At 72.5% G+C, this 54,790-nt stretch carries 54 protein-coding genes (1 of these 54 cut by a window edge); 19 read left to right on the forward strand and 35 right to left on the reverse strand.

The features are described from left to right. Positions 1 to 487 precede the first annotated feature (487 nt). Positions 488 to 1,753: a tyrosine--tRNA ligase gene (gene tyrS / locus ACFYS8_RS28115; protein ID WP_387646001.1), complete on the reverse strand. Its 1,266-nt coding sequence runs from the start codon at positions 1,751 to 1,753 to the stop codon at positions 488 to 490. A gap of 216 nt (positions 1,754 to 1,969) precedes the next feature. Between tyrS and ACFYS8_RS28120 the strand changes: the two genes are divergently transcribed. Continuing rightward, a complete protein-coding gene (locus ACFYS8_RS28120) occupies positions 1,970 to 2,479 on the forward strand; it encodes an HNH endonuclease (RefSeq protein WP_387646002.1) in 510 nt (169 codons plus the stop codon). 73 nt (positions 2,480 to 2,552) lie between these two features. Here the strand turns inward: ACFYS8_RS28120 and ACFYS8_RS28125 are convergent, their stop codons facing one another. The 6 genes from ACFYS8_RS28125 to ACFYS8_RS28150 all read right to left on the reverse strand — a co-directional run bounded on the left by ACFYS8_RS28125 (position 2,553) and on the right by ACFYS8_RS28150 (position 8,227). Further along, complete coding sequence (locus ACFYS8_RS28125; RefSeq protein WP_387646004.1) at positions 2,553 to 4,508, reverse strand: PQQ-binding-like beta-propeller repeat protein; 1,956 nt, start codon at positions 4,506 to 4,508, stop codon at positions 2,553 to 2,555. Positions 4,509 to 4,607: 99 nt separating this feature from the next. Then, positions 4,608 to 4,904, reverse strand: coding sequence for a 4a-hydroxytetrahydrobiopterin dehydratase (locus ACFYS8_RS28130; RefSeq protein WP_380486166.1), 297 nt, complete (start codon positions 4,902 to 4,904; stop codon positions 4,608 to 4,610). 46 nt (positions 4,905 to 4,950) lie between these two features. After that, positions 4,951 to 5,715 (reverse strand): sulfite exporter TauE/SafE family protein, encoded by a 765-nt coding sequence (locus tag ACFYS8_RS28135; RefSeq protein ID WP_387646009.1) that lies wholly within the window; start codon positions 5,713 to 5,715, stop codon positions 4,951 to 4,953. Positions 5,716 to 5,865: 150 nt separating this feature from the next. Beyond that, complete coding sequence (locus ACFYS8_RS28140; protein ID WP_387646012.1) at positions 5,866 to 6,891, reverse strand: SPFH domain-containing protein; 1,026 nt, start codon at positions 6,889 to 6,891, stop codon at positions 5,866 to 5,868. A 10-nt stretch (positions 6,892 to 6,901) separates the two neighbouring features. Then, on the reverse strand, positions 6,902 to 7,315 hold the full coding sequence (locus ACFYS8_RS28145; RefSeq protein WP_387646651.1) for an NfeD family protein: 414 nt from the start codon (positions 7,313 to 7,315) through the stop codon (positions 6,902 to 6,904). Between the two features lie 120 nt (positions 7,316 to 7,435). After that, positions 7,436 to 8,227: an ABC transporter ATP-binding protein gene (locus ACFYS8_RS28150; RefSeq protein ID WP_387646015.1), complete on the reverse strand. Its 792-nt coding sequence runs from the start codon at positions 8,225 to 8,227 to the stop codon at positions 7,436 to 7,438. A gap of 132 nt (positions 8,228 to 8,359) precedes the next feature. Between ACFYS8_RS28150 and ACFYS8_RS28155 the strand changes: the two genes are divergently transcribed. Then, on the forward strand, positions 8,360 to 9,157 hold the full coding sequence (locus tag ACFYS8_RS28155; RefSeq protein ID WP_387646017.1) for a hypothetical protein: 798 nt from the start codon (positions 8,360 to 8,362) through the stop codon (positions 9,155 to 9,157). A gap of 8 nt (positions 9,158 to 9,165) precedes the next feature. Here ACFYS8_RS28155 and ACFYS8_RS28160 read toward each other — a convergent pair whose 3' ends face one another. The 3 genes from ACFYS8_RS28160 to ACFYS8_RS28170 form a co-directional block, all read right to left on the reverse strand. After that, complete coding sequence (locus tag ACFYS8_RS28160) at positions 9,166 to 9,810, reverse strand: response regulator (protein ID WP_387646019.1); 645 nt, start codon at positions 9,808 to 9,810, stop codon at positions 9,166 to 9,168. Beyond that, entirely contained in the window at positions 9,803 to 10,942 is a 1,140-nt protein-coding gene (locus ACFYS8_RS28165) for a GAF domain-containing sensor histidine kinase (protein WP_387646022.1), read from the reverse strand. The genes ACFYS8_RS28160 and ACFYS8_RS28165 overlap by 8 nt, the downstream gene beginning before the upstream one ends. 107 nt (positions 10,943 to 11,049) lie before the next feature. Next, positions 11,050 to 13,839 (reverse strand): FHA domain-containing protein, encoded by a 2,790-nt coding sequence (locus ACFYS8_RS28170; protein ID WP_387646025.1) that lies wholly within the window; start codon positions 13,837 to 13,839, stop codon positions 11,050 to 11,052. 209 nt (positions 13,840 to 14,048) lie between these two features. Here ACFYS8_RS28170 and serB point away from each other — a divergent pair, with 209 nt between their 5' ends. After that, positions 14,049 to 15,311, forward strand: coding sequence for a phosphoserine phosphatase SerB (gene serB / locus ACFYS8_RS28175; protein WP_387646027.1), 1,263 nt, complete (start codon positions 14,049 to 14,051; stop codon positions 15,309 to 15,311). 53 nt (positions 15,312 to 15,364) lie between these two features. Here the strand turns inward: serB and ACFYS8_RS28180 are convergent, their stop codons facing one another. From ACFYS8_RS28180 to ACFYS8_RS28190, 3 genes are all read right to left on the reverse strand, one after another. Then, positions 15,365 to 15,892: a SixA phosphatase family protein gene (locus ACFYS8_RS28180; protein WP_387646029.1), complete on the reverse strand. Its 528-nt coding sequence runs from the start codon at positions 15,890 to 15,892 to the stop codon at positions 15,365 to 15,367. A gap of 110 nt (positions 15,893 to 16,002) precedes the next feature. Next, on the reverse strand, positions 16,003 to 16,125 hold the full coding sequence (locus ACFYS8_RS28185) for an SGM_5486 family transporter-associated protein (protein ID WP_387646030.1): 123 nt from the start codon (positions 16,123 to 16,125) through the stop codon (positions 16,003 to 16,005). Between the two features lie 10 nt (positions 16,126 to 16,135). After that, the gene (locus ACFYS8_RS28190; RefSeq protein ID WP_387646033.1) at positions 16,136 to 17,428 is read right to left on the reverse strand and encodes an MFS transporter; all 1,293 of its coding nucleotides are present in this window, start codon (positions 17,426 to 17,428) and stop codon (positions 16,136 to 16,138) included. Between the two features lie 77 nt (positions 17,429 to 17,505). Between ACFYS8_RS28190 and ACFYS8_RS28195 the strand changes: the two genes are divergently transcribed. Continuing rightward, a complete protein-coding gene (locus tag ACFYS8_RS28195) occupies positions 17,506 to 18,171 on the forward strand; it encodes a FadR/GntR family transcriptional regulator (RefSeq protein WP_387646035.1) in 666 nt (221 codons plus the stop codon). 309 nt (positions 18,172 to 18,480) lie between these two features. Here ACFYS8_RS28195 and fabI read toward each other — a convergent pair whose 3' ends face one another. Together fabI and fabG are read right to left on the reverse strand one after the other, a co-directional pair. Further along, entirely contained in the window at positions 18,481 to 19,248 is a 768-nt protein-coding gene (gene fabI, locus ACFYS8_RS28200; protein ID WP_387646037.1) for an enoyl-ACP reductase FabI, read from the reverse strand. A gap of 2 nt (positions 19,249 to 19,250) precedes the next feature. Continuing rightward, on the reverse strand, positions 19,251 to 19,970 hold the full coding sequence (fabG, locus tag ACFYS8_RS28205) for a 3-oxoacyl-[acyl-carrier-protein] reductase (protein ID WP_387646039.1): 720 nt from the start codon (positions 19,968 to 19,970) through the stop codon (positions 19,251 to 19,253). Between the two features lie 248 nt (positions 19,971 to 20,218). Between fabG and ACFYS8_RS28210 the strand changes: the two genes are divergently transcribed. From ACFYS8_RS28210 to ACFYS8_RS28250, 9 genes are all read left to right on the forward strand, one after another. Continuing rightward, positions 20,219 to 21,349 (forward strand): MBL fold metallo-hydrolase, encoded by a 1,131-nt coding sequence (locus ACFYS8_RS28210; protein WP_387646041.1) that lies wholly within the window; start codon positions 20,219 to 20,221, stop codon positions 21,347 to 21,349. A gap of 137 nt (positions 21,350 to 21,486) precedes the next feature. Beyond that, positions 21,487 to 23,013, forward strand: a complete 1,527-nt coding sequence (locus tag ACFYS8_RS28215; protein WP_387646044.1) for a TldD/PmbA family protein — start codon at positions 21,487 to 21,489, stop codon at positions 23,011 to 23,013. Beyond that, positions 23,013 to 24,407, forward strand: coding sequence for a metallopeptidase TldD-related protein (locus ACFYS8_RS28220; RefSeq protein ID WP_387646047.1), 1,395 nt, complete (start codon positions 23,013 to 23,015; stop codon positions 24,405 to 24,407). The genes ACFYS8_RS28215 and ACFYS8_RS28220 overlap by 1 nt, the downstream gene beginning before the upstream one ends. A 30-nt stretch (positions 24,408 to 24,437) precedes the next feature. Further along, the gene (locus ACFYS8_RS28225) at positions 24,438 to 24,986 is read left to right on the forward strand and encodes an RNA 2'-phosphotransferase (RefSeq protein WP_387646049.1); all 549 of its coding nucleotides are present in this window, start codon (positions 24,438 to 24,440) and stop codon (positions 24,984 to 24,986) included. Positions 24,987 to 25,078: 92 nt separating this feature from the next. Next, on the forward strand, positions 25,079 to 25,438 hold the full coding sequence (locus tag ACFYS8_RS28230; RefSeq protein WP_387646051.1) for a DUF3099 domain-containing protein: 360 nt from the start codon (positions 25,079 to 25,081) through the stop codon (positions 25,436 to 25,438). Positions 25,439 to 25,663: 225 nt separating this feature from the next. Beyond that, positions 25,664 to 25,906, forward strand: a complete 243-nt coding sequence (locus ACFYS8_RS28235) for a hypothetical protein (protein ID WP_387646053.1) — start codon at positions 25,664 to 25,666, stop codon at positions 25,904 to 25,906. An 82-nt stretch (positions 25,907 to 25,988) separates the two neighbouring features. Continuing rightward, positions 25,989 to 29,396 carry a tetratricopeptide repeat protein gene (locus ACFYS8_RS28240; protein WP_387646055.1) on the forward strand — a complete coding sequence of 1,136 codons (3,408 nt, stop codon included), beginning with the start codon at positions 25,989 to 25,991 and terminating at the stop codon, positions 29,394 to 29,396. A gap of 41 nt (positions 29,397 to 29,437) precedes the next feature. Further along, a complete protein-coding gene (locus ACFYS8_RS28245; protein WP_387646056.1) occupies positions 29,438 to 30,283 on the forward strand; it encodes a hypothetical protein in 846 nt (281 codons plus the stop codon). Positions 30,284 to 30,288: 5 nt separating this feature from the next. Beyond that, complete coding sequence (locus tag ACFYS8_RS28250) at positions 30,289 to 30,741, forward strand: nuclear transport factor 2 family protein (RefSeq protein ID WP_387646058.1); 453 nt, start codon at positions 30,289 to 30,291, stop codon at positions 30,739 to 30,741. On the opposite strand, the gene moaA is transcribed toward ACFYS8_RS28250, so the two are convergent. The 4 genes from moaA to ACFYS8_RS28270 all read right to left on the reverse strand — a co-directional run bounded on the left by moaA (position 30,738) and on the right by ACFYS8_RS28270 (position 35,057). After that, positions 30,738 to 31,727, reverse strand: coding sequence for a GTP 3',8-cyclase MoaA (moaA, locus tag ACFYS8_RS28255; RefSeq protein WP_387646060.1), 990 nt, complete (start codon positions 31,725 to 31,727; stop codon positions 30,738 to 30,740). The genes ACFYS8_RS28250 and moaA overlap by 4 nt on opposite strands. A gap of 85 nt (positions 31,728 to 31,812) precedes the next feature. After that, the gene (locus tag ACFYS8_RS28260) at positions 31,813 to 33,426 is read right to left on the reverse strand and encodes a cation acetate symporter (protein WP_387646062.1); all 1,614 of its coding nucleotides are present in this window, start codon (positions 33,424 to 33,426) and stop codon (positions 31,813 to 31,815) included. Further along, positions 33,423 to 33,818 carry a DUF485 domain-containing protein gene (locus tag ACFYS8_RS28265; RefSeq protein ID WP_387646064.1) on the reverse strand — a complete coding sequence of 132 codons (396 nt, stop codon included), beginning with the start codon at positions 33,816 to 33,818 and terminating at the stop codon, positions 33,423 to 33,425. Before ACFYS8_RS28265 ends, ACFYS8_RS28260 begins: the two co-directional genes overlap by 4 nt. A gap of 195 nt (positions 33,819 to 34,013) precedes the next feature. Further along, the gene (locus tag ACFYS8_RS28270) at positions 34,014 to 35,057 is read right to left on the reverse strand and encodes a zinc-dependent alcohol dehydrogenase family protein (protein ID WP_387646066.1); all 1,044 of its coding nucleotides are present in this window, start codon (positions 35,055 to 35,057) and stop codon (positions 34,014 to 34,016) included. Between the two features lie 122 nt (positions 35,058 to 35,179). On the opposite strand from ACFYS8_RS28270, the gene ACFYS8_RS28275 reads away from it, so the two are divergent. Beyond that, a complete protein-coding gene (locus ACFYS8_RS28275; protein ID WP_387646067.1) occupies positions 35,180 to 36,160 on the forward strand; it encodes a DEDDh family exonuclease in 981 nt (326 codons plus the stop codon). Positions 36,161 to 36,182: 22 nt separating this feature from the next. Further along, positions 36,183 to 36,989: an SURF1 family protein gene (locus ACFYS8_RS28280; RefSeq protein ID WP_387646069.1), complete on the forward strand. Its 807-nt coding sequence runs from the start codon at positions 36,183 to 36,185 to the stop codon at positions 36,987 to 36,989. A 12-nt stretch (positions 36,990 to 37,001) separates the two neighbouring features. On the opposite strand, the gene ACFYS8_RS28285 is transcribed toward ACFYS8_RS28280, so the two are convergent. After that, a complete protein-coding gene (locus ACFYS8_RS28285; protein ID WP_387646070.1) occupies positions 37,002 to 39,296 on the reverse strand; it encodes a SpoIIE family protein phosphatase in 2,295 nt (764 codons plus the stop codon). A gap of 195 nt (positions 39,297 to 39,491) precedes the next feature. On the opposite strand from ACFYS8_RS28285, the gene ACFYS8_RS28290 reads away from it, so the two are divergent. Both ACFYS8_RS28290 and ACFYS8_RS28295 read left to right on the forward strand, forming a co-directional pair. Continuing rightward, positions 39,492 to 40,493, forward strand: a complete 1,002-nt coding sequence (locus ACFYS8_RS28290) for a right-handed parallel beta-helix repeat-containing protein (RefSeq protein WP_387646072.1) — start codon at positions 39,492 to 39,494, stop codon at positions 40,491 to 40,493. A gap of 42 nt (positions 40,494 to 40,535) precedes the next feature. Beyond that, positions 40,536 to 41,291, forward strand: a complete 756-nt coding sequence (locus ACFYS8_RS28295; protein ID WP_387646074.1) for an SDR family oxidoreductase — start codon at positions 40,536 to 40,538, stop codon at positions 41,289 to 41,291. 153 nt (positions 41,292 to 41,444) lie between these two features. Here the strand turns inward: ACFYS8_RS28295 and ACFYS8_RS28300 are convergent, their stop codons facing one another. From ACFYS8_RS28300 to ACFYS8_RS28355, 12 genes are all read right to left on the reverse strand, one after another. Then, positions 41,445 to 42,677 carry an MFS transporter gene (locus ACFYS8_RS28300; RefSeq protein WP_387646076.1) on the reverse strand — a complete coding sequence of 411 codons (1,233 nt, stop codon included), beginning with the start codon at positions 42,675 to 42,677 and terminating at the stop codon, positions 41,445 to 41,447. A 107-nt stretch (positions 42,678 to 42,784) separates the two neighbouring features. Then, positions 42,785 to 43,417, reverse strand: a complete 633-nt coding sequence (locus ACFYS8_RS28305; protein ID WP_387646077.1) for an alkaline shock response membrane anchor protein AmaP — start codon at positions 43,415 to 43,417, stop codon at positions 42,785 to 42,787. Next, positions 43,414 to 43,536, reverse strand: coding sequence for a hypothetical protein (locus ACFYS8_RS28310; RefSeq protein WP_387646080.1), 123 nt, complete (start codon positions 43,534 to 43,536; stop codon positions 43,414 to 43,416). The genes ACFYS8_RS28305 and ACFYS8_RS28310 overlap by 4 nt, the downstream gene beginning before the upstream one ends. After that, on the reverse strand, positions 43,533 to 43,655 hold the full coding sequence (locus tag ACFYS8_RS28315) for a hypothetical protein (RefSeq protein ID WP_387646083.1): 123 nt from the start codon (positions 43,653 to 43,655) through the stop codon (positions 43,533 to 43,535). Before ACFYS8_RS28315 ends, ACFYS8_RS28310 begins: the two co-directional genes overlap by 4 nt. After that, positions 43,652 to 44,239 carry a hypothetical protein gene (locus ACFYS8_RS28320; protein ID WP_387646086.1) on the reverse strand — a complete coding sequence of 196 codons (588 nt, stop codon included), beginning with the start codon at positions 44,237 to 44,239 and terminating at the stop codon, positions 43,652 to 43,654. The genes ACFYS8_RS28315 and ACFYS8_RS28320 overlap by 4 nt, the downstream gene beginning before the upstream one ends. After that, positions 44,236 to 44,580 carry a hypothetical protein gene (locus ACFYS8_RS28325; RefSeq protein WP_387646088.1) on the reverse strand — a complete coding sequence of 115 codons (345 nt, stop codon included), beginning with the start codon at positions 44,578 to 44,580 and terminating at the stop codon, positions 44,236 to 44,238. The genes ACFYS8_RS28320 and ACFYS8_RS28325 overlap by 4 nt, the downstream gene beginning before the upstream one ends. Continuing rightward, the gene (locus ACFYS8_RS28330) at positions 44,580 to 44,771 is read right to left on the reverse strand and encodes a hypothetical protein (RefSeq protein WP_387646091.1); all 192 of its coding nucleotides are present in this window, start codon (positions 44,769 to 44,771) and stop codon (positions 44,580 to 44,582) included. The genes ACFYS8_RS28325 and ACFYS8_RS28330 overlap by 1 nt, the downstream gene beginning before the upstream one ends. Before the next feature lie 31 nt (positions 44,772 to 44,802). Next, on the reverse strand, positions 44,803 to 45,282 hold the full coding sequence (locus ACFYS8_RS28335; protein ID WP_387646094.1) for an Asp23/Gls24 family envelope stress response protein: 480 nt from the start codon (positions 45,280 to 45,282) through the stop codon (positions 44,803 to 44,805). 246 nt (positions 45,283 to 45,528) lie between these two features. Further along, positions 45,529 to 46,329, reverse strand: a complete 801-nt coding sequence (locus ACFYS8_RS28340; RefSeq protein WP_387646097.1) for an enoyl-CoA hydratase/isomerase family protein — start codon at positions 46,327 to 46,329, stop codon at positions 45,529 to 45,531. A gap of 265 nt (positions 46,330 to 46,594) precedes the next feature. Next, on the reverse strand, positions 46,595 to 46,828 hold the full coding sequence (locus tag ACFYS8_RS28345) for a helix-turn-helix domain-containing protein (protein ID WP_014138756.1): 234 nt from the start codon (positions 46,826 to 46,828) through the stop codon (positions 46,595 to 46,597). A gap of 339 nt (positions 46,829 to 47,167) precedes the next feature. After that, positions 47,168 to 48,766: an ABC-F family ATP-binding cassette domain-containing protein gene (locus ACFYS8_RS28350; protein ID WP_387646100.1), complete on the reverse strand. Its 1,599-nt coding sequence runs from the start codon at positions 48,764 to 48,766 to the stop codon at positions 47,168 to 47,170. Between the two features lie 107 nt (positions 48,767 to 48,873). Beyond that, entirely contained in the window at positions 48,874 to 49,782 is a 909-nt protein-coding gene (locus ACFYS8_RS28355) for a hypothetical protein (protein WP_387646103.1), read from the reverse strand. Between the two features lie 189 nt (positions 49,783 to 49,971). Here ACFYS8_RS28355 and ACFYS8_RS28360 point away from each other — a divergent pair, with 189 nt between their 5' ends. Then, positions 49,972 to 50,850 carry a neutral zinc metallopeptidase gene (locus ACFYS8_RS28360; protein WP_387646105.1) on the forward strand — a complete coding sequence of 293 codons (879 nt, stop codon included), beginning with the start codon at positions 49,972 to 49,974 and terminating at the stop codon, positions 50,848 to 50,850. 104 nt (positions 50,851 to 50,954) lie between these two features. After that, positions 50,955 to 52,040: a glycoside hydrolase family 26 protein gene (locus tag ACFYS8_RS28365; protein WP_387646108.1), complete on the forward strand. Its 1,086-nt coding sequence runs from the start codon at positions 50,955 to 50,957 to the stop codon at positions 52,038 to 52,040. On the opposite strand, the gene ACFYS8_RS28370 is transcribed toward ACFYS8_RS28365, so the two are convergent. The 3 genes from ACFYS8_RS28370 to ACFYS8_RS28380 all read right to left on the reverse strand — a co-directional run. Further along, positions 52,017 to 53,198 (reverse strand): GNAT family N-acetyltransferase, encoded by a 1,182-nt coding sequence (locus tag ACFYS8_RS28370; RefSeq protein ID WP_387646110.1) that lies wholly within the window; start codon positions 53,196 to 53,198, stop codon positions 52,017 to 52,019. The two genes, ACFYS8_RS28365 and ACFYS8_RS28370, sit on opposite strands and share 24 nt — an antisense overlap. Beyond that, entirely contained in the window at positions 53,195 to 53,827 is a 633-nt protein-coding gene (locus ACFYS8_RS28375; RefSeq protein ID WP_387646113.1) for a Wzz/FepE/Etk N-terminal domain-containing protein, read from the reverse strand. The genes ACFYS8_RS28370 and ACFYS8_RS28375 overlap by 4 nt, the downstream gene beginning before the upstream one ends. Before the next feature lie 282 nt (positions 53,828 to 54,109). Further along, positions 54,110 to 54,790: the 3' portion of a glycosyltransferase gene (locus ACFYS8_RS28380; RefSeq protein ID WP_387646115.1), read on the reverse strand. The gene runs 471 nt beyond the window's last position; 681 of the gene's 1,152 nt are visible here — the last part of the coding sequence; its start codon lies beyond the right edge, outside the window; the stop codon is at positions 54,110 to 54,112.

Genomic DNA, 54,790 nt, shown 5'->3' on the forward strand with positions numbered 1-54,790 from the left:
GATCCAGTAGGATCGGCCGGGGATGTCAACATATCTGGCGTTGACTTTTGGCACGCTGTTGAGTTCTCAAGGAACGGACACTTCCTTCGGTCTGCTTTCCAGCAGGCCCTCCGGGCGCTTCGTTCTTTCGTGTTTCCAGCTTATCAGATGTTTTCCGCTCCGTTTTCCGGAGTTTCAATTCGATCCGATTCGCTTTTGCCTTTCGGCGCTCCCGAACTCTAGCAGAGTTATTCGTTCCGCATTTCCACTCGAATTTTCGAATAGGCGCGCGACGAGTCGCTCAGCGAGGGTTTGGGGGGCCGCCTCCCGGTCACGTCCGGTTCAGGCGACTCGGACTACGTTAGGTCACTAGGACGGACGAGTCAAACCTCGAGGGGCCGGATCTGGCTGGATCCGGCCCCTCGAAGTGTGCGCCACAGGTCAACTGCGGTCTGTTTCAAGCCATCCGACTACTAGAAGGAGCCGGAGAGCACCTGCCGCGGAGCGATCAGGCGCCGGCCAGTTCGACCGCGGCCAGGTTCCGCTTTCCGCGGCGGAGGACCAGCCAGCGGCCGTGCAGCAGGTCGTCGGTGGTGGCGACGGCCTCCTCGTCGGTGACCTTGGCGTTGTTGAGGTAGGCGCCGCCTTCCTTGATGGTGCGGCGGGCACCGGAGCGGCTGGGGGCCAGGCCGGATTCGACCAGGAGGTCGACGAGCTGGCCGAGTTCGGTGACGGTGGCCTTGGGGACCTCGGCGAGGGCGGCGGCCAGGGTGGCGGGTTCGAGGTCGGCGAGGTCGCCCTGGCCGAACAGGGCCTTGGAGGCGGCGACGGCGCGCTCGTACTGCTCGGCGCCGTGGACGAGGGTGGTGAGTTCCTCGGCGAGGGCGCGCTGGGCGAGGCGGGCGGCGGGGCGTTCCGCGGTGTCGCGTTCCAGCTGCTCGATCTCCTCGCGGGAGCGGAAGGAGAAGATGCGCAGGAACTTGGCGACGTCCCGGTCGTCCGCGTTCAGCCAGAACTGGTAGAAGGCGTAGGGGGTGGTGAGTTCGGGGTCGAGCCAGACGGTGCCGGACTCGGTCTTGCCGAACTTGGTGCCGTCGGCCTTGGTGATCAGCGGGGTGGCGAGGGCGTGCACGGAGCGGCTCTCGGCCTTGCGGATCAGGTCGGTGCCGGCGGTGAGGTTGCCCCACTGGTCGCTGCCGCCGGTCTGCAGGGTGCAGCCGTAGCGGCGGTTGAGCTCCAGGTAGTCCATGCCCTGCAGGATCTGGTAGCTGAACTCGGTGTAGCTGATGCCCGCGTCGGAGTTGAGACGGCGGGCCACCGCTTCCTTGGCGATCATGTTGTTGACCCGGAAGTACTTGCCGACGTCGCGCAGCAGGCTGATCGCCGACATGCCGGACGTCCAGTCCAGGTTGTTGACCATGCGCGCGGCGTACTCGCCCTCGAAGTCGAGGAAGCGGGAGATCTGGCCGCGCAGGCGCTCGACCCAGCCGGCCACCGTCTCGGGGTCGTTGAGGACGCGCTCGGCGGTGGGCTTGGGGTCGCCGATCAGGCCGGTGGCGCCGCCGACCAGGCCGAGCGGGAGGTTTCCGGCCTGCTGGATGCGGCGCATGGTCAGGATCTGGACCAGGTTGCCGAGGTGCAGGCTGGGCGCGGTCGGGTCGAATCCGCAATAGAACGTGACCGGGCCGTCCGCGAACGCCTTGCGCAGTGCGTCCTCGTCAGTGGACAGGGCGATCAGCCCTCGCCACTGGAGCTCGTCGACGATGTCGGTCACGGTCCGCGTCTCCTTCGGTCGTGGGTCCGGCGCGGTGCGGCCCTGGTGGGCTGCGCGCCTGGACAGTTCCAGCGGGGTAGAGCCTACGCGGTCGTGACCCGGGGGTTCGGGGACAGGTCACCGGGCGGGACGGAAATTCCGTTGTTCGAGACGTGGCGGGCGGCCACAGTTGTGCCACCGCCGACCGGCGGCCGCGAGCACCGGAGGTGGCCCGTCATGCGCAACACCCTTGTCCTGAACGCGAGCTACGAACCGCTGACCACGGTGCCACTGCGCCGTGCGGTGGTGCTGGTCCTGCAGGACAAGGCGGTGGTCGAGCAGGCCCATCCGCTGCGGGTGGTGCGCGGCTCGGGGGTTCAGGTGCCGGTGCCGCGGGTGATCCGGCTGACCAGGTACGTGCGGGTGCCGTTCCGACAACAGGCTCCGTGGTCGAGGCGGGGTGTGCTGGCGCGGGACCAGCACCGGTGCGCGTACTGCGGGCGGCGGGCCACCACCGTGGACCACCTGGTGCCCCGGTCGCGCGGCGGTGCGGACAGCTGGCTGAACACCGTGGCGGCCTGCGCGGAGGACAACCAGCACAAGGCGGACCGGACGCCGGAGCAGGCCGGGATGCGGCTGCTGCGGCGGCCGTTCGAACCGACGCCGGAGGCGACGTTGATGCTCGCGCTCGGGCTGCGGGCGGGTGAGCTCGGAGAGCTGGCCGCCTGGCTGCCTGCGGGCGCGTGAAAGGCCGACGGGCCCGACCTGATCAGGGGACAGGTCGGGCCCGTCGGCATGCGGGCGAAAGATCGGCTGCGGGTCAGCTCTTGCTGGTGAAGCCGGTCGCGATACCGAAGTTGGCGGCGTGCTCGGGAACGGCGACCACGTGCCCGGAGGTGGTGAACACCCGGCCCGCGGAGAGCAGCGAGCCGGTGCCCTGCGGGAAGGCGCCGCCCTGGGTCTCCTGGCCGCCGGCCACCGCGAAGCGGCTGAGGTGGGCGGGCTGGTCGGCGCGCTCGTCGACGGCGACCAGCAGGCCGCTGTTGTCGACGCCGGCGGGGTGCGCCTTGCCCTTCTCGGCGATGGGGGTGCGCCACTGCTGCTTGCCGGTGCCGAGGTCGTAGGCGGTGATCGCGGTGGGGTTGCCACCGCCGTCGGGGACGACCGCGGCGAACATGGTGCTGCCCTGGAAGTGGACGCCGGGGACGGCGGCGAAGCTGCCGCGGGCGACGTCCAGGCGGCCGCCACCCTCGACGCCGAGCTGGATCTCGACGCCGGGGTCACCGTTGGCGCCCCAGGCGAAGACCCGGTCGTCAGCCGGCTGGCTGCCGGTGGTGAGCACCACGGCGGGCTCGGCGGAGAGCACGGTGACGGTCGTGGGCTGGTTGTTGAGGCCCCGCCAGTACTTCACCTTGCCGTCCGAGACGTTCAGCGCGACGGCCTGGTCACCGGGGGTGGAATCGGCGCAGCGGCTGTGCAGCAGGACGGTGGTGGGGCCGGCGCTGCCGGAGAGGGTGCAGAACTTGCCCTGGCCGGTGTACTGCCAGGCCTCGGAGCCGTCGTTGGCGGCCCAGGCGGCGGCCTTGTCGTAGCCGACCGCGATCACCTTGTCGTCGGTGACGGCGACGTGGGCGGCGTACTTCTCCTTGGCGTCGGACAGCGTCTTGGACCAGGTGATCTTCCCGGCCTTGGTGTCGACGGCGGCGGCGGTGCTGCACGGGCTCTTCGGGTCGGCGGCGGGTCGGTAGACCACGGCGCCGATGCCGCCGGAGTTGACACTCGGGGACAGTCCGCAGGGGACGGCGCCGTCGGCGGGCGGGGCGAGCGTCCAGGTGGGCTTGCCGTCGGCGAGGTTGTAGGCGTGCACGCCGGTGGCGTCGGCACGGACCACGGCGTCGGCGAGCAGCCAGCTGCCGACCAGGGTGTCGTCGGCGCCCTGGGCTCCGGCGGCGGCCGGATCGGTGTTGGCGGTCCAGGCCTTGGTGTGGGCGACCGCGATGTTCTGGGTGGTGCCCTGGGTGCCCTTGTCGGCGCCGGACTTGCCGCTGTCGCTGTCGGAGGTGGCCAGCACGGCCGCGGTGGCCAGCACGGCGAGCGCGGCGACGCCGGCGCCTATCCGGATGGCGAGGCCGCGCTTGCTGGGCGCGCCCGGGCCGGCGGTGACGGCGGCGCGGGCCCGGGAGACCAGCCCGCCGGCCGGCGGCTCGGCGTCATCGGCAGCGTGCGTCGGCGGAGTTGACGTGCCATCGGCGCCGGGCGCGAACGGGTCGGCGGCGCTGGTCTGCGGGTAGTCGCTGGCGGTGACCGGGCCGGGCTCGGCGGCGGGCTCGGCGAACGCGCCCGGCGCCGGAGTCTCCTGCTGCGTGAACGGGTCGGCCGGGGCGTACTGCTGGGCGGCCGGGTCAACGTACACGCCGGGCTGCTGGTAGCCGCCGAAGTCCTGCTGCTGCCCTGCGTAGAGCTGCTGCTGACCGTAGGTCTGCTGGTCGACGTAGCCCTCGGGGTAGCCCTGCTGCTGCCCGTACGCCTGGTCGTAGCCCTGCGGCTGGTACGCCTGGTCGGGCCGACCGTAGAGCTGCTCCTGGGCGGCCGCGTCCAGCTGTCCCCCGGGCTGCGGGTAGCCACCGTAGGCCTGCTGCTGCTCGGTGTAGGCCGGCTGCTCGCCGTGGACCGGCTGCTGCCCGTACGCCTGCTGCTCGCCGTAGGACGGCTGCGGCTGCGGGTACCAGGGCTGCTGCTGGTCGTACCCGGGGGTCGTGGAGGGTTCCTGAGCCATGCGTTCCGTCCGTCCCAACTGCGGTCTGGCAAGCAGCCAGCATCTCACGCCCGGCGGACGGGTTTTGGCCGGGGCTTTGCCCGGGGACGGGACGGTGGGTCAGGAGGTGGTGTCGAGGGCCTGGTCGATCAGGTGGGCGAGGGTGAAGTCGAGGCCGGTCAGGCCGCCCGCGCTGTGGGTGCTGAGGACGAAGGTGAGGGTGCGCCAGCGGATGTCGATGTCGGGGTGGTGGTCGAGCGCCTCGGCCTGCTCGGCGACGGCGTCGACGACCTTGATCGCGGTGGGGAAGCTCGCGGTCTCGGCGGTGCGGGTGAGGGCCTCGCCGGTGCGGGTCCAGTGCGGAAGGTCGGCGAGGGCGGCGGTGATCTGGTCCTCGCTGAGGCGGGTGCGGCTCATGTGCGGTCTCCGTCCGAGTGGTTGTCGGGGCAAGCCTAGGGAGCTGTCAGAAGAACAGCAGCTTGGTGACGGCGGCGAGTCCGACCAGGACGATCAGGGTGCGCAGCGCGACCGGCGGGAGGCGGCGGCCGACCTTGGCACCGAGCATGCCGCCGAGGGTGGAGCCGACGGCGATCAGGCCGGCGGCGGTCCAGTCGACGGTGGAGGTGAGGACGAAGAAGATCGCGGCGACGCCGTTGACGATCAGCGCGAGGACGTTCTTGATGCCGTTGACGGTCTGCAGGGTGTCGGGGAGCAGCATGCCCATCAGGGCGAGCAGCAGGACGCCCTGGGCGGCACCGAAGTAGCCGCCGTAGACGCCGGTGAGGGCGATCAGCAGGAGCAGCAGTGGTCCGCCGTCGGTGGCGGGCGGGAGGGTGCCGGCGGCGCGGCGGGCGGCCATCGCGCGGGCGACCCGGGGTTGCAGGACGACCAGGACGAGGGCGGTGAGGATGAGCACGGGGACGACGGCGTCGAAGGCGCCGGGGGCCACGATCAGCAGCGCTGCGCCGATGAGTCCGCCGGTCAGCGAGGCGGCGCCGTAGCGGATCAGGCGGCGGCCCTGGCCGGCGAGTTCGGCGCGGTAGCCGATCGCGCCGGCGAGCGATCCGGGGGCGAGGCCGAGGGTGTTGGAGACGTTGGCGGTGACGGGTGGCAGGCCGATGGCGAGCAGCACGGGGAAGGTGATCAGGGTGCCGGAGCCGACGATGGCGTTGATGGTGCCGGCGGCGGTTCCGGCGAGCAGGACGGCGAGCGCCTCCCACAGTGTCATCCGCTTTCCCCTCGTTGGCTGCTGTCGGGCCGGTTGATCATGCCGGAGCGGTTCGGCGTTCCGCCAGAGGGTGTCCGAATCGCGATCCGGCCCCAACACGCGCGCAGGCCCCGCCCGTTGGATCGGGCGGGGCCTGCGGAGCGCGGCTGACTACTCGTCGAACTTCGGGTACTCGCGGGTGGGCTCGACCCGGGGGCGGAGCGTCTTGTCGGTGTCCACGGGGCGCGGGGCGCTGGCCGGGTCGACGGGGACGCGGGCGGCGGCCGGGGGGACGGCGGTGGCCTCGGGGCCTCCCTTGCCGCCGCCGGTGGCGCCCTGGAACGCGCCGCCGAGGCCCTTGAGCGCGTCGCCGACCTCGCTGGGGATGATCCACAGCTTGTTGGCGTCGCCCTTGGCGAGCTCGGGCAGGGTCTGCAGGTACTGGTAGGCGAGCAGCTTCTGGTCGGCGTCGCCCTCGTGGATGGCCTCGAAGACCGTCCGGATCGCGGCGGCCTCACCGTCGGCCTTCAGCACCGCGGCCTGGGCCTCACCTTCGGCCTGGAGGACGGCGGCCTGCTTCTCACCTTCGGCGCGCAGGATCTGGGCCTGCCGGGCGCCTTCGGCGGTGAGGATGGCGGCGCGCTTGTCACGGTCGGCGCGCATCTGCTTCTCCATCGAGTCCTGGATGGAGGTCGGCGGCTCGATGGCCTTGAGCTCGACCCGGTTGACCCGGATGCCCCAGCGGCCGGTGGCCTCGTCGAGGACGCCGCGCAGACCGGCGTTGATGACCTCGCGGGAGGTCAGGGTGGACTCCAGGTCCATGGAGCCGATGATGTTGCGCAGCGTGGTGACGGTGAGCTGCTCGATGGCCTGGATGTAGCTGGCCACCTCGTAGGTCGCGGCCCGCGGGTCGGTCACCTGGTAGTAGATGACGGTGTCGATGTTGACGACCAGGTTGTCCGAGGTGATGACCGGCTGCGGCGGGAACGGGACGACCTGTTCACGCAGGTCGATCCGGTTGCGGATGGTGTCGATGAACGGCACCACGATGTTCAGGCCGGCGCTGAGGGTGCGGGTGTAACGGCCGAAGCGCTCCACGATCGCGGCGCTGGCCTGCGGAATCACCTGGATCGTCTTGATCAGGGCGATGAAGGCCACCACGACCAGGACGATCAGCACGATGAGGACGGGTTCCAACGCTTCTCCCCTAGACGACCAGGGCGGTCGCGCCCTGGATTTCGACGACGTCGACCTGCTGGCCGGGCTCGAAGACCGAGCCCGGGTGGAGCGCCCGGGCGGACCAGATCTCGCCGTTGAGCTTGATCCGGCCGCCCTCCCCTCCGTCGACTGTTTCCTGTACGACTGCGGTGGCGCCGGTCAGCGCCTCCACGCCCGTGCGGTAGCCCGGGCCCTGCTTCAGCTGGCGGTAGGCGATCGGGCGTACGAACACCAGGAGCGCCGCCGACACTCCGACGAACACCAGGAACTGCGGGACCACACCGCCACCCAGGCCGGCCGTCAGGGCGGCCGCCCCGGCGCCGACCGCGAACATGGCGAATTCGGGCATCGCGGTCACCACCAGCGGAATGCCCAGGCCCACTGCGAGCAGCAGCCACCAGATCCAGCCGTCCACGCGTCCATCCTAGGGAAGTTCGAGCTCTTCAGGCGTAGCTTCCCGCAGCTGGAGGTGCGGAAACCGGCCAGGTGTGCGACCGGTCCCGGCACGTACCGGATCCGGCCGTCAGCCGAGCGGCAGGCCCTGCGCGGTCCAGCGGTCGCCGCGCCGCTCCAGGGTCAGCGGCAGGCCGAAGCAGTGCGAGAGGTTGCGGGCGGTGAGGGTGGTCTCGATCGGCCCGGCCGTCATGATCTTGCCTTGACGGATCATCAGCACGTGGGTCATGCCGGGGACGATCTCCTCCACGTGGTGGGTGACCATCACCATGGACGGCGCGAACTCGTCCTGGGCGAGCGCGGCGAGGCGGCGCACCAGGTCCTCGCGGCCGCCGAGGTCGAGGCCGGCGGCGGGCTCGTCCAGCAGCAGCAGTTCGGGGTCGGTCATCAGGGCGCGGGCGATCAGGGTGCGCTTGCGCTCGCCCTCGGAGAGGGTGCCGAACTTGCGGTCCGTGAAGCCGGCCATGCCGAGCCGGTCCAGCAGCACCAGGGCGCGGGCCTCGTCGGGCTTCTCGTAGGTCTCCTTGCCGTGCACGGTCAGACCCCAGGCGGCGGTCAGCACCGACTCCAGCACGGTCTGGTTGCCCGGCAGCTTGTCGAACATGGCGGCGCTCGCCAGACCGATCCGGGCGCGCTGCTCGAACACGTCGATCTGGTCGAGCTTCTCGCCGAGCACGACGGCCTGGCCCGAGCTCGGGAACAGGTAAGCGCCGGCGATCTGGAGCAGCGTCGTCTTGCCCGCGCCATTGGGGCCGAGCACCACCCAGCGCTCGCCCTCCTTGACCGTCCAGGACACGTGATCGACGAGTGCGCGCCCCTCCCGGACCACGGAAACGTCCACCAGCTCCAGCACGTCGCTCATGCCTACGCCTTCCCCAAATGCAAGAATCCGGCCGTCCGTGGAACCTGCGCGAAGGTCCTCGGGGTGCGGTCCAACCTGTGTCAGGCCAAACCTACGCCACCCGCCCCGCCCGGTTGTCCGTAGGCTGGTCCGATGCTCGCGACTCCTGCCGACAATCCGTACCAAGAGCCTCGTTCGGGACGACTCACCGCCTGGGGCAACGCGCTGCTGGCCGGTGCCTGCTCCCCCGACGACGCCGCCACCGCCGTCCAGGGCGACGACGACGCCCACCGGGTGACCGGCCTTCCCGGCGAACCGCCGGACTCGCTGCACGGCCTCACCTGGGCGCTGGGGAAGCTGCGCGTGCTGGGCGCGAAGGGCCTGCGGCTGGCGCTGCCGGTGGCCGGGCACCCGCTCGGGCTGACCGGGCCGCCGGCCTTCAACGCGCTGGCGATGGGCGCCCAGGAGGCCGTCCTCGCGGTGGGCGTCCCGTACGGGCTGGTGCCGGAGGTCGAGGTGTACGGCCCGGAGGGCGACCAGGGCGTGCGGGTGCTGTGGCAGTGCCTGCCGGTCAACGACGCGCTGCCCGCCGACGTGCCCTCGCTGGACGAGGCGGAGCGCGAACTCGCGGACGGCCTGCGGCAGGCCACCGTCATGCTGACCCGGCTGGACGTGGCGGGGGCCGGGCCGCAGACGCTGCGCGCCCTGGAGGGGTTCCGCCGCCGCGGCCACCAGAAGCTGCTCGCGCCGGGCTACCCACAGCGCGCGGTGCGGGTGCTGGAGTCGGCCCGGCAGGTGTCGGCGCTGCTGGGGATCGCCGCGGGCGGCCACGGCGCGGCCGTCTCCGCCTCCGAGATGACGGCCCGCCGGGAGATCCTCGCCCCGCTGGACCGCACCGCCAGGCGGGCCCAGGTCGCGGCGTACAACTCGATCGTGGACGAACGGGGCTGAGCGGGTCCTCAGCCCTGGTTGCGCACCGCCCAGAGCGCGGCCTGGGTGCGGTCGGCGACGTCCAGCTTCATCAGGATGTTGCTGACGTGGGTCTTCACGGTCTTCTCGGACAGGTGGAGCGCGCGGGCGATCTCCCGGTTGGAGCGGCCGTCGGCGAGGTGCGAGAGCACCTCGCGCTCGCGGTCGGTGAGGCTGCCGCCGCGGCCCTGCGCGGGCGCGGGGACGTCCTCGACGAGCAGCGCGGCGGCGAGTTCGGGCTGGAGCAGGACGTGGCCGGCGTGCACCGAACGGATCGCCCCGGCCAGCGCCTCCGGGTCGACGTCCTTGTACACGTAGCCGGCCGCGCCGGCCCGCAGGGCGGGGACCATGGTGCGGTGCTCGGTGAAGCTGGTGACGATCAGCACCTTGGCGGGGTTGTCCTGTTCGCGCAGCAGCCGCAGTGCCTCGATGCCGTCCACCCGGGGCATCTTGACGTCCATCAGCACCACGTCGGGGGCGAGCTCGCCGGCCCGTTCGACGGCTTCCGCACCGTCGGCGGCCTCGCCGACCACCTCGATGTCGTCCTGCACCTCCAGGAAGGTGCGCAGACCGCGCCGGACCACCTGGTGGTCGTCCACCAGCAGGACGCGGATCGGTGACGTGGTGTCAGGCACCGGGGACCTCCAGTTCGACCAGGGTGCCCCGGCCAGGGGCGGACTCCAAGGACAGTCGGCCGCCGACCGCGGCGGCCCGGTCACGCATCGACACCAGGCCCAGGTGGCGGCCGGCCCGGCGAACGGATTCGGGATCGAAGCCGCGGCCGTCGTCGGCGACCGTCAGCCGGACGCCGCGACCGGGGGTGCCGGTCAGGGTCACGGTGACGGCCTTCGCCTGGGCGTGCCGCAGCGCGTTGTGCAGCGCCTCCTGGGCGACCCGCAGCACCGCCGACTCCTGACCGGCCGGCAGCGCGCGCACGCCGGTGGCGGTGAAGTTCACGGTGGCGCTGTGCGCCCGGTCGAGCACCTGGATCTGCGAGGCGAGGGTGGCGACCAGGCCGTCCTCCTCCAGCGCGGCGGGGCGCAACTCGATCACCACGGCGCGCAGTTCGTCGGCGGCCTCGGCGGCCAGCCGGGCGACCTCGGCGAGGTTGTCGCGGGCCCGGGCCGGGGCGCGGTCGACGAGTTTGGCAGCGGCACGGGCGGTGAGGCGCAGCGAGAAGAGCTTCTGCGAGACGGCGTCGTGCAGGTCGTGGGCGATCCTGGCGCGCTCGCCGGACAGCGTGAGTTCGCGGCTGCGTTCGTACAGCCGGGCGTTGCCGAGGGCGAGCGCGGCGTGGGCGACCAGGATCCGCAGCAGCGCCTCGTCGTGCTCGGTGAAGCCGCCGGGCTTGTTGGCCAGGAACAGGGCGCCGGCCACCTCGTCCCCGTCCATGATCGGCATGCCGAGGAAGTCCGTCATGGCCGGGTGGGCCTCCGGCCAGCCGCCGAACGCGGGCGCGGTGCGGACGTCCTTCAGCCGGGTGGGTTCGCGGTCGTGCAGCATCGAGGCGAGCACGCCGTGCTGACGCGGCAGCGGGCCGATCGCCCGCCACGTCTCGTCGCTGACGCCGTCGACCACGAACTGCGCGAACCCGCCGTGGTCGTCCGGCACGCCGAGCGCGGCGTACTCGGCGCCCAGCAGGGTGCGCGCCGAGGCGGTGATCCGGCGCAGCACCTCGCGCACCTCGAGCGGTCGGCTCATCGCCAGCACGGCCGCACTGACCGCCTCGATCCCCTCCAGCGAGGGATCGCACCCGGGACTCTCCATGCCGCCACGCTACCGCCGCGCTCACGGCCTACGCCTCGGGCGGGGGACCTACGTCGAAGGGCCGGGGAAACGTGCTTCCCCAGCCCTTGTGCGCGACGTGCGAGTGGTCAGCCCTTCTGCATGACCTCGGGCTCGTGGCGCTTCTGGAAGCGCTGGATGGCGAAGGCCAGGCCGACCGAGATGAGGATCATGACGGTCCAGTTGAGGAACATGATGCCGGCGGAGTGGTCCCAGAGCTTGTCGAGCGGGGCGGTCTCCGGGGGCTTGGCCACGACCACGGGTGAGATGTGGGCGAGGTCGAGCGTGTTGCCGCTGGCGGCGACGCCCCAGCGGGCGGGCATCAGCCAGCCGAGCTGCTCCAGGCCGGGCTTGTCGAACAGCTGGAAGATCGCGCCGGTGAAGACCATCTGGACGATGGCGAACATGACCAGCAGCGGCATGGTCTTCTCGGAGGTCTTGACCAGGGAGGAGATCGCCAGGCCGACCATCATCGAGGTGAAGCTGAGCAGGATCACGCCGATGGACATCTCGACCGCGGGCAGGTGCTTGAAGATCAGGCCCTCGGCGGGGAGCTTGCGGACCTTGAACGCGATCGCGGAGATGATGCCGCCCTGCAGGAAGCTGATCGCGCCGAGCACGATGAACTTCGAGGCCAGGTACGCGGACCGGGACAGGCCGGTGGCGCGTTCCCGTTCGTAGATCGCGCGTTCCTTGATGAGTTCGCGGACCGAGTTCGCCGAGCCGGACAGGCAGGCGGAGAACGCGACGACCATCAGGATCAGGCGGGCGACGTCGTTGCGGCCGGCCGCGTTGTTGCAGGGCGCCAGGCCGCACTTGTCGGGGATCACCGCGGAGACCGCGCCGAGTACCAGTGGCAGGATCAGTGACAGCGCGATGAAGCCCTTGTCGGAGGCGATCACCGCCAGGTAGCGGCGGATCAGCGTCCACAGCTGCGAGCCCCAGCTCTGCGCCTTGGGCGGGCGCAGCTGGGTGAGCGCGTTCGGCTGGGCCTGGGTAACGGCGGCGTCCACGTTGGCCGAGTACTTCTGGTGGTGCACCGAGTTGCGGTAGCGGCCGGCCCAGTCGTGGTCGGGGAAGTTCTCGAACGCCTGGAAGACGTCGGCCCAGGTCTCGTAGCCGAAGAAGTGCAGGGCCTCCGCGGGCGGGCCGAAGTAGGCCACCGAGCCGCCGGGGGCCATCACCAACAGGCGGTCGCAGAGCGCGAGTTCGGCCACCGAGTGGGTGACGACCAGGACGGTGCGGCCGTCGTCGGCGAGGCCGCGCAGGGTCTGCATGACCTCGCGGTCCATGCCCGGGTCGAGGCCGGAGGTCGGCTCGTCCAGGAAGATCAGCGAGGGCTTGGTGAGCAGTTCCAGCGCCACCGAGACGCGCTTCTGCTGGCCGCCGGAGAGAGCGGTGATCCGGTTGTCGGCGCGCTTGTCGAGGCGCAGTTCGAACAGCACCTCGTCGATCCGGCGGTCGCGCTCGGCGGCCTCGGTGTCGCCGGGGAAGCGCAGCCGGGCCGCGTACTTGAGGGCGGTGCGGACGGTGAGTTCCTTGTGCAGGATCTCGGACTGCGGCACCAGGCCGATCCGGGAGCGCAGTTCGGCGAACTGCCGGTACAGGTTGCGGCCGTCGTACAGCACGTCGCCGCGGTCGGCGGGCCGGTAGCCGGTGAGGGCGCGCAGCAGGGTGGACTTGCCGGAGCCGGACGGGCCGATCACCGCGACCAGGGACTTCTCCGGGACGGAGAACGAGACGTCGCCGAGCAGGGTCTTCTTGCCGCCCTTGAAGTCGACCTCGACGGTCAGGTGGTGGGCGGAGAAGGTGACGGCGCCGTTGTCGACGAACTCCTGCAGCTGGTCGCCGACCAGCACGAAGGAGGAGTGGCCGACGGTCAGCCGGTCCTGCGGGCCCATCAGCTGGCGACGGGTCGGCTGGCCGTTCAGGAAGATCCCGTTGTGGCTGCCGAGGTCGACGATCTCCCAGCGGTTGTCCGGCAGTTGGCGCAGTTCGGCGTGGTGCCGGGAGACCTGGAGGTCGGAGACCACGATGTCGTTGTCGAGGGCGCGGCCGATCCGGATGGTCCGCCCGCCGCTCAGGCTGCGGACCATGGTCGGGTTGCCGAGCCCGCCGGCCGGCCCGGCCTGCTGCGGGGCCGCCGGGTGCTGCTGCACGGGCGGCTGCGGCTGCTGGAACTGCTGCGGCGGCGGGAACTGCTGCTGCGCGGCCTGCTGCTGGTGCGGGAACGGCGGCTGCGGGACGGGCTGCTGCTGCGGCGGGAAGCCCTGTTGCTGCGGGAAGGCCTGCTGCGGCGGGAAACCCTGTTGCTGCTGCGGGAAGCCCTGCTGCTGGTGAGGGGCCTGCTGCTGCGGCGGCGGGAAGCTCTGCTGCTGCGGGAAGCCGGGCCGCGGGGTGGGTGCGTCCCAGCCCTGCGGGATCGGCTGCTCGGCCGGCTGCTGCCACTGGCCGGGCCGGGCGGCCGGGCCGGGTCCGACCGGCGGCTGGCCGACGGGCGGCTGCTGGTACGGCGGCTGCGCCTGCGGCCCGGGGGCCCGGCTGGTGACGGCCTCGTGCAGCGGTCCGGGCTGCGCGGGCGCGGCGGTGGGAGCGGTGAAGGCCAGCCGGGGGCCGTTCTGCCCGTTGCCGAGGTGCACCACGGTGCCGGGGTGCAGGGCGCTCTGCTCGACCCGGGCGCCGGCCACGAAGGTGCCGTTGGTCGAGCCGTGGTCGGTGAACTGCCAGCTCGCGCCGTCGAAGCTGATGGTGGCGTGCCGCCAGGAGACCCTGGCGTCGTCGAACAGGAAGTCCGACGCCGGATCACGCCCGATGGTGTAGGCACGGCCGGGTTCGAGTACCCGCTGCCGGCCGTCGATTTCAAGTACGAGTTGCGGCAACTCTCCGCCCGCCCCGCTCTCCGGTCCCCCAGGATGTTGCATCTGACGGGGGGAATCATTCCAGCCGGGTCGGTCTGTCCAAAACCCGGTACACGGTTCTGTGACCGCCCGGCTACCGCTCGCGGACCTGCTGGGGTGTCCGCCGGGTGTCCCACGACCCGGACGCGGGCGGCTCGCGCGGGGACGCTCCGGGTAGCGTGGGGGGCACCATGAACGCAACAGATCCGGCCGCTCAGGCCCCTTCCGCCGCGCCGCCCGTGAGCACCGACACCGAGCGAACGCTGCTGGTCAAGGTGTTCGGCAAGGACCGCCCCGGCATCACCGCGGGCCTGTTCACCCAGCTCGCCGGTTTCGGGGTCGAGGTGATCGACATCGAGCAGGTGGTCACGCGTGGCCGGATAACGCTGTGCGCGCTGGTCACTCCCCCGCCCGCGGCGGGTGCCGAGGGCGACCTGCGGGTGACGGTGCACCGCTGGGCGGAGGAGCACCGGCTCCAGGCCGAGATCATTTCCGGCACCGGCGACAACCGTCCGCGCCGCGAGGGCCGTTCGCACGTCACGGTGCTCGGCCACCCGCTGACCGCGGCCGCGGTGGCGGCGCTGTCGGCCCGGGTCTCGGAGGCCGGCGGCAACATCGACCGGGTGTTCCGCCTGGCCAAGTACCCGGTGACGGCGGTGGAGCTGACCATCTCCGGCGTGCCCACCGAGGAGCTGCGCGCGGTGCTGGCGGCGGAGGCCGCCGTGCAGCGGGTGGACATCGCGGTGGTCCGCTCGGGGCTGCACCGGCGGGCCAAGCGCCTGGTGGTGATGGACGTCGACTCCACGCTGATCCAGGACGAGGTGATCGAGCTGTTCGCCGCCCACGCGGGCTGCGAGGCGCAGGTCGCCGAGGTGACGGCGCAGGCGATGCGCGGCGAGCTGGACTTCGCCGAGTCGCTGCGGGCCCGGGTGGCGCTGCTGGCGGGCCTGGACGCGGCCGTCACCGAGAAGGTCCGCTCGGAGGTCCGGCTCACCCCGGGTGCCCGGACCCTGATCCGCACCCTGAAGCGGCTCGGCTACCAGGTGGCGATCGTCTCCGGCGGCTTCACCCAGGTCACCGAGCACCTGGTGGACCGCCTGGGCCTGGACTTCGCGGCCGCCAACACCCTGGAGGTGGTGGACGGCAAGTTCACCGGCCGGGTCACCGGCGAGATCGTCGACCGGGCCGGCAAGGCCCGCTGGCTGGCCCGGTTCGCCGAGCAGGCCGGGGTGCCGCTGGAGCAGACGGTGGCGATCGGCGACGGCGCCAACGACCTGGACATGCTGAACGCGGCGGGCCTGGGCGTGGCGTTCAACGCCAAGCCGGTGGTCCGCGAGCAGGCCGACACCGCCGTGAACGTGCCGTTCCTGGACACCGTGCTGTACCTGCTGGGCGTCACCCGCGAGGAGGTCGAGGCGGCCGACGAGCTGGACGGCGCGCCCACCGGGGACTGATCGACCAATACCGAAGGGGCGGGGTCCGCGGACCCCGCCCCTTCGGTCTGCCTTCAGTCCTGTGGCATGAAGTACGACTCGAGCCGGGCCACGCCGGGCTCGACCAGCTTCCACGGGCCGTCGAAGCTGAGCACCGCCACCGCGGCGGGCGGGAAGCCGTTCAACCGCATCCGGTTGAGTTCCTCGGCGTCGCCCTCGTCGCCTGCCAGCACCTGGGTCAGGCCCAGCACGCCGGGGTTGTGGCCGACCAGCAGCAGGTCGCTGTGCTCCTCCGGGGTCTCCTGGATCACCTCGATCAGCTTTCCGGGCTGGGCCTCGTACACGCGGTCCTCGTAGACCGTCTTCCGGGGCCGCTTGGGCAGCTCGTGGGCGACCAGCTTCCAGGTCTCCCGGGTGCGCAGCGCGGTGGAGCACAGGACGTGGTCGGGATTGACGCCGGAGTCGGCGAGCCAGCGGCCGGCCTCGGAGGCCTGGCCGCGCCCGCGGTCGGCCAGCGGGCGGTCGTGGTCGTCGACCTGGTTGGGCCAGTCGGCCCGGGCATGACGAAGAACGATGATCCTACGAGGAGTGTCGGCGCTCATACCCCTAGAGCTTCGCAGAAAACCGCCGCCCGGGCGCGGGGTCGGGAAAGCTGCCACCCCTGCGGGTGGCAGCTCCACCGGTCCGGCACGGACGGCGGGCACCTGTCGGATCAGCCCATGTTCGAGGCGATCGACGCGACGATCGAGATCACCACCACGATGGCGGCGATCAGGCCGAGCATCTGCAGCAGCTTCTTCTGGCCGCCCTGGGGATTCGGTTCGAGAACTGGCATGTCGCCGAGCCTAACCGACCACCTCGTCCTCGATGTGCCGGGCCCGGGCGGCGCGCACGCCGACCAGGATCTGCGGCACCAGCAGCAGCGCCAGCAGGCCCAGCGGCAGGTACCACTCGCCGGTGTTCTCGTACAGGGCGCCCATCAGGATCGGGCCCGGGATGCAGATCAGGTAGCCCAGGCTCTGCGCGAACGCCGACAGCTGCGCCACCCCGCCCGGGGTGCGGGCGCGCAGGCCGAGCATGGTCAGCGCCAGCGGGAACGCGCACATCGACAGGCCGACCAGGATCGCCCACAGCCACGGCACCGTCCCGGCGGCCAGCATCAGGCCCAGGTAGCCCGCGATGCCGCACAGGCCGAGCACCACCACGTACATCCGCTGGTCGCCGCCCCGGGCGGCCAGGTTGGGCAGCACGAACGAGACCGGCACGCTGATCGCCATCACCACCGCCAGCAGCACACCGGCCGCGGACTCCGAGACGCCGGCGTCGTGGTAGATCTTCGGCAGGAAGCCCATCGTGCTGTACGCGCTGGTGGACTGGAGGCCGAAGAACGCGCCCAGCGCCCAGGCGGTGCCGCTGCGCAGGATCGGCAGCCGGGTGTGGGCCTGCGCGGCGGGGGCCACCGCAGTGCCCTTGTCCCGGCGCACGAACAGCACGACCAGCCACAGCGCCAGGGCCAGCACGGCGGGCAGCGCCCAGACGCCGAGGCCGAGCCGCCAGGAGCCGCCGAGCGCGTGGGCCAGCGGGACGGTGGTCGCGGCGGCCAGCGAGGTGCCGACCGACAGCGCCATCGAGTACAGGCCGATCATCGGACCGACCCGGTCCGGGAAGTACCGCTTGATCACCACCGGCAGCAGCACGTTGGCCAGCGCCACTCCGGCCAGCGCCAGCGCGGTGAGCAGCAGGAACACCGCGGTGGAACCGGTGAACGAACGGGCCAGCACACCGGCCGCGATGGCGCCCATCGCGGCCGTCACCACGGTGATCGGGCCCAGTCGGCGGGCCAGACCCGGAGCGGCGAAGCCCAGCAGCGCGAAACACAGCGGCGGCACCGCGGCGAGCAGGCCGGCCACCGTGGCGCTCATCCCGAGGCCCTCGCGGACCGGGTCGAGCAGCGCGCCGAGGCTGGTCACCACGGGACGCAGGTTGACGGCGGCGGCGGCCACACCGACGGCGAGCAGGACGGCTCCGCCGTTGCGAACCACCGACGGGGGGCCGGCGGCGGTGACGGTGGCGCTGGACGTTGGGGCTGGTCGAGGGTTCTCGGTCCCGGTCGCTGAGGGGTCTGCTGCGGTAGACATGGCGTAATCATAGAATCATGGGATGACTTAAGTCGCCCCGGTATCCTGATGACGTAAACCACAGAAGGAGCCCGACCTTGGCGCTGTCGACCACTCGCCGCACCCCGCTCTCCGACCAGGTGATCGCCCAACTCCGGGCCCAGATCACCTCCGGCGAATGGCCGGTGGGATCACGCATCCCCACCGAGGCGGAACTCGTCGACCAGCTCGGCGTCGCCCGCAACACCATCCGCGAAGCCGTCCGCGCCCTCGCCCACAACGGGCTGGTCGACATCCGCCAGGGCTCCGGCACCTACGTCCTCGCCACCAGCGAACTCGCCGGCGTGATGCACCGCCGGTTCGCCGACGCCGACCAGAGCCAGGTCGCCGAACTCCGCGCCACCCTGGAAACCTCCGCCGCCGGCTTCGCCGCGACCCGCCGCACCGCCCGCGACCTCGAACTCCTCGACGCCGCCCTGGCCCGCCGCGACGCCGCCTGGCACGCCGGCATCCCCGAGGACTTCATCCAGGCCGACGCCGCCTTCCACCACGCGGTGGTGGCCGCCGCCCACAACGACGTCCTCGCCGCGATCTACGCCGACCTCGGCGAGGTCCTGCTCGCCCACCTCCGCCACGACGTCGGCCCCGACCTGCTCCCCCACCGCTGGGTCTCGCACTCGGACATCCTGGACGCGATCAGGTCCGGCGACGCGGAGAAGGCCGCCGAGGCGGCGGGCCGGGCGATTGGCAGATGCAAGAGCTGAGCCCTGGAAACGGCGGGAGCCACAACAGCTGCGCGGGGAACGGCGGGAGCCACAACAGGGGCCCGGGGAACGGCGGGGCCGAGACTGCTGGTGATCAACAGGGCGCGGATTGGTCCCGTCGTTTCGGGTCCCGTCTTTTACCGGTAGCAGTCACGACCTACCGATATCCCTGACCACCAGCAGCTCGGCGTCGCAGTTCCCCGAGCCCCTGTTGTGCATGCTCGTCTGCCAAGCAGTTCCCGAGCCCCAGGTTGTGCATGCTCGGCTGCCTAACAGTTCCCGAGCCCCTGGTCGTGCTACTCGTCTGCCTCAGGCACCGATGGCGTGCAGCCCGCCGTCCACGTGGACGATCTCGCCGGTGGTCTTCGGGAACCAGTCGCTGAGCAGCGCGACGACGCCGCGGCCGGCCGGCTCCGGGTCGGTGAGGTCCCACTTGAGCGGGGAGCGGGAGTCCCAGGTGGCGGCGAGGTCCGGGAAGCCGGGGATCGACTTCGCGGCCATCGAGCCGATCGGGCCCGCCGAGACCAGGTTGCAGCGGATGTTGCGCTCGCCGAGGTAGCGGGCGAGGTAGCGGTTGGTGGACTCGAGGGCGGCCTTGGCCGGGCCCATCCAGTCGTACTGCGGCCAGGCGAACTGCGCGTCGAAGGTCAGGCCGACCACGGCGCCGCCGTCCTGCATGAGCGGGAGCAGCGCGGTGGTGAGGGACTTCAGCGAGTACGCGGAGACCTGCATGGCGGTGGCGACGGACTCCCAGGGGGTGTCCAGGAAGTTGCCGCCGAGCGCGTCCTGCGGGGCGAAGCCGATGGAGTGGACGATGCCGTCCAGGGTCGGCAGGTGCTCGCGGACCTGGTCGGCGATGCCGGCCAGCTGCTCGGGGTTGGAGACGTCGAGCTCCAGGACCTTGACCGGCTTGGGCAGCTTCTTGGCGATGCGCTCGGTGAGGCTGGGCCGGGGGAAGGCGGTGAGGATGATCTCGGCGCCCTGTTCCTGGGCGAGCTTCGCGGTGTGGAAGGCGATGGAGGACTCCATCAGCACACCGGTGATCAGGATCCGCTTGCCTTCGAGAATTCCAGTCATGGTCAGTTACCCATGCCCAATCCGCCGTCCACGGGAATGACGGCTCCAGTGATGTACGCGGCCTCGTCGGAGGCCAGGAACCGCGCGGCCGAGGCGATCTCGGCGGGGGCGGCGTAGCGGCCCAGGGGGACGCCGGAGACGATCTCCTTGCGGCGCTCCTCGCTGAGCACCGCGGTCATGTCGGTGTCGACGAAGCCGGGCGCGATCACGTTGACGGTGATGTTGCGGGAGCCGAGTTCGCGGGCCAGCGAGCGGGCGAAGCCGACCAGGCCGGCCTTGGAGGCGGCGTAGTTGGCCTGGCCGGCGGAGCCGCTGAGGCCCACCACGGAGGAGATCAGCACCACGCGGCCCTTGCGGGCGCGCAGCATCTTGGCGGCGGCGCGCTTCACGACCCGGAAGGTGCCGGTGAGGTTGGTGTCCAGGACGGAGGTGAAGTCGTCCTCGGACATGCGCAGCAGCAGGGTGTCCTTGGTGATGCCGGCGTTGGCGACCAGGACCTCGACCGGGCCGTGGGCGGCCTCGATCTCCGTGAAGGCGGCGTCGACCTGCTCGGTGTCGGTGATGTCGGCACGCACGGCGAGGACGTCGTACTTGGCGAGCTCCGCCGGGACCTCGCCGTTGCGGCTGGTGATGGCGACCTTGTCGCCCGCCTCGGCGAAGCTCTGGGCGATGGCGAGGCCGATGCCCCGGTTACCTCCGGTGACCAGTACCGAGCGGCTCAACGGTCCACCTCTTCCCTACTCGATGTGCGCGTGCCGATCGCACGCGTAGCCATCTGTGACGCTATCGGTAGGGTGCGAGCTCGGGCGAAGCGGCCTTGGACAGGCATTGCCGGGTGTGTTCTGTCGCATCCCGACAATCCGGGTGCGGGTCGGGCGTGGGGAACGCCCGGCCGGTGGTGGCCGTTGCCCCGGGGGTGTTCCGGAGAGTCCGGGCACCGTTTTCGAGCGAGCCGATCGGAGCGGACGCGATGAGTGGTGCACTCCCTGGCCGGGCGGGCCGCCGGGCGCTGGTGGCGGCGGCGGCACTGACGGTGGCGGGTGCTGCGGCGTGGGCGCTGCGGGAGCTGCCGGCCCAGTTCGGGCGCCGGCCGGACCCGTTGGACCCGCGGGTGCGGGTGTCTCCGCAGTACCGGGACGGGGTGTTCCACAACGCGCCCTCGCAGGTGTCGCCGGGCGTTCCGGGCAGCCCGGACGCGGCGACGCTGCGCCGGATGCTGTTCGAGAAGGACGGGCGGGTGCCGGCCGGTCCGGTGCCGCTGGCGGTGCCGGTGCAGCCGGCCGCGGCCTCCCAGGAGGTGGCGGTGACGTGGTACGGCCACGCCTCGGCGCTGCTGGAGCTGGACGGCTGCCGGGTGCTGGTGGACCCGATGTGGTCGGACCGCTGCTCGCCGTCCCACCTGGCGGGCCCGAAGCGGCTGCACCCGGTGCCGGTGGAGCTGGCGTCGCTGCCGCAGGTGGACGCGGTGCTGATCTCCCACGACCACTACGACCACCTGGACATGGCGACGGTGCGCCGCCTGGTGGAGCTCCAGTCGGCGCCGTTCGCGGTGCCGCTGGGCATCGGCGGGCACCTGCGCCGCTGGGGTGTGCCGGAGCACCGGATCATCGAGCTGGACTGGGACGAGACGTGCACGCTCGGCGAATTGACGCTGACGCTGACCGCCGCGCACCACTTCTCCGGCCGTGGTTTCACCCGCAACACCACGCTGTGGGGTTCGTGGGTGGTGGCGGGGCCGGAGCGGCGGGTGTTCTTCACCGGCGACTCCGGCTACTTCGAGGGTTTCGCCCGGATCGGCGAGCAGCACGGCCCGTTCGACGCCGCGCTGATGGCGATCGGCGCGTACGACGACGCCTGGGCGGACATCCACCTGAGCCCGGAGGACGCGGTCCGGGCGCATCTGGAGCTGCGCGGCGGTCTGCTGCTGCCGGTGCACTGGTGCACGTTCAACCTGGCGCCGCACCGCTGGGCGGAGCCGGTGGAGCGGCTGTTGGCGGAGGCGAAGGCGCAGGGCGTGCCGCTGGCGGTGCCGCGTCCGGGGCAGCGGGTCGAGGTGTCCGATCCGCCGGAGCTGGACGGCTGGTGGGAGGCGCTGTCCTGACCCGGAACTGACTGGGCGTCAGGGCGGTTCGGCGAATATTTGCTGGCAGAACGCCCTGCGGCCGGGGATGATGCGAGCGGGTGTGCCCTCGACCCGGGGGCGGCCCGCCGCACCTGACCCTCGACCCAGGGAGCCCGATGCCCCCCTCCGCGATGGACCCTCAGTTCCTCTCGTACCCGTTGCGCCCGCTGGCGGACGCAGCCCTGTCCCGGGCCCGGCAGTTGGGCGTCTCGCACGCCGATTTCCGGCTGGAGCGGGTCCGTTCGGCGTCCTGGCGGCTGCGTGACGCCCGGCCGTCCGGGTCGTCGGACACCGTGCAGCTGGGCTTCGCCGTCCGCGTCCTGCTGGACGGCGCCTGGGGCTTCGCCGCGGGCGTGGACCTGACGCCCGCCTCGGCTGCGGCGGTTGCCGACCAGGCGGTGGCGGTGGCCCGGCTGGCGGGCGGGATCAGCCGGGCGGCGGGCTCGGACGAGCGGGTGGAGCTGGCCCCGGAGCCGGTGTACCCCGACGTGGAGTGGGTCTCCGCGTACGAGGTGAACCCGTTCGAGGTGCCGGACGCGGAGAAGACCGGCCTGCTGGCCGAGTGGTCCGCCCGGCTGCTCGCGGCGGACGGCGTCTCGCACGTGTCGGCGGCGGTGCTGACGGTGCAGGAGAACAAGTTCTACGCGGACACCGCGGGCACCGTGACGACCCAGCAGCGGGTGCGCCTGCACCCGTGGCTGGAGGCCACCAGCGTGGACGAGCGCACGGGCGCGTTCGACTCGATGCGCACCATCGCGCCACCGGCCGGGCGCGGTTGGGAGTACCTGCGGGGCAGGGGCTGGGACTGGGACGCCGAACTGGCCGAGCTGCCCGAGCTGTTGGCGCAGAAGATGCGCGCGCCGAGCGTCACCGCGGGCCGCTACGACCTGGTGATCGACCCGTCCAACCTGTGGCTGACCATCCACGAGTCGATCGGCCACGCCACCGAGCTGGACCGCGCGCTGGGCTACGAGGCCGCCTACGCGGGCACCTCGTTCGCCACCTTCGACCAGCTCGGCAGCCTGAAGTACGGCTCCGAGCTGATGCACGTCACGGGCGACCGGACGGCCGAGAACGGCCTGGCCACCATCGGGTACGACGACGAGGGCGTGGCCACCCAGTCCTGGGACCTGATCCGCGACGGCGTCCTGGTCGGATACCAACTCGACCGTCCGATGGCCAAGTTGAAGGGTTTCGAGCGCTCCAACGGCTGCGCCTACGCGGACTCCCCGGCGCACGTGCCGGTGCAGCGGATGGCCAACGTCTCGCTCCAGCCCGCCGCCGACGGCCCCGACACCGCCGGCCTGATCTCCCAGGTGGAGAACGGCCTGTTCATCGTCGGCGACCGCTCCTGGTCGATCGACATGCAGCGCTACAACTTCCAGTTCACCGGGCAGCGCGCCTACGCCATCCGGGGCGGCGAACTCGCCGGGCAGGTCAAGGACTTCGCCTACCAGGCCACCACCACCGACTTCTGGGGCTCGATGAGCGCCGTCGGCGGCCCGCAGACGTACGTGCTCGGCGGGGCCTTCAACTGCGGCAAGGCCCAGCCGGGCCAGGTCGCCGCGGTCAGCCACGGCTGCCCGTCCGCGCTGTTCCGTCAGGTCAACGTGCTCAACACCCAGCAGGAGGCGGGTCACTGATGTCCCTCACGCACCCCCACGAGCTGGTGGAACGCGCCCTCGAACTGTCCCGCGCCGACGGCTGCGTGGTGATCGCCGACGAGGAGTCCACCGCCAACCTGCGCTGGGCCGGCAACGCGCTCACCACCAACGGCGTCACCCGTGGCCGCCGCCTCACCGTGATCTCCACCGTGAACGGCGCGCAGGGCACCGCCGCCGGCGTGGTCGCCCAGGAGGCCGTCACGCTCGACGAGGTCGAGCAGCTGGTGCGCGCCTCCGAGGCCGCCGCCCGGGCCGCCGAACCCGCCGAGGACGCCCAGCCGCTGATCACCGCCCGACCGGCCGACCCGCGCTTCACCGAGGCCCCACAGGTCACCGACATCGGCGTGTTCGACGCGTTCGCGCCCGCCCTCGGCGAGGCCTTCGGCCGCGCCCGCGCCAACGGCGAGCTGCTGTACGGCTTCGCCCGGCACGAGATGGTCTCCTCCTACCTGGGCAGCTCCACCGGCCTGCGGCTGCGCCACGACCAGCCCACCGGCACCGTCGAGCTGAACGCCAAGACCGCCGACCTGACCGGCTCCGCCTGGGCCGGCGCCGCCACCCAGGACTTCACGGACGTCGACGTCACCGCCCTGCACACCGACCTGACCCGCCGCCTCGGCTGGGGCCGCAAGAAGATCGACCTGCCGGCCGGCCGCTACGAGACGCTGCTGTCGCCGTCCGCCGTCGCCGACCTGCTGGTCTACATGTCCTGGTCGTCCGGCGCGCGGGACGCCGTCGAGGGCCGCTCGGTGTTCTCCAAGCCCGGCGGCGGTACCCGGATCGGCGAGCAGCTCAGCCCGCTGCCGCTCACCCTGCGCTCCGACCCGGCCGAACCCGGCATCCAGGCCGCCCCGTTCGTACTCACCCACTCCTCCGGCGAGAACGACTCGGTGTTCGACAACGGCGCGCCGCTGACCGGCACCGACTGGCTGCGCGACGGCAAGCTCACCCACCTGCTGACCACCCGCCACTCCGCGGGCCTGGCCGGCCTCCCGCTCACCCCGCCGATCGACAACCTGGTGCTGGAGACCTCCGCGCCCGACGCGCCGACGCTGGAGGAGATGGTCGCCAGCACCGAGCGCGGCCTGCTGCTCACCTGCCTCTGGTACATCCGCGAGGTCGACCCGGCCACCCTGCTGCTCACCGGCCTCACCCGGGACGGCGTCTACCTGGTCGAGAACGGCGAAGTGGTCGGCGCGGTCAACAACTTCCGCTTCAACGAATCCCCGGTCGACCTGCTCGGCCGGATCACCGAGGCCGGCCGCACCGAACGCTGCCTGCCCCGCGAATGGGGCGACTGGTTCACCCGGGCCGCGATGCCGCCGGTACGCGTGCCCGACTTCAACATGAGCTCGGTCAGTCAGGCCTCCTGACCGGCCGGCCGAATCCCCGGGGGGATCCCGATGGACGAAAAGCAGACCGTCAAGACGTCGAAGATGCTCAGCCGCATCCTGCGACACGACCCGGGCGCCATCGGGGTCACCCTGGACGCGGCGGGCTGGGTGGAGATCGACACCCTGCTCGCCGCGCTCGGCCGGCACGGCCGGCGGCTCAGCCGCGCCCAGCTCGACCACGTGGTCGCCACCAACAACAAGCGCCGCTTCGCCTACTCCGAGGACGGCCGCTCCATCCGGGCCAGCCAGGGCCACACCGTCGAGGTCGACCTCGGCCTGCCCGCCACCACCCCGCCCGACGTGCTGTTCCACGGCACCGCCGAGCGCAACCTCCGGTACATCCTGGCCGAGGGCCTGCGCCCGATGGCCCGGCAGGACGTCCACCTCTCCGCCGACACCGGGACGGCCGTCAAGGTCGGCTCCCGGCACGGCCGCCCCGTGGTGCTGGAAGTCGATGCGGCGGCGATGGCCGCCGACGGCCACGAATTCCGGGTGTCTGCGAACGGTGTCTGGCTCACCGACGCCGTACCCGTCCAGTACCTGCGCCGCACCGCCTGACCACCGGACGGACCCCACGTGGGTCCGTCCGGCATCAGCGGGGTTACCGTGGACGACCGTAGGGAGCCCGGAACCGATGGATGGATGGACCCATGCGCAAGAGCGCGGACGACGACCAGGTCTTCCGGATCACCGGTGCCCGCAGCAGCCTCAGCGAGGACGTCCGGGGCCGGCAGCGCCGCTACGTGATCTCCATGCTGATCCGCACCGTGTGCGTCCTGCTCGCCGTCATCCTCTGGGACGTCCAGCGCTGGCTCGCCTTCGCCGCACTGGCCGGCGGCGTGCTGCTCCCGTACTTCGCGGTCCTGATCGCCAACGCGGGCCGCGAGCGCGCCCCCGGCCTGCCCTCGACGTTCGACTTCGCCCCCGACACCCAGCTGATGCTCGGCCCCGGCGGGACGGGCGGCGGCGGGGCGGCGGCCGCCGCCACCGAGAACCGGCCACAGGATTGAGAATCCCTCAATTCCACTGTCCGATATGACCGTTCATGCGACGGTCTGACCGTCTGAAAGCTCAGACGATCCTCAAATTAATCACTGGACGGACGAGCTTCCGAGCCCGTTGCCGTGCCATACTTCCAGAGCGCTCCGCATCCCCCGTCGGAGCGACGGACCGACGCCGGGCAGCTCCCCCCGTGGCTGCCCGGCGTCGTCATGCCCGGGCATAGGATCGGACCCATGGACACCGCGCACCCCCTCTTCGGCACCCCCACCGGCCCCGAAAGCCCGGCCGGCCCCCCGAAGTGCTCCGCCAAGGGCTGCCGCGAGTCCGCCACCTGGACCCTGCTGTGGAACAACCCCAAGCTCCACACCCCCGACCGCCGCAAAACCTGGCTGGCCTGCGACGAACACCGCGACTCCCTCAGCCAGTTCCTCGCGGTCCGGGGCTTCCTGAAGGACACCGAGCCCTTCTCCGCGTAACGCGGCGCCCGCTCCCCCTCACCCAGTAGCGTGGTCTGCGTTTCGGTGCTTGGGGGATGCGGTGTCTCGTGGTGCAAGGCGAATGTCCCGGGCGGAGGCGCTGCGCCGCCGCGTCGACTCCCAGTTCGTCGGACGCCGGGCCCAACTCGCCCTGTTCGCCGACAACCTTCGCAAGAACCCCGACCCGGAGGCCGGGCCCGACCCCGCCGACTTCCTGTTCCACGTCCGGGGCGTCGGCGGCATCGGCAAGTCCACCCTGATCGCCCAGTGGCGGGAGACGGCCGGCCGGGCGGGCGGGCGCACCGCGCTGATCGACGACACCGACGTGCAGGGCGTCGACACCGCGCTGGCCGCGCTCGCCGCCCAACTCGCCTCGCCGGAGGCCCCGTTCAAGGACTTCGACAAGGCCCTGGAACAGTACCGGCGGGCCCAGGCCACCCCGGCCGACCTGCCTTCGCTGCCCGCCCGGGTGGTCGCCCACGCCGCTCTCGGCGCGGCCAACACCTTCGTTCCCGGCTCCGCCGCCTTCACCACCCCCGAGACCGTCGCCGAGAGCACCGACCGCCTGATCGCCGCCGTCCGCCGCCGCCGACCCACCGGCGACTCCGAACTCGCCACCCTCAGCCGGGCGTTCGTCACCGAACTCGCCCACCTCTGCGACCGCGAACCCGTCCCCTGGGTGGTGCTCTTCCTCGACACCTGGGAGATCACCGGCCGCCACCTCGACGGCTGGCTGCGCGAGTTGATCGACGGCACCTATGGCGATCTCCCGCTCGACGTGATCGTCGTGCTGGCCGGCCGCGACGAACTCGCCGAACGCGACTGGGCCCGCCTGCGCTCCGCCGTGGTGGACGTCGCCCTCGAAGCCTTCACCGAGCAGGAGGCCCGCGACCTGCTGGCGAGCCGCGGCGTGCACTCCCCCGACGCGATCGACGCCATCGTCCGGATGTCCCTCGGCCTGCCGCTGCTGCTGGCCCTGCTCGCGGGCACCGACCCGCACTCCGCCGAGGAGGTCGCCGACGCCGGAACGGACGCCGTCGACAAGGCAGTTCAGCGCTTCCTCCAGTGGATCCCCGAACCCGCCCTGCGCGAGACCGTCCTCGCCGCCGCCCTCCCGCCCCGCCTCGACCGCGACCTCTTCTGCCTCGCCGTGGACGACCCGACCGCCCCCGGCTGGGACTGGCTCCTCGACCAGCCCTTCGTCACCGCCCACGGCGACGCCCACCAGTACCACGCCGTCGTCCGCGCCAGCCTCCTGCGCCACCACCGCATCCGCGCCCCGCACGCCTGGCGCGGCGGGCACGCCCGGCTGGCGGAGCACCACGCGGCCGCCTGCGAAGCCCTCCAGGCCGAGCTCCCGCCGTCCCGGCTCCGCAGCAACGCCCGCTGGCTCCGCCACCTCCTCGACGAGACCTACCACCTGCTCTGCGCCGCCCCGACCACCCAGCTGCCGCCGGCGCTCCACCGCCTCGCGGAGGCCGCCGACCACTCCCCCGACTCCCTCACCGCCTGGGCCGAACTCCTCACCCTGGCCGCCCGCGACACCGCCGACGCCGACCTCACCCGCTGGTCCGAGCTGCTGCACACCGCCCTCACCACCCCCGACCCGGCCGAGACCGTTCTCACCGCCCTGGCCGCCCCCGGCCTGCCCGCCCGCCTCCGGGCCCGGGCGCTGACCGGGCAGGGCCACCGGTCGATCCAGCAGAACGAGGACCCCGCGGCGCTCGTCCTGCTGGACCAGGCCCTGCTGCTCGCCCCCGACCTGCTGCCCGCACTGATCCAGCGCGGCCGCGTACGCTGCTACCTCGGCCACCGCGACCTGGCACTGGCCGACCTGGACGCGGCGCTCGCCCGCACCCCGTTCGCCGCCGAGGTGCTCGCGGCCCGCGAGCACCCGGACCGCCTGGCGGCCGCCGTCTCCGACCGCGCGACGACCGTGGCCACCAGGCAGGAACACTCCGACGCGTTCTACTACCGGGGCTGGGTCCTGCGCCTGGTCGGCCGGCTGGACGAGGCGCTGGCCGACCTCGACGCCGCGGTGGTCCTCGACCCGGAGGACAGTTGGGCACTGTCCGAACGCGGCCAGGTGCACCACACGGCAGGCCGGTTCGACCGCGCGATCGCCGACTTCACCGCCGCCCTCGCCCTCGAACCCGAGCACGGCTCGGCCCTGATCCGCCGAGGCCTGGCCCAAGGCGCGGCGCACCGGATCGACCTCGCCATCGGCGACTTCGACGCCGCCCTCGCCCTCGATCCCTTCAACGCCTGGGCCCTGTGCGAACGCGGCATCGCCCACCGACTCGCCGACCGCCCGGAACAGGCGATCAGCGACTTCACCGCCGCGCTCTCCGTCAACCCCGGCTACGTCTGGGCCCTGGGCGAACGCGGCAAGACGCACTACCAATCAGGCCGGCTCTCCCACGCGGTCGCCGACCTGGACGCCGCCCTCGCGCTCGACCCGGACAACCCCGTCGTTCTGCGCGACCGCGGCGAGACGCACAGCCGGGCGGGACGGTACGGCCAGGCCGTCGCCGATTTCACCGCCGCCATCGCCCTCAACCCCAACGACTTCATCGCCCTGGTCTGGCGAGGCCGCACCCACTGCCGGGAGGGCCATCTCGACCTGGCCCTGGTCGACCTCGACGCGGCGCTCGCCATCAACCCCGCCGATCCCTGGGCCCACTTCTACCGCGGCGAGATCCATCAGGACGCGACCCGCCACCCGGAGGCGATCGCCGACTTCAGCGCCGCCGTCGCCATCGACCCGCAGCACATCTGGGCGCTGCTGCACCGCGCGAAGTCGCACCGGCGAACCGGCTGCCCCGACCAGGCGTCCGCCGACCTCGACGCCGCCCTCGCCATCGACCCCGGCTTCCACTGGGCCCTCCTCGAACGCGCCCACCTGCACCGACAGACCGGCCGCCACGACTTGGCCCTCACCGACTTCGACGCCGCCCTCACCATCGAACCCGACTCCCCCTGGCTGCTGCGCGACCGCGCCGAACTCCACCGCCGCGCGGGCCGCCTCGACGCAGCCGTCACCGATCTCAGGGCGTCCCTCGCACTCTCCCCCTACGAGATCGGCACCCACTGCGCACTCGTCGCGGTGCTCCGCCGGCAGGGCAAGTGGCAACCCGCCCGGGAAGCCCTGGACCAGGCCGCCCGGCTGGAACCGACCGCCCCCGGCGTACTCCGCGAAGAGGCCGTCACGCAGCTGTACGAGCACGGCCGCGAGGCCTCCACCCCGGCCTGGGACGCGCTGCTGGCCGCAGTCCCCCCCACCCTCGCGACCTCCCGGGCGGCCCTGGCGGTGCTGCACGCGGTGGCAGTCCAGGACGGCGAGCTCGGCCCCCCGATAGCCGAGTTCCTCGCCGTCCCGAACGCCCCCGACACCCACGACACCCTCCGCGAATACCTCCACGAACTGACCACCTCCCCCGCCGCCGCCCGCGCCGCCGCCGCACTCGGCCTGCTCGGTCAGGCACCCTAATTCGCTGGCGGCCGCCACCGGGCGGCAGTCATCCTCACCCCATGGCCGATCGAGCAAACTTCGTCGTGGTCCGCGAGAGCGGCGAGCACGAGCTGTACCTGTCCCGCTTCGGCGCCGTGTGGCTCGACGTCGACCTGCTGGCGGGGCCCGAGGCGACCCTCGCGATGGTCGAGGGGCTGCGGGTGACCGATTGGTGGCTGGACGACGTGATCTGCATGGGCGCGGCGCTGATCGATCTGGGTCGGAAGGTACTGCTGCTGTTCGCCTGGGAGGGCCCGAGCACCGAACTCCGCCACCGTGCCGCCACGTTGGAGCTGCTGCGGGAGGCGTGGGCGGGCTGGGAGGTGCGCTGGCTGTACGACGGGAACGCGGAGGTGCGGGCCTACCTGGGCCTGGACCCGGAGTTCGTCCGGGATCGCGAACGCACCATCTGGCCCGTTGCGTTGCTGGAACCCGACGACGAGGACCTTGCCCACCCGGCGCCGCTGGCCGCGGTGGTGACGGTCGGCTCCGACCAGTGCTTCGTGGTGGCGCACGTCGACGACCATCCGATCGGCGAGGGGGCCGCACTGCTCAACTGGCTGGCGGGCGCCCCCGAGCACGGGGTGTGCCGGGTGGCGGCCGATGCGGGGGTGCACATCGATCCGGCGCGGCGCCGGGTGGGCTGGTGGACGCTGGCGGCGACTGCGGAGGCGTACGAGATGCCGAAGCGGTGGCCGGGGTGGACAGTCGAGTTCTGGCAGGACCGCTGGGAGGAGCACGTCCGGTTGGCCGGCCACCGGTTCCAGCCACCCGCCGTCGAACCCGAGTTGGCACGGGAAGAGGTTCGCGAAGCCGTCGGGGAACGGCGCCGGATGACGGCACGTCAGGCGGTGCGCCTACAGTGAGGTCCGTGAATGATCTTCCCGCGCCCGGCGCGGCATCCGGCCGCCACGCGGTCGAGAACCTGATCGCCCGCTACGCCGAGCTCGTGGACGACGGCGACTTCGCCGGCCTCGCCGACCTCCTCTCGGACGCCGCCTTCACCGGCAGCGGCGACCCGGTGCGCGGGCGGGACGCGATCGAGCGGATGTTCCGGGGCATGCTGATCGTGTACGCCGACGGCACCCCGCGCACCCAGCACGTGACCACCAACCTCGCCGTCGAGGTCGACGAGGAGGCGGGTACGGCGTCGGCCCGCTCCTACGTCACGGTGTTCCAGTCGCTCCCGGAGCTGCCGTTGCAGGCCATCGTCTGCGGCCGGTACCACGACCGCTTCGAGCGCCGCGACGGGCAGTGGCGGTTCGTGGAGCGGCGCTTCCGCGCCACGCTGGTCGGCGACGTGAGCCGCCACCTCCGAAGCTAACCGCCGATCGCCGACATCGGCCGTTCGGGCTGGAGGAACTCCGGAGCGTCGATGCCCGCGCCGGCCTTCTTGCCCCACATCGCCGCCCGCCACAGCTCGGCCAGCTCCGCGTCGCTCGCGCCCGCCCGCAGCGCGCCGCGCAGGTCGGTCTCGCCGGTCGCGAAGAGGCAGTTGCGGACCTGGCCGTCGGCGGTGAGCCGGGTGCGGTCGCAGGCGCGGCAGAACGGGCGGGTGACGGAGGCGATGACGCCGACCGTCGCGGGACCGCCGTCGACCAGCCAGCGCTCGGCGGGGGCCGCGCCGCGGACCGAGGACGGTTCGGGAGTCAACGAAAAACGCGTGCGCAGCAGGGCGAGGATCTCCTCGGCGGTGACCATCTGCGAGCGGTCCCAGCCGTGTTGGGCGTCCAGCGGCATCTGTTCGATGAACCGCAGCTGGTAGCGGTGCTCGATCGCCCAGGCGAGCAGGTCGGCGGCCTCATGATCGTTGACGCCGCGCATCAGGACGGCGTTGAGCTTGACCGGCCGCAGCCCGGCGGCCTCGGCCGCGAGCAGCCCGTCCAGGACGTCCTGGTGGCGGCGGCGGCGCGTCAGCTTCGCGAAGGTGTCGGGGTTCAGGGTGTCGATCGAGACGTTGACCCGGTCGACTCCGGCGTCCCGCAAGGCGGTTGCCACCCGGGCGAGGCCGATGCCGTTGGTGGTGAGGGAGATCTCGGGGCGGGGCTCCAGCTCGGCACAGGCGGCGATGATGGAGACCAGCCCGGGCCGCAGCAGCGGTTCGCCGCCGGTGAAGCGGACTTCGCGGACGCCGAGGGTCCCGACGGCGAGTCCGACCAGCCGGACGATCTCCTCGTCGGTGAGCAGGTCGGACTTTCCGAGCCAGTCCAGGCCCTCCTCGGGCATGCAGTAGGTGCAGCGCAGGTTGCACCGGTCGGTGAGGGAGACCCGCAGGTCGACGGCCTGTCGACCGTAGGTGTCGAGGAGCATCCCGGTCCCGCCCTTCCTCGAAGAGCCGCACCGGCCCGGCCGCCACCCAGCGGCCGGGCCAGCTTAACCGGGCGCGGGACACGACCTAGTCCGCGCCCAGCCCGGTGAGTGAACGGACCTCCAGTTCGGCGTACTTCGCGGGGTCGGCCTGCTCGCGGGCCAGCCAGGTGCCGATCGCGCCGGCCAGGAAGCCGACCGGGATGGAGATCAGGCCGGGGTTCTCCAGCGGGAACCAGTGGAAGTCGCTGTGCGGGAAGAGCGAGGTCTTGGGGTTGCCGGAGACCACTGGCGAGAAGATCACCAGGGTGACGGAGGTGATCAGGCCCGCGTAGGTGGCGGAGACCGCGCCGACGGTGTTGAACCGCTTCCAGAACAGCGAGTACAGCAGCGTGGGCAGGTTGGCCGAGGCGGCGACCGCGAAGGCCAGCGCGACCAGGGCGGCGGCGTTCAGCTTGTCGGCGAAGATCGACAGCACGATGGCGATGGCGCCGATCGCGACGGCGGCGAGCTTGGCACTGGCCACCTCCTCCTTCTCGCTCGCCTTCCCGCGCCGGATCACGTTGGCCCAGAGGTCGTGGGCGAAGGACGAGGAGGAGGCCAGGGTGAGTCCGGCGACCACGGCGAGGATGGTGGCGAAGGCGACGGCGGAGATCACCGCGAGCAGCACGGCACCGCCGGTGGAGCCGGCCCCGCCGCCGAGTTGTTCGGCGAGCAGCGGGGCGGCGGTGTTGCCGGCCGCGTTGGAGGCCTTGATGGTCTTGGGGCCGACCAGGGCGGCGGCGCCGAAGCCGAGGGCGAGCGTCATCAGGTAGAAGACGCCGATGATGCCGATCGCCCAGAGCACGGACTTCCGGGCGGCTTTCGCGGTGGGGACGGTGTAGAAGCGGACCAGGATGTGGGGCAGTCCGGCGGTGCCGAGGACGAGGGCGATGCCGAGGCTGAGGAAGTCGAGTTTGGTGGTGCCGGTGACGCCGTATTTGAGTCCCGGTTCGAGGAAGGCGTGGCCCTTGCCGCTGGCGTCGGCGGCGGCGCCGAGCAGGCCGGACAGGTTGAAGTGGTACTTGGCCAGCACCATGAAGGTCATCGTCGCGGCGCCGGCGATCAGCAGCACGGCTTTGACGATCTGCACCCAGGTGGTGCCCTTCATGCCGCCGACGGTCACGTAGACCACCATCAGCGCGCCGACCGCCACGATGGTCCAGCGTTTGGCGCCGTCGCCGCTGACGCCGAGCAGCAGGGCGACCAGGGTGCCGGCGCCGACCATCTGGGCGAGCAGGTAGAAGATCGACACCACGATGGTGGAGATGCCGGCGGCGGTGCGCACGGGCCGCTGGCGCATCCGGAAGGCGAGCGCGTCGGCCATGGTGTAGCGGCCGGAGTTGCGCAGCGGTTCGGCGACCAGCAGCAGCGCGACCAGCCAGGCGACCAGGAAGCCGATGGAGTAGAGGAAGCCGTCGTAGCCGTACAGCGCGATGAGTCCGGCGATACCGAGGAAGGACGCGGCGGACATGTAGTCACCGGAGATCGCCAGGCCGTTCTGGAAGCCGGTGAAGGCACGGCCGCCGGCGTAGAAGTCGGCGGCGTCCTTGGTCTGGCGTCCGGCCCACAGCGTGATGCCGAGGGTGACGATCACGAAGACCCCGAACAGCGACATGATCAGGGTGCGGTGCTCGCTCGCGGAGCCGGCCAGCTGGATCATTCGGCACTCTCCCCGACGACAGCGGCGGTGGCGCGGTCGCGTATGGCGGCGGCGGCCGGGTCGAGCCGGCGGCCGGCGTGGCGGGCGTACCAGGCGGCGATGGCGAAGGTGCTGGCGAACTGGAGCAGGCCGAGCACCAGGGCCAGGTTGATGTTGCCGGCCACCTTGGTGTTCATCAGCCCGGGCGCGTAGCAGGAGAGCAGGACGTACAGCAGGTACCAGAGGACGAATCCGGCCGTGACGGGGAAGGCGAAGTTCCGGAAGGAGCTGCGCAGTTGGCCGAACTCCGGTGATTCCTCGATGCGGGTGAACGGTTCCGGGACGGTGTCGTGCGGGGGTGTCACGGCGGTGCCTCCTGACGTCTTCGGTGCGACGGACGATCGGATGGGCATGGGTCGTGTCGTGCGGAGTGCGGAGTGCGGAGTGCGGAGTGCGGAGCATGGTAGATCCGGGGTGCGGCCGCGAGAAGATCCCGTGCACGATCCGGTCGAAATCTGACCGGAACGCAGGACCGGGGCGGCCCGTCTCGGCCGCCCCGGTCTGACAATCAGTCAATCAATGCCCGCTGAGAAGGCTCAGAGAAAGGCTCAGAAGGCGATGCGCACCTTCAGCGCAGTCCGCTCGTCCATCGCCCGGTAGCCCTCGGGCACCCCGTCCAGGTCCACCGTCCGGTCGAACACGATGCCCGGGTCGATCGCCCCGGACAGCACGTCGGGCAGCAGCTCGGGGATGTACGCCCGGGCGGGGGCGACGCCGCCGCGCACCGAGACGTTCCGGTTGAACATCTGGCCGATGTCCACGCCCGCGCTGCCGCCGTGCGGCACGCCGACGTAGCCGACCGCGCCGCCGTCGCGGGCGATCGAGATGGCGGTGCGCATCGACTCCTCGGTGCCGACGGCCTCCAGCACGGCATGCGCGCCGAAACCGCCGGTCAGCTCGCGCACGGCCTCGATCGCCGCCTCGCCGCGCTCCGGCACCACGTCGGTGGCGCCGAAGGTGCGGGCGATCGCGGTGCGGCCCTCGTGGCGGCCGAGCGCGATGATCCGGCCGGCGCCGAGCCGGCGCGCGGCCAGCACGCCGCACAGGCCGACCGCGCCGTCGCCGACCACCGCGACGGTCGCGCCGGGCCGCACGCCCGCCGACACCGCGGCGTGGTGCCCGGTCGCCATCACGTCGGACAGCGCCAGCAGGGCCGGCAGCAGCTTCTCGTCGTCGGCGGCCTCCTTGGGCAGCTTCACCAGCGTGCCGTCCGCGAACGGCACCCGGACCGCCTCGCCCTGCCCGCCGTCCGAGCCGGGGATGCCCCAGAACCCGCCGTGCGGGCAAGAAGTCTGCAGGCCCTCGCGGCAGTACTCGCACACGCCGTCCGACCAGACGAACGGGGCCACCACCAGGTCGCCGACTGTGAGATCGCGCACCTCGGAACCGACCTCCTCGACGAAGCCGAGGAACTCGTGCCCGATCCGCTGCCCGGCCTGGCGCTTGGCCACACCGCGGTACGCCCACAGGTCGCTGCCGCAGATGCAGGCGTTCAGCACCCGCACCACGGCGTCGGTGGGCCGCTGGATCCGGGGGTCGGGCACCTCCTCGATCCGGATGTCCTGGGGGCCGTGGATCACGGTGGCGCGCATGAGGGTTGTCCTTCGTTGCAGAGGTCGGGTGCCTGGTTCGCACCCACTTGCCACTCTAGAACGGCCGTCCGGGCGACCGTTCCGGCCTGAGCCGTCCCCCGTTCCCCGTAAAGTGGTGCGCTATGTACGCGCCATTCCCCACCTCGCCGCTCCCGGCACAGCGCACCGGCCCCGGCGGGGACGCCGGGCGCGGCTTCGCGGTGGTCGACGTGGAGACCACCGGACTCGGGCGCTCGGACCGGGTGATCTCGGCGGGCATCTACCAGCTCGACCCGGACGGTGAGGTCACCGACCACTGGTACACCCTGGTCAACCCGGAACGGGATCCCGGCCCGGTCTGGATCCACGGCCTGACCAGCGAGGTCCTGGAGGGCGCGCCGACCTTCCCGGAGGTCGCCGACGAGTTCGCCGAGCGGCTGCGCGACCGGGTGATGGTCGCGCACAACGCGCTGTTCGACTGGAACATGATCTCCCGCGAGTTCTCCCGGGCCGGCCTGCGCGCCCCCGTCGAGCAGCGGCTGTGCACCATGGTGCTGGCCCGCGACCTGCGGCTGCCCCTGCCGAACGGCAAACTCTCCTCGCTGGCCGCCCACTTCGGGGTCAGCCAGCGCCAGGCGCACCACGCGCTGGACGACGCCCGGGTGCTCGCCGAGGTGTTCCGCCCGTCGCTGGCACTGGCCCGCAGCGGCGGGGTGCCGCTGCCGCTGACCACCTGCGTGGCCGTCACCGACCTGGGCGAGAGCGCCCCGGCCGGGCCGTCCCGCGGCTCCTGGAGCAGCTCGTACCGGCCCTCCCGCAAGCGCCCGGCCTGCCCGTACCCGAACCCGGGGCGCTGGGTGGACGGCTCGCCGCTGATGCAGGGCATGCGGGTGGCGATCACCGGCGACACCGCCACCGATCGCGAGCTGCTGGAGGACCGGATGATCGAGGCGGGCCTGCACATCGCCTCCTCGGTGAGCCGGCTCACCAGCCTGCTGGTCACCAACGAGCCCACCTCGTGGAGCGGCAAGGCCCGCAAGGCCCGCGAGTACGGCACCCCGGTGGTCGGCGAGGACGCGTTCCTGCAGCTGCTGCGGGAGGTCGCGCCGCACCCCGGTGCGTGACGCGACGGTAAGGAGGATTAGCGTGCCGGGTGTGTACCGATTCCTGCTGTCCGCGCGCTGGGCGGTCATCGTCCTGCTGGCGCTGGTGCTGATCCCGACCATGATCCGGTTGGGTTTCTGGCAGTACCACCGCCACGAGGCGCGGGTGGCCCGCAACGACCTGGTGGCCCGGAACCTGGGCAGCCCGCCGGTCGCCTTCGACTCGCTGTCCTCGCCGGGCTGGTCGGTCCCCGGCGGCGAGGTGTGGCGCACCGTCACCGCGCAGGGGCACTACGACACCGCGCACGAGGTCGTCATCCGCGGCCGCACCGAGCCGGGCGGCAGCTCCATCGGCTACTTCGTGATCACCCCGCTGGTGCTGGCCGACGGCAAGGGCTCGGTGCTGGTCAACCGCGGCTGGGTGGAGTCCGGCGCGGGCGCCGCCGACTTCCCCGCCGTGCCCGCCCCGCCGGACGGCGACGTGACGGTGACCGGGCGGCTGCGCGCCGACGAGACCTACGCCAAGGTGGGCCTGAAGAACCGCGGCGGCCTGCCCGACCGGATGTACAAGGTGATCAACACCGAGGAGCAGGCCAAGTTCTCCGGCACCACCGTGCTCGGCGGCTACCTGGAGCTGGCTTCCTCCCAGCCCGCCGCCGGCGCCTCCCCCACCCTGCTCACCGAGCCCGGCCACACCGACATCGGCCCGCACATGGCGTACGCCATCCAGTGGTGGCTGTTCACCACGCTGATCCCGACCGGCCTGGTCGTGCTGGCCCGCCGCGAGGCCAAGCAGCACGCGGCGAAGCCGGTGGCGGCCGAGGACGAACTGGTCGGCGCCGCCGGCTGAGCGGCTCAGGACCTACCAGCTGAGCGGCGGCGGGTCGAGCCGTTGCTCGGCCCAGATGGTCTTGCCGCTGCGGGTGTAGCGGCTGCCCCAGCGTTCGGTGAGCTGGGCGACCAGGTACAGGCCGCGTCCGCCCTCGTCGGTGAGCCGGGCCCGGCGCATCCGCGGCTGAGTGGCGCTCGGGTCGGAAACCTCGCAGGTCAGCACCGAGGAGCGGATCAGGCGCACCATGACCGGCCCGCCCGCGTACCGGATCGCGTTGGTGACGAGTTCGCTGAGCACCAGTTCGGTGGTGAACACCAGCTCGCCGAGACCCCACTGCTCCAGGGTGCGGCTGGCCGACTCGCGCACCCCGGCGACCGCCGCCGGGTCGGCCTCGATGGTCCAGGCGGCGGTGTCCTCGGCCGGCACCGGGTGCAGCCGGGCCAGCAGCAGCGTGACGTCGTCGCTCTGCCCGGCGGTGGCCATCTCGGCGACGATCGCCCGCCCGGCGGCGGCCAGGTCGCCGCGCAGGTCGGCCTCGCGGAGCTGGGTGGCGAGCTGGTCCATGCCCTCGTCGACGTCGCCGCCGTTGCCGCCCTCGATCAGCCCGTCGGTGTACAGCGCCAGCACGCTGCCGGCCCGCGGCGCGCACTCGGCGGTCTCGAACGGCAGCCCGCCGACGCCCAGCGGCGGCCCCGGGCTGACCGGCAGGTACTCGACCTGCCCGTCGGGGTGGACCAGCGCGGGCGGCGGGTGCCCGGCACTGGCGGCCTGGCAGAGCCCGGCCACCGGGTCGTAGACGACGTACACGCAGGTCGCCCCGGACGGGTCGGCGACGCCGCGTTCGCGTTCCTCCTCGCTGCCCTCGACGACCAGCTGGGAGACCAGGTCGTCCAGGTGCACCAGCAGTTCGTCGGGTTCCAGGTCCAGGTCGGCGAGGGTGCGGACGGCGGTGCGCAGCCGGCCCATGGTGGCGCTGGCCTGGAGTCCGTGGCCGACCACGTCGCCGGCCACCAGGGCGACCCGGGCGGAGGAGAGCGGGATGACGTCGAACCAGTCGCCGCCGACGCCGGTCGCGGTGTCGGTGGGCCGGTAGACGCTGGCGGTGGTGGCGGCGGGCACGGTGGTCTCGGCGGGCGGCAGCAGGCTGCGCTGGAGTCCGACGGCGGCCCGGTGCTCGCGGGTGTAGCGGCGGGCGTTGTCCAGGGCGAGCGAGGCCCGGGCGGCGATCTCCCGGAGCAGCTCCAGGTCCTCGCGTTGGTAGGCGCCCTCGGCGGGGTCGCGGTGGACGGTGACCCGGCCGAGCGGGCCGCTGCGGGCCTGTAGCGGGGCGCTCATCGACGGTGGTTCCGGGGTCGAGGAGAGCGGGGCGCCGAGCACCTCCCGGCCCAGCGGGCCGAGCGGCCGGCCGTCGGTGCGCGGCGGCCCGGCGGTGGCGGTGCGGCGGACGGCGAGCCGGCCCTCGGTGTCGGGCTGCGGTTCGTCGCCGGTGAACACGGCCTCGGCGATGTCCACCTCGACGCGGTCGCCGAGCCCGGGGACCAGCACCCCGGCCAGGTCCTCGGCGTTGCCGGCCACCGACAGCGAGCTGCCGACGGCGGCGGTGGCCCGGTGCAGCACGTCGGCCCGCCGCCGGTACCGGTACACCTCGGTGACGTCGCCGAACAGCGCGGTCACGCCGATCACCTTGCCGTCCAGGGACTGCAGCCGGAACGCCTGGATCTCCATCACCACCCCGCTGCGGGGGTCGTCCAGCGGGCGGATCCGCAGCGCGGTGCGCACCACCGGCTCCCCGGTGGTGACCACGTGCCGCAGCAGCGCCTCGGCGGCGTCGGCGTCCTCGGGCTGCAGGTAGTCGTGCAGCTTGGAGCCGGTCAGACCGTCGGGCAGGCCGGTGTAGGGCAGCAGGTGGGTGTTGGTGCGCAGCAGCCGCAGGTCGGCGTCGAACACGGCGAGGCCGAGCTGGTCCTGCAGGAACAGCTCCCGGGTGAACGCCTCGTCCTGGCGCCGCTGGGCGACCGTGTCGGCGGGGGTGGCCAGCACCAGGGCGCGCACCTCGCCGCCCTCGCCGGCCAGCGGCAGCACCTGGTACGAGACCTCCAGCGGAACCCCGGAGCCGGTGCGCAGCCGTACCTCGCCGGACCCGCGGTCGAGCAGGCGCTCCTCGCTCTCGTCGGCGAGCAGCTCGCGGGCGGGGCGGCCGGTGACCTGGGCCGCGTCCAGCGCGAGCAGCTGCTCGGCGGCGGCGGTCCACCCGACGACGCGGCCGTCGCCGTCGACCAGGGCGGCCGCGACGCCGTCGATGTTCGGCAACCGCCTACTTTCCATGCGCAGCACCTCGGGTGGGTGGTCCGGTCCTCCCCATCTTCGGACGGTTCCCGGCCGCGCGCCATTGACACCCGTCGCGGCACCCGGTGACCGCAGCTGGCCGATACGCACCCGTTGACGGCCCGCATTGGTCCAGTCCACATTGGCGGGTGCCGTTGTCCTGATCCGCTCTTCCCCCCTCTGGAGCGCACCGTCATGACGCACCGCACCCTCCGCATCCGGCCCGCCGCCACCGCCCTCTGCCTCGGCGCCGCCACCCTCGCGCTGCTCCCCGCCCCGGCCGGCGCCGCCCCGTCCCCGTTGGCCGGCGACACCGTCAAGGTCTCCACCGGCAAGGAACTCCAGGCCGCGCTGAACGCCGCCGTCCCCGGCCGGACCATCCAGCTCGCCGACGGCACCTACACCGGCAACTTCAAGATCACCGCCCCGGGCACCGCCGCCGCCCGGATCACCCTCACCGGCTCCCCGCGCGCCGTCCTCACCACCCCCACCGGCGGCGGCTACGGCCTGTCGCTGAACGGCGCCCCCTACTGGACCGTCCAGGGACTCACCGTCACGGGCGCGCAGAAGGGCATCGTGCTGGACGCCTCCGACTGGGTGGTGCTCGACGGCGTCACCGTTCACCACACCACCATGGAGGGCGTGCACTTCCGCACCTCCTCCAGCCACGGCGTGCTGCGCGGCTCCACCGTCCACGACACCGGCACCGCCCACGACGGCAAGGGCGAAGGCGTGTACGTCGGCACCGCCAACACCCTCACCGACCGCAGCGACTACGTGCAGATCCTGAACAACGTGATCGGCCCGAACATCGGCGGCGAGAACATCGACGTCAAGGAGGGCACCACCGGCGGCCTGATCTCCGGCAACCGCTTCGACGGCAACGGCCTGACCGGCGTCAACTACGACGACTCCTGGGTCGACGTGAAGGGCAACGGCTACGTCATCGAGAACAACACCGGCGTCCGCACCGTGAACGACGGCTACCAGACCCACAGCCAGCTCCCCGGCTGGGGCTGCGGCACCGTGTTCCGCGACAACCACTCCGACCTCACCGGCGCGACCGGCCGCAACCCCGCCAAGTACGCGATCGACGTCACGAACTACGACCGGACCGGCTGCCCCGTCACCGTCACCGCCGACAACACCGTCACCGGCCCCGCCGCCCTGGTCAACCCCGGCATCCCGGTGGGCTGACCCTCCCTCACCCCGCCAGGACGACCGGTCAGAATGGTCGGTATGGATCTCGGACTCAAGGACAAGGTGTACGTGGTCACCGGCTCGACCCGGGGACTCGGCCACGCCACCGCCGCACAGCTGATCGCCGAGGGCGCCCGCGTCGTCGTCACCGGCCGCACCGAAGACTCGGTCGCCGCCGCGGCCCACGCCCTCGGCGACCACGCGTACGGCGTGGTCGCCGACAACGCCGACCCGGCCACCCCTGGGCGTCTGATCGACGCCGCGACCAGCCGCTTCGGCGGCTTCGACGGCATGCTGATCAGCGTCGGCGGCCCCGCCGCCGGGCCGGTCGCCACCGCCAGCGACGAAGCCTGGGGCGCGGCGTTCGACTCCGTCTTCCTCGGCGCCATCCGCCTGGCCCGCGCCGCCGCCGAACGCCTCCCCTCCGGCGGCGTCATCGCCTTCGTCCTGTCCACCTCCGTCCGCCAGCCGATCCCCGGCCTCGGCATCTCCAACGGCCTGCGCCCCGGCCTCGCCATGGCCGCCAAGACCCTCGCCGACGAACTCGGCCCCCGCGGCATCCGGGTCCTCGGCCTCCTCCCCGGCCGCATCGACACCGACCGCGTCCGCGAACTCGACTCCCTCACCCCCGACCCCGCCGCCGCCCGCGAAGCCGCCACCGCCAACATCCCCCTCCGCCGCTACGGCACCCCGGCGGAATTCGGCCGCACCGCGGCGTTCCTGCTCTCGCCTGCCGCGTCCTACCTCACGGGCGTGATGGTGCCGGTGGACGGCGGCGCGACGCGGGGCCTGTAGGACGAGAGGGAGTGACTGCCAGCAAGGTCGCGACCAGGTGCAAGTCATTGCCCTGGGGCGCGATCTTGCCGGTGGCAGCCTTCCACCCCGCGCAGTTCTCCCCCAGCCCTTGGGGGCTGGGAGGTACCCCCACGCGCCCCCGGTCGCTCTCCCTCAGCTCGCGAAGGCCTGCCCGTGGCGATGCCTGCGGAACGCCGGTTGGGCGAGGGCGAGGGCCACGGTGAGGGCGATGGTGAGGCCGGCGACGGGGAAGAACGGGGCGGGGCCGATGCGGTGGACGATCAGGCCGGCGGCGGCAACCGAGATGGGGAAGGAGCCGGTGACGGCGAGCATCACCATGCTCATCACCCGGCCCAGCAGGCGGGTGGGTGTCCAGGTCTGAAGCATCGTCACGGCGACGATGTTCTGCCAGCCGCTGGCCACGCTGTAGACGGCTATGCACGCGCCCGCGCCGATCGCGCCGCCCGCGTACGGGACGCCGGCCAGGCCGATGCCCATCACCACCGCGAGCAGCGCGAACAGGCGGGCGGGCTGCTGGGTGGCCGGGGCCTTCGCGGCGATTGCCGAGCCGACCAGGGAGCCGATGCTGAGCACCGTCAGCAGGATGCCGTAGTCCGCGGCGCCGAGCGAGCCGTGTGCCCAGTCGGGGAGGGCGACCTCCATGGTGCCGTTGAAGGCGAGGTTGCAGACCAGGGCGACGACCATCACCACGTGCAGCAGCCGGCCGCGCCGCAGCACGTCGGCGAACCCTGGGCCGTCCGTCTCCGCCTCCGACGGGCTGCCCTCGGCAACTGGATCGGCCTTGCGGGGCCGCAGGCCCAGCAGCACGGCGGCGGAGAGCAGGAAGGACCCGGCATCGACGGCGAGCGCCGGGGTCGATCCCCACAGCGCGACCAGAATGCCGCCGATGGACGGGCCGAGCACGCCGCCGAACTGGTTGGCCATCGAGGACAGAGCGTTGCCGCGGCCGAGCTGTTCGGCCGGGAGCAGGGCGGGCAGCAGGGTGTACGAGGCGGGCAGGAACAGCCCGGAGCCGGCCCCCAACACCACGGCCAGCGGCGCGAGTTGGAGCAGTCCGGGCTCGCCCGCCGCAGCGACCGCGGCGAGCGCGCCGATCGCGAGGGCCCGGACGACGTCCGCGCCGAGCATGATGCGGCGGCCCCCGTAGCGGTCGGCGAGGATGCCGCCGAGCGGAATGGTCGCCACCCGGGCGATGCCGTAGCACGCCAGCACAGTGCCGAGTTGGGCCGTCCCGCCGCGGCCGCCCAGCACCAGCCAGGGCAGCGCGACGGCGTAGCAGTAGTCCCCCACCATCGACGCGAACTGCCCGACCACCAGCAGCCGGAACCCCGGCACCGCCAGCGGCCCGTTCCGCCACCCCCGCATTTGCTGCCCCCGCACGCATACGACCGACTCACGAACAGTCAGTCACCGTACTGCCGTTCGACCCGGCGGACCGGCCGTTCGGCAAAGCGGTGCGGATCTCTCCGGTCTCAGTGGACCCGCGGGGTCTTCTTCGTGCGGTCCTTGCGGGGGCGGGCCACCCGGAGGCGGAGTTCGGCGGGGAGGGCGGCCAGGCCGAGGGAGCGGCGGGCGCGTTCGACCGGGCCGGTGCGGTAGGTGCCGATCAAGGCGGCGGTGTCGGCGCCGGGGACGAGCCGCAGGGCGGTGTGCACCTCGGGGCGGCGGGCGGCGCCGGTGACCCGGACGGTGACGCGGTCGACCGCCGGGTGGGCGATGAGCTCCGTCTCGAGCGCGTCCTCGACGGCCCGGCTGCGCACGTGCAGTGCGAAGTGCGGCTGCCCGGGCGCCGCGGGGGACGGCAGGTCGAGGCCGGCCGGGCCGCCGCGGCGCAGCTGCGAGAACAGCCACCACAGCCCGCCGAGCACGACCAGCGCGGGCACCGCGATCGCCACCGGCCACCACCAGTCGCGGTCGGTCCAGCGGGTGCGGCTGGTGGCGCTGACCACCGGCTGGTCGGGCGAGGTGAGCGGCCACCAGTGCGGCGGGGTGATCCCGAGGTGCCGGTAGACGTCCAGCCCGCCGAGCAGCACCAGTGCTCCGCCGGTCAGCAGCAGGAGTCCGACCACGGCCAGAATGGCCCGGTTGACGGCACGTCGACTCATCGGGGCGGCTCCAACTCGGCCAGTTCACGGCGGTGGTGACGCTCCCGGACCGCCCGGGTGCGGACGTCCAGCCGGTGCGATACCACCAACACCGCGCGGTTGACGACACGTCGACTCATCGGGGCGGCTCCAACTCGGCCAGTTCACGGCGGTGGTGACGCTCCCGGACCGCCCAGGTGCGGACGTCCAGCCGGTGCGATCCCACCAACACCGCACGGTTGACGGCACGTCGACTCATCGGGGCGACTCCAACTCGGCCAGTTCACGGCGGCGGTGACGCTCCCGGACCGCCCGGGTGCGGACGTCCAGCCGGTGCGGGCCGGCCATCGGGATCCGGCCCAGCTCGTCCCGCAGGTGGCGTTCCACCGCGGCCGGGTCGGTGGTTCCGGCGACCGTCACCCGGGTGCGCCACCGCCCCACCTTCACCTGCCAGTGGTGCAGGTCCGCGCGCTCCTGGGCCCGCAGCGAGATCAGCGCGGCGACCGCGCTGCGGTGGATCGCCGTCCCGCGCGGCTCCAGCGCGAGCCAGCCGCGCAGCCCGCGCCGGAACGCCAGCGCCAGCAGCACCAGCCCGAGCAGCACCGCCCCGGCGGCGAAGCCCAGCACCCACGGGTCGTCGAGCTGCCGGGTCTCCAACTGGTGCGCCAACTCCCGCCGCCACGGCCGGGCCTGGCCACCGGAGCGCACCGCGATCACGTCGTACAGCAGCATCCCGGCGGCCACCACCACGACCGCCACCACCAGCGCCGTCACCACCCCCCGCTCGGACCGCAGCCAGCTGGCGGCGCTGCGCTTGCGCAGCTCCTTCGCCGTCGCACTCACCGCAGGCCCGCCGGGTGCAGGCGGTCCACGATCACCTCGGCCGAGGCCACGGCGGTGCCGGTCAGCTCGGCGACCCGCTCGCACGCCGCGTCCCGCGCCGTCCGGGCCAGCGCCGCGACGTCGCACGGGAACGGCAGCTCCACATGCAGGGTGAGCCGGACCCGGCCGTGCGTGTACAGCGCCGATGCCTTCGGCTGCGGCCCCGGCCCCGGACGGCCCCGCCACGCCGGGGCGAGCGCGTCGGCGACGGCCCGGGCCGCGATCCGGCGGTACACCCGGTCGGCGATCCGCTCACCGCCACGCTGCGCGGGCGGGCCCGCGACCGCCCCCGAGTACGCCATCAGCGCCGCCGGTCCCGGCCGCGCAGCAACTCGCCCAGCTCACCGAGCTCCAGATCCCCCTCGACCAGCCGGCCCACCACGAATCCCACTGCCCCGAGCGCCGCGACCAGCAGGAACGCCGCGAACCCGCCGAAGTAGCCGGCGAAGCCGAGGGCCATGCCGGCCAGCATGCCCACCAATGCCAGGTTCATCCGCCGCTCCTTCGCAGTCCGTCCCGGAAACTCACTGCACCCGCGGGCGCCGGCCCGAGGACGAGGCTTCCTCTTCCTCCACCTCGTCCAGCTCGTCCGGCAGGTGGACGTCGTTCACGGCGATGTTCACCTCGACCACCTCCAGGCCGGTCATCCGCTCCACCGCCTCGATGATGTTCGCCCGCACCTCACTCGCCAGCCGGGGAATCACCACCCCGTACTCGACCACCAGCGCGATGTCGATGGCGGTCTGCTTCTCGCCGACCTCCGCCTTGATCCCCCGCCCCACACTCGACTTCGACCCCGGCACCCGGTCCCGCATCGCCCCGAACGTCCGCGAGAACCCCGACCCCAACGCATGGATCCCCGCCACCTCCCGCGCCGCCATCCCCGCGATCTTCTCCACCACCCCGACCGCGAGCGCCGTCCGCCCCCGCTCATCACCCGCCGTCTGCGCCTCCACCGCGCCCTTCTGCAGATCCGCGGGCGTGGGGGTGTGTGGCTGCGCCATGTCGGGCCTCCTGGGGTCGGGTCCAGCTATATCCCAAATCACCCCCAACCCTGACATTCCGCCACGCACTGCGCTAGCGGATGCGGAAGACAGGGGCGCGGGGAACTGCGCGAAGCGGAAGACCCTAACCGCAAGATCGCGACGCAGGGCAATGACTTGCACTTGATCGCGACCTCACGGACGGGCTTGCGCTTGTCGCGCAGTTCCCACGCGCCCCTGGTTGTGCTCTCCCTGGCTTCGCTCCCCTTACAGCCCCGCGAGGTCCCGGAGGCGTCGCGCCTGCGACTCTCGCTCCGCCGCCCGCTGCTGCTCGTACGTGCGGTCGCCCGCACCTTGCAGCAGCGCCTTCGTCTCGATGACGGCGTTCCGCGGCGCAGCCAACAGCGCCGCCGCCAGGTCCTTCGCCGTGGCGGTGAGCTCCGCGGCCGGGACGGCGACGTTGGCGAGGCCCGTGGCGACGGCCTCTTCGGCGCCGACTCGGCGGCCGGTGGCGCAGATTTCCAGGGCGCGGGCGTAGCCGACCAGGTCGGTGAGGGGCTTGGTGCCGGTGAGGTCGGGGACCAGGCCGAGGGAGGTTTCCTTCATGGCGAACTGGACGTCCTCGGCGACGACGCGCAGGTCGCAGGCGAGGGCGAGCTGGAAGCCGGCGCCGACGGCGTGGCCCTGGACGGCGGCGATCGAGATCAGGTCGGTGCGGCGCCACCAGGTGAAGGCTTCCTGGTAGAAGGCGATGGTGGCGTCGAGTTCGGCGTCGGGGGAGGCGGCGAGCTGGAGGAAGCCGGTCTCGCCGGGGATGCCCTCGGGGGTGAACATGGCGCGGTCGAGGCCGGCCGAGAAGGAGGTGCCCTCGGCCTGGAGGAGGGCAACCCGGACAGTGCCAGGCAGGGCGCGGCCGATCGCGGCGAGGGCGCGCCACATGGCGGGGGTCTGGGCGTTGCGGCGCTTGGGGTCGCAGAGCGTGACGGTGGCGAGTTCGCCGTCCAGGTCGAGGCGGACGCCGGCCTGTTCCCACGCGGTGCGGTCGGCGTCGGGGATGTGGGTGGTCATGGCGGTGCTACCTCCAGCGACAGGGCGGGGACGCCCGCCGACCCCGACGGGCTACTGGAGAGTAACAAAGCACCGGATCCACGTACAGGAATGCCGGTGGAATGCTCGCGGAATACGAGGCGCAAGGGCCCGGAAACGGCGGTCGGCGGCTCGGGAGAACCCGGCCGCCGATCCGTGTGGAACGTCGTGCGTTGGCGAGCAGCGTGCTGGTGCAGCATGGGCGGCCGGGGCTGCTCGAGCACCGCCCGCCTGAGGTGATGGACCGTCAGGAACCGGCGGCCGCAGCGGCTTTGCCCTTGCCGCGCGTGGCACCGCCACGACCTCGAAGGTTGACCCCGGACTCGCTGAGCATCCGGTGGACGAAGCCGTAGGAACGGCCCGTCTCCTCCGCGAGGGCGCGAATGCTCGCGCCGGAGTCGTACTTCTTCTTGAGATCGGCCGCGAGCTTTTCACGCGCGGCACCTGTCACCCGGCTGCCCTTTTTCAGAGTCTCGGCCACCCGTGCCTCCTCGTAGAGGTGATCAGTCAGATTCCCATGATCACCCATTGCAAGGCTCCTGGCCACCCATTCGACAAGGTCCGTCACCGGAAAGCGGGCCCGTCCGGTGGTGTTCGCTGCGCACCAGGGCGCTCACGGAGGGTGTGCGCGCCCCTCCGCGATTCGCTTCGGTGAGCGAATCCGCTGCTCAGCCCGCCGGGCGGGCACGAAACGGCCCGGGCCTGCAGAGCCAACGGCTGTGCGGGCCCGGGCGTTCCCGGATTGGACGGACGACCGGTTCCCCTCGTACCGACGGCCGACCCGGCGTCTACTCGCCGGTTGCCTTCGGACCTCCGGGGTTCAGGCGAGCGACACCAGGTCGTGGTAGGCGGGGCTCCACAGGTCCTCGACGCCGTCGGGGAGCAGGATGATCCGCTCGGGCTGGAGCGCGTCCACCGCGCCCTCGTCGTGGGTGACCAGGACGACCGCGCCGGTGAAGGTGCGCAGCGCGCCGAGGATCTCCTCGCGGCTGGCCGGGTCGAGGTTGTTGGTGGGCTCGTCGAGCAGCAGCACGTTGGCGCTGGAGACCACCAGCGACGCCAGCGCGAGCCGGGTCTTCTCACCGCCGGAGAGCACCCCGGCCGGCTTGTCGACGTCGTCGCCGGAGAACAGGAAGGAGCCGAGGATCTTCCGGATCTGCACCAGGTCGGTGTCGGGCGCGGCGGAGCGCATGTTCTCCAGCACGGTGCGCGCGGGGTCGAGCGTCTCGTGCTCCTGGGCGTAGTAGCCGATCTTCAGGCCGTGGCCCGGGATCACCTCGCCGGTGTCCGGCTTCTCCACGCCGGCCAGCATCCGCAGCAGGGTGGTCTTGCCGGCGCCGTTGAGGCCGAGGATGACCACCCGGGAGCCGCGGTCGATCGCCAGGCCCACGTCGGTGAAGATCTCCAGCGAGCCGTACGACTTCGACAGGCCCTCGGCCGTGAGCGGGGTCTTGCCGCACGGGGCCGGGTCCGGGAAGCGCAGCTTGGCGACCTTGTCGGAGACCCGAACCTGCTCCAGGCCGGAGAGCAGCTTCTCGGCACGGCGGGCCATGTTCTGCGCGGCGACGGTCTTGGTGGCCTTGGCGCGCATCTTGTCGGCCTGCGAGTTGAGGGTCGCGGCCTTCTTCTCGGCGTTGGCGCGCTCGCGCTTGCGGCGCTTCTCGTCGTCCTCGCGCTGCTGCTGGTACTGCTTCCAGCCCATGTTGTAGACGTCGATCGCGGAGCGGTTGGCGTCCAGGTAGAAGACCTTGTTGACGACCGTCTCGACCAGGTCGACGTCGTGCGAGATGACGATGAAGCCGCCCTTGTAGGTCTTCAGGAAGTCCCGCAGCCAGGCGATCGAGTCCGCGTCGAGGTGGTTGGTGGGCTCGTCGAGCAGCAGGATGTCGGCGTCCGAGAACAGGATCCGGGCCAGCTCGACGCGGCGGCGCTGACCACCGGAGAGGGTGTGCAGCTCCTGGCCGAGGATCCGGTCCGGCAGGCCGAGGGCGGCGGCGATGGTGGCGGCCTCGGCCTCGGCGGCGTAGCCGCCCTTGGTGAGGAACTCGGTCTCCAGCCGGGCGTACTTCTTCATCGCGTTGTCGCGGGTGGCGCCCTTGCCGTTGGCCATCCGCTCCTCGTTCTCGCGCATCTTCTTGAGCACGGTGTCGAGGCCACGGGCGGACAGGATGCGGTCCCGGGCGAGCACGTCGAGGTCGCCGGTACGCGGGTCCTGCGGCAGGTAACCGACCTCGCCGGAGCGGGTGACGGTACCGCCGGCCGGCAGGCCCTCGCCCGCGAGCACCTTGGTGAGCGTGGTCTTGCCCGCACCGTTGCGGCCGACCAGACCGATCCGGTCGCCCGGGGCGATCCGGAAACTGGCCGACTCGATCAGGATGCGGGCGCCGGCACGAAGCTCCAGGGCGTTCGCGGTAATCATGGCTGGGGTCACTCCTAGACGTGGGGATGGCACTCAGCCATTCGCTTCAGTCTACGGGAGCGCGCGAGACGTTTTCCGGGGGCGTGGGAGGGCGCGAACCCACCGGGTCACTTCTCGCAGGTGGGCGTCGACGCCGCGAACGGCATCGAAGCGCCGCAGTTGGTCTCCCGGCCGCCGCGGGTGGTGTCGTAGACCCAGGTGCCGATCACCGGGCCGTCGTCGATCGCGATGCGGTGGCGGTCCAGTGGGCGCATCTTCACGTCGGGGCCGGTGTTGAGGAAGTTGCCTGGCGCGTTGAGCGCGAACACCATGACGCCGCCGGGCAGTTGGCGGGCGGCGCCGTTGGTGGGCACGCAGACCCGCGGCACCAGGACGGCGTCCTCGCTCTGGGCGGTGCGGGCCGGGTCGAAGGTGCAGCCCGCCGGGGGGCGGGAGTTGAAGCGCAGGTCGCCGTCGCGGTCGCGGAAGCCCATCAGCAGGCCGGGGGTGACCACGGTGACGAACGCGTCGGCCTTGGAGTCGGCGGAGGGGTGCAGGGCGGCGGCGGCGCGTTGCACGGCGAGGGCCTGGCGCTGCTCGTCGGTGCGGTCGGCCGCGCCGGGTTCGCCGTCGGCGCGCAGCCAGTCGGCGAGGCCGGGGACGCTGCGGTGCCAGCGGACGGAGTGGTCGGCCGGGTTGACGGAGGTGACCATGCCGTCGTCCCAGACCACGGCCGCGTCCTCACCGACCATGGTCAGGTAGAGCGCGGTGGCGCCGTCGCGGCGGTAGGACCACAGGTGTTCGCCGGTGCCCCTCGAGTAGGCCTCCACGCCGGGGCCGACCTTCAGGTCCAGGTCGCCGGTGCTGGCCGACTGTGCGCCGACCGGGCTGGCGTCCGCCGCTCCGGGCAGGACCTTGTCCCCGAACGGTTGCGGGCGGTTGGCGTGGGCCGCCGCGCCTGCCGCGAGGACCAGCAGTGCGGCGGCGGCGGGCAGTACCGATCGGGGCGACAGAGTGCGCAGCGGATTGAAGGACACGGCCGGAGCGTACCGTCCGGCCCCGACGGAATTCAGCTGGATTCGAACGCGCCACGCCGCCGCCGCACGCCTTATACGGTTCCGACACAACCGGTTGCGACCTGCGTCGGCAGGCCGTCTCCCGGTCGTTACGGCCCGCTAAGGTACGGCTTCGACCGGCCGACGGACTGTTACAGAGGTGAGACAGGGATGGAATTCGACGACGACGCCCAGCTGGACGGCTCGCAGGTGGAGGACCGCCGCGGCATCCCCGGGGGCGCCGTGGCGATCGGCGGCGGCGCGGTCGGCATCGTCGGCCTGATAGTGGCCCTGGTGCTGGGGCTGGACCCGTCCATGTTCAGCAACTCGCACAGCAGCAGTGCGCCGGCGGCGGGGAAGGCCACCGGCACGGCACAGACCTCGACCTGCAAGACCGGCGCGGACGCAAACAAGCGGCAGGACTGCCGGATCCTGGCGACGGTGAACAGCATCCAGAACTACTGGCAGGGCGAGTTCGCGAACCGCGGCAAGAAGTACTCGCAGGCGGACAGCGTTCTGTTCACCGACCGGGTCCAGACCGCGTGCGGCCCGGCGACCTCGGCGATCGGGCCGTTCTACTGCCCGGGCGACCACAAGGCCTACTTCGACCTCGGCTTCTTCAACGACATGGGCCGCCAACTGGGCGCCCAGGGCGGCCCGTTCGCCGAGGCCTACGTGGTGGCCCACGAGTACGGGCACCACGTGCAGACCCTGCTCGGCGTCAAGGTCGGCAACGACCGGCAGGGCGCGGACAGCGCCTCGGTGAAGTCCGAGCTCCAGGCGGACTGCTACGCGGGCGTGTGGACGCACCACGCCACCACCACCCCGCAGGCCTCCACCGGCCGTCCGCTGATCACCAAGCTGACCGACGACGACATCGCCCGGGCGCTGGACGCCGCCGAGTCGGTCGGCGACGACCGGATCCAGAAGCGCGCAACCGGGAAGACCAACCCGGAGACCTGGACGCACGGCTCCTCGGAGCAGCGCAAGCAGTGGTTCACCACCGGCTACCAGAGCGGCGACATGACCAAGTGCAACACCTTCGGATGACCGTGCGGCAATGACCCGATGGGGTGACATGCGACATTTCTGATGGTCTGTCAGGTTACGCTCCAGGCGCCCGAGTTGTCCCCGAGTCCGTTCGGAGTGAGCCCATGCGCCTCGGCCGTCTCACCCTGGCTGCCGCCGCTCTGCTGCTGATGACGACCGCGAGCGTGCCCTCGGGCACGCCGCTCAGCCAGACCGAGCGGCACGCGGCGCTCTCCTCGGACGCCATCCAGCCGCGCGGCGCGGCGCCCCGTCCGACGGTCCAGCGGGCCGTGCACGAGGTGCCGTTCGGCGCGTTCGTCGGTTCCTGGAACGAGTACATCCCGAACATCGCGAAGATGGCGTCCTGGCTGAACAACGCCAACATGCAGGTCGGCCACACCTATCTGGCAGGCAACAGCTGGCGGGACATCGAGGGCGAGCCGGTGGTGCTCGGCCTGTGGTCGCAGTGGCGGCAGGCCGACCAGTCCCGGCGGCTGGTGCTGGGCGTGCCGATGCTGGTCCCCAACGAGGGGAACGTGCCGGACGGCGAGGTGGCCGGCCTGCTGGCCCGCGGCAACAAGGGCGAGTTCGACCAGCACTTCCTGCGCCTGGCCCGCAAGTTGGTGGCACTGGGCGGCGGCGACACCACCATCACCCTGGGCTGGGAGATGAACGGCATCACCTACACCTCGCGCTGCCGGCCCGACCCTGGCGCGTGGAAGGCGTACTGGCGGCGGATCGTCGGCGTGATGCGCTCGGTGCCCGGGCAGCACTTCGCCTTCGACTTCACCCCCACCCGCGGGCTGGACGCGATCCCCTGGACGCGCTGCTACCCCGGTGACGACGTGGTCGACATCCTCGGGATGGACAGCTACGACATGCCCGCGGGCGGCACCTTCGACCAGTACGTCAGCGAGCCGTACGGGCTGCAGGACCAGGTGGAGTTCGCGGCCAAGCGCGGCAAGCCGGTCTCCTACCCCGAGTGGGGGCTGTTCCGCAACGGCGACAACCCGGAGTACGTGCGCCGGATGGTCGAGTGGATGCGCACCCACGACACCGCCTACCAGACCGTCACCGACTACTGCCCGCACGGCTTCTGGCAGTGCCAGGACAACCCGAGGTCGGCGGACGTCTTCAAGCAGTTGATGTCCGGCTCGTCCGGGGCGGCGGGGCCGGCCCTCATGCCGTCACCGAAGCCCGGCCCGCACTAGCGCCTCCTTCAGCTTCGGCAGCCTGGTCCGCAGCAGCCGCACGGCGGTGGTCCGGGCCCGCACCCGCAGGGCCCGGACGGCGGCGGACGGGGCGAGTCGGCCGGGGCCGAACACCAGCCGCTGGTTGGGCAGTTGGTCGGGCCGCCAGCGCTGCTTGTACGGCTCCTGGCCGCGCAGCAGGCTCAGTTGCGGGATCCCGGCGGCACGCACCTCGTCCAGTGCGCCGCCGAACAGCAGGCCGGCGATGTCCAGTCGCTCGCGCAGGCCGGGGTGGGCGCCGTACATGTAGAGGCCGGCGAAGGGGTTGCACAGCAGGATCAGGTCGACCGCGACCACCTGCCCGTCGAGCTCGAAACGCTGTATGGCCGCCCGGCGGGTGGCCACCAGGGCGGCGGTGGACTCGGTGAGGTGGTGCGCGAAGCGCTCGGTGCGGTGCTCGGGGGTGACGCCGCGGTCCTGCCACTGGAGGCGGTGCAGGCGCAGCAACTCGCGGACGGTGTCCGGGACTTCGTCGGCGGTGGCGGTGTGCACCCGGATCCCGGCCTCGGCGATCTTCCGCAGTTTGACCCGGCTGCGCTGCGCGGTCTTGCCGGGCAGCCGCTTGAGCAGCTGGTCCATCGGGACGGCGGGCAGGTACTGGCACATCGAGTCGGCGAACCGGTGCCGGCGGCCCGGCCAGTGCGCGAACACCCGCTGCAGGGCGGCCTCGGGGTGCACCTCGCGCAGATCCAGACTGTGCCAGGGGCGGCGCAGCGGCAGTGCGGCGGCGAGTTCGGCGGCGGCCCGGTCGGCGCACTCGTCGTCCAGCAGGACATCGGTGAAGTCGACCAGGCCCGCGCCCAGGTTGGTCAGGCCGCCGAACGGGCCCCGGCGGCGCAGTGCGGCGGCGGCGACCAGCCGGCCGTCGCGGCGGACCAGCACCAGGACCAGGGCGCCCGGGCGGCCGTAGCCCTGCCACCAGGAGCGCAGCCAGGGCGCGGACTGGAAGACCGTGGCGGTGGAGCAGCGGCGGTAGAGGTCGTCCCAGTCGTCGGCGACCGTGTCCAACGCGTCGTCGCTACGCAGGACTTCGGCGGTCCAGCGGTGGCGGTCGGCGGCGGCGTGGTCGGCCTGGGCGGGGACCTTGGCGGCGGTGGCGGGCGGCTGGCGGAGCTTCATCGGTACACCCCTTCGGTCCGCGGGGTCTCGGCCTGGGTGGGAAACACGGCAGTGGTGGAGCCGGGGTCCGGGCCGGGCCCCCGGCGGGTGAGCATCACCAGGGTGCCGAGCAGCACGCCGGCGGCGCCGCCGACCGCGGTGTCCAGGGTGGCGGACGGCGAGGCGGGGGCGTCGGGTTCGGCGGCGGCGGCCAGTTGGACCAGTTTGACGCCGGTCTCCTTGCTGCCGGAATTGCCGAACGCCATCAGCGACCGGGCGACCGCGCCGGCGTTCTGCACGGCGTCCTCGGGGCGGGGGCCGGTGCCGGTGATCTCGATCACCGGGGCGTCCGGGGAAGTGGTGCCGCGCACCAGGGCGGCCAGCGCGGCCACCGAGTGGTGGGTCTCGGCGGCGGCACCGATCAGCACCTGCGGCTGGCCGGTGAGCCGGCCGTACGCCTGGGCGAAGTTGACGGCGCTGGCGTTCTCACCGGCGTTCTGCGGGACCACCACCACGTAGGCGGAGGAAGCGTAGGACGGGTGCGAGACGACGGCGTAGCCGGTGCCGGCCGCCGCACCGAGCGGGACGGCGACGGCCATCGGCCACCAGCGGCGGGCCAGCGCGCGGAAGCGGCGGCGTGGTACGGGCATCGGGGACTCCAGGAAACGAGGGGAACGGGGTCAGCAGAGGCGGGCCGCCGCACCTGGCGGGACGGCCACGGCCATCGGCCACCAGCGGCAGGCCAGCGCACGAGCGCGACGGCGTAGTAGGGGCATCGGGGGACTCCAGAAACGAGGGAAACGGGATCAGCGGAGGCGGGCCGCCGCACCTGGCAGGACGGCCACGGCCATCGGCCACCAGCGGCAGGCCAGCGCACGAGCGCGACGGCGAAGTGCAGGCATCGGGGGACTCCAGAGACGGGATGGCGGGGGTCAGTGCGCGCCCGCGCGGCGGCGTGCGGGGTGGCGGGGGCCGGGCAGGGCGCCGGCGGACTCCCGGTAGAGGGCGGCCAGTTCGGCCGCGATCCGGGTGATGTCGTAGTGCGCGACGGCGGGCGGGACCGGGACGGGTCCGGGCGGTGCGGCGGCGGCGGCGGTCAACTCGCGGGTGTAGGCGGCGGGTTCGGACGGCAGCAGGCGGGCGTGCGGGGCGGCGCCGACCGGGAGTTCGGCCAGTGCCGGGCAGGCGGAGTGCAGCACCGGCAGTCCGGCGGCCAGGGCCTCCAGGGCGGCGAGTCCGAAGGTCTCCGCGCGGGACGGCGAGACCAGCACGTCCATCGCGGTGAGCAGTTCGGGCACGTCGTCGCGTTCGCCGGTGAGCACCAGCCGTTCGCGGACGCCCGACTGCTCGGCGCGGGCGGTGAGTTCGGCCCGTTCGGGGCCCTCGCCGACCAGCAGCAGCCGGGTGCCCGCCGGGAGCGCGGCGAGCGCCTCCAGCGGAACGTGGAAGCGCTTGCCGGGCACCAGCCGGCCGACCCCGCCGGCCACGAACGCGTCGGCGGGGATGCCGAGTTCGGCGCGCAGCCGGGCACGGTGGGCGGCCCGTTCGGCGGGTGGGAAGCGGTACCGGGCGGCGTCGATGCCGTTCGGCAGCCGCCGGACCCGGTGGGCGGG

The sequence above is a fragment of the Kitasatospora sp. NPDC004615 genome, assembly GCF_042873545.1.
Lineage (GTDB): Bacteria > Actinomycetota > Actinomycetes > Streptomycetales > Streptomycetaceae > Kitasatospora.

What these genes read in the sequence shown, in the direction of transcription:
- ACFYS8_RS28130 (WP_380486166.1), bottom strand. Translation starts at nt 4,904, where the DNA reads ATGAGCCGCACCCGCCTCAGCGAGGACCAGATCACCGCCGCCCTCGCC.
- serB (WP_387646027.1), top strand. Translation starts at nt 14,049, where the DNA reads ATGAACGCAACAGATCCGGCCGCTCAGGCCCCTTCCGCCGCGCCGCCC.
- ACFYS8_RS28210 (WP_387646041.1), top strand. Translation starts at nt 20,219, where the DNA reads ATGAGTGGTGCACTCCCTGGCCGGGCGGGCCGCCGGGCGCTGGTGGCG.
- moaA (WP_387646060.1), bottom strand. Translation starts at nt 31,727, where the DNA reads ATGCTCCTCGACACCTACGGTCGACAGGCCGTCGACCTGCGGGTCTCC.
- ACFYS8_RS28120 (WP_387646002.1), top strand. Translation starts at nt 1,970, where the DNA reads ATGCGCAACACCCTTGTCCTGAACGCGAGCTACGAACCGCTGACCACG.
- ACFYS8_RS28235 (WP_387646053.1), top strand. Translation starts at nt 25,664, where the DNA reads ATGGACACCGCGCACCCCCTCTTCGGCACCCCCACCGGCCCCGAAAGC.
- ACFYS8_RS28215 (WP_387646044.1), top strand. Translation starts at nt 21,487, where the DNA reads ATGCCCCCCTCCGCGATGGACCCTCAGTTCCTCTCGTACCCGTTGCGC.
- ACFYS8_RS28275 (WP_387646067.1), top strand. Translation starts at nt 35,180, where the DNA reads ATGTACGCGCCATTCCCCACCTCGCCGCTCCCGGCACAGCGCACCGGC.
- ACFYS8_RS28155 (WP_387646017.1), top strand. Translation starts at nt 8,360, where the DNA reads ATGCTCGCGACTCCTGCCGACAATCCGTACCAAGAGCCTCGTTCGGGA.
- ACFYS8_RS28270 (WP_387646066.1), bottom strand. Translation starts at nt 35,057, where the DNA reads ATGCGCGCCACCGTGATCCACGGCCCCCAGGACATCCGGATCGAGGAG.
- ACFYS8_RS28300 (WP_387646076.1), bottom strand. Translation starts at nt 42,677, where the DNA reads ATGCGGGGGTGGCGGAACGGGCCGCTGGCGGTGCCGGGGTTCCGGCTG.
- ACFYS8_RS28190 (WP_387646033.1), bottom strand. Translation starts at nt 17,428, where the DNA reads ATGTCTACCGCAGCAGACCCCTCAGCGACCGGGACCGAGAACCCTCGA.
- ACFYS8_RS28220 (WP_387646047.1), top strand. Translation starts at nt 23,013, where the DNA reads ATGTCCCTCACGCACCCCCACGAGCTGGTGGAACGCGCCCTCGAACTG.
- ACFYS8_RS28295 (WP_387646074.1), top strand. Translation starts at nt 40,536, where the DNA reads ATGGATCTCGGACTCAAGGACAAGGTGTACGTGGTCACCGGCTCGACC.
- ACFYS8_RS28335 (WP_387646094.1), bottom strand. Translation starts at nt 45,282, where the DNA reads ATGGCGCAGCCACACACCCCCACGCCCGCGGATCTGCAGAAGGGCGCG.
- ACFYS8_RS28330 (WP_387646091.1), bottom strand. Translation starts at nt 44,771, where the DNA reads ATGAACCTGGCATTGGTGGGCATGCTGGCCGGCATGGCCCTCGGCTTC.
- ACFYS8_RS28365 (WP_387646108.1), top strand. Translation starts at nt 50,955, where the DNA reads ATGCGCCTCGGCCGTCTCACCCTGGCTGCCGCCGCTCTGCTGCTGATG.
- ACFYS8_RS28315 (WP_387646083.1), bottom strand. Translation starts at nt 43,655, where the DNA reads ATGAGTCGACGTGCCGTCAACCGTGCGGTGTTGGTGGGATCGCACCGG.
- ACFYS8_RS28370 (WP_387646110.1), bottom strand. Translation starts at nt 53,198, where the DNA reads ATGAAGCTCCGCCAGCCGCCCGCCACCGCCGCCAAGGTCCCCGCCCAG.
- ACFYS8_RS28290 (WP_387646072.1), top strand. Translation starts at nt 39,492, where the DNA reads ATGACGCACCGCACCCTCCGCATCCGGCCCGCCGCCACCGCCCTCTGC.
- ACFYS8_RS28240 (WP_387646055.1), top strand. Translation starts at nt 25,989, where the DNA reads ATGTCCCGGGCGGAGGCGCTGCGCCGCCGCGTCGACTCCCAGTTCGTC.
- ACFYS8_RS28360 (WP_387646105.1), top strand. Translation starts at nt 49,972, where the DNA reads ATGGAATTCGACGACGACGCCCAGCTGGACGGCTCGCAGGTGGAGGAC.
- ACFYS8_RS28325 (WP_387646088.1), bottom strand. Translation starts at nt 44,580, where the DNA reads ATGGCGTACTCGGGGGCGGTCGCGGGCCCGCCCGCGCAGCGTGGCGGT.
- ACFYS8_RS28245 (WP_387646056.1), top strand. Translation starts at nt 29,438, where the DNA reads ATGGCCGATCGAGCAAACTTCGTCGTGGTCCGCGAGAGCGGCGAGCAC.
- ACFYS8_RS28230 (WP_387646051.1), top strand. Translation starts at nt 25,079, where the DNA reads ATGCGCAAGAGCGCGGACGACGACCAGGTCTTCCGGATCACCGGTGCC.
- ACFYS8_RS28285 (WP_387646070.1), bottom strand. Translation starts at nt 39,296, where the DNA reads ATGGAAAGTAGGCGGTTGCCGAACATCGACGGCGTCGCGGCCGCCCTG.
- ACFYS8_RS28180 (WP_387646029.1), bottom strand. Translation starts at nt 15,892, where the DNA reads ATGAGCGCCGACACTCCTCGTAGGATCATCGTTCTTCGTCATGCCCGG.
- ACFYS8_RS28185 (WP_387646030.1), bottom strand. Translation starts at nt 16,125, where the DNA reads ATGCCAGTTCTCGAACCGAATCCCCAGGGCGGCCAGAAGAAGCTGCTG.
- ACFYS8_RS28150 (WP_387646015.1), bottom strand. Translation starts at nt 8,227, where the DNA reads ATGAGCGACGTGCTGGAGCTGGTGGACGTTTCCGTGGTCCGGGAGGGG.
- ACFYS8_RS28125 (WP_387646004.1), bottom strand. Translation starts at nt 4,508, where the DNA reads ATGGCTCAGGAACCCTCCACGACCCCCGGGTACGACCAGCAGCAGCCC.
- ACFYS8_RS28165 (WP_387646022.1), bottom strand. Translation starts at nt 10,942, where the DNA reads ATGGAGAGTCCCGGGTGCGATCCCTCGCTGGAGGGGATCGAGGCGGTC.
- ACFYS8_RS28375 (WP_387646113.1), bottom strand. Translation starts at nt 53,827, where the DNA reads ATGCCCGTACCACGCCGCCGCTTCCGCGCGCTGGCCCGCCGCTGGTGG.
- ACFYS8_RS28305 (WP_387646077.1), bottom strand. Translation starts at nt 43,417, where the DNA reads ATGAGTCGACGTGCCGTCAACCGGGCCATTCTGGCCGTGGTCGGACTC.
- fabI (WP_387646037.1), bottom strand. Translation starts at nt 19,248, where the DNA reads ATGACTGGAATTCTCGAAGGCAAGCGGATCCTGATCACCGGTGTGCTG.
- ACFYS8_RS28135 (WP_387646009.1), bottom strand. Translation starts at nt 5,715, where the DNA reads ATGACACTGTGGGAGGCGCTCGCCGTCCTGCTCGCCGGAACCGCCGCC.
- ACFYS8_RS28310 (WP_387646080.1), bottom strand. Translation starts at nt 43,536, where the DNA reads ATGAGTCGACGTGTCGTCAACCGCGCGGTGTTGGTGGTATCGCACCGG.
- ACFYS8_RS28340 (WP_387646097.1), bottom strand. Translation starts at nt 46,329, where the DNA reads ATGACCACCCACATCCCCGACGCCGACCGCACCGCGTGGGAACAGGCC.
- ACFYS8_RS28265 (WP_387646064.1), bottom strand. Translation starts at nt 33,818, where the DNA reads ATGCCCATCCGATCGTCCGTCGCACCGAAGACGTCAGGAGGCACCGCC.
- ACFYS8_RS28350 (WP_387646100.1), bottom strand. Translation starts at nt 48,766, where the DNA reads ATGATTACCGCGAACGCCCTGGAGCTTCGTGCCGGCGCCCGCATCCTG.
- ACFYS8_RS28260 (WP_387646062.1), bottom strand. Translation starts at nt 33,426, where the DNA reads ATGATCCAGCTGGCCGGCTCCGCGAGCGAGCACCGCACCCTGATCATG.
- ACFYS8_RS28225 (WP_387646049.1), top strand. Translation starts at nt 24,438, where the DNA reads ATGGACGAAAAGCAGACCGTCAAGACGTCGAAGATGCTCAGCCGCATC.